The sequence below is a fragment of the Microbacterium sp. MMO-113 genome, from assembly GCF_037148555.1.
In the GTDB taxonomy this organism is placed as follows: Bacteria; Actinomycetota; Actinomycetes; order Actinomycetales; family Microbacteriaceae; genus Microbacterium.
Genome location: NZ_JBBCTD010000001.1, coordinates 111,937 through 168,937, shown reverse-complemented (window position 1 = coordinate 168,937; position 57,001 = coordinate 111,937). Strand labels below are relative to the sequence as shown.

Sequence of the window (57,001 nt, the reverse complement as noted above, 5' to 3'; positions counted from 1 at the left end):
GCGGAGACCGGTTCCCTGACCCCCGGCAAGTCCGCCGACTTCGTGATCCTGGAACGGGACGCGATCGGCGGACCGGCGGAGGAGATCGTGCACACCGAGGTCGTCTCGACGTGGTTCGCCGGGCGCACGGTGCACGAGCGCTGAGCGCGCTGCGCCGTACGATGGGCGCATGCGCCGCTTCCCCGCCTCCGTCTACCGGGTCGGGGACGAGCCCGATCCCCGGTTCTCCCTCGCCAACGAGCGGACGTTCCTGGCGTGGACCCGGACCGGCCTGGCCCTGATCGCGGGGGGCGTCGCGCTCGAGGTCCTCGGCCTCGACCTGCACCCCGGCTTCCGGCTGGCCGCCTCGCTGCTGCTGATGGTCGCCGGCACGGCCGTGGCGCCGCTCGCCTGGTTCGAGTGGATGCGGGCCGAACGCGCCCTCCGGCAGGGACGACCGCTGCCCGGCGCGCTGTCGGCGGTGGTGCTCGCCGTGGTCGTGGTGACGACGGGGCTGCTCGTCCTCGCCGGGGTGCTGTGGCGCTGAACGAGGCCTGCCGATGACCGCCCCCGATACCCCGGTGCCCGACGCCCCGGCGTCCGATCTGTACGATCCCGGGCTGCAGCCGGAGCGGACGGAGCTGGCCTGGCGGCGCACGGCCCTCGCGATCGCGGTCGGCTCGCTGCTGTCGCTGAGGGTGTTCCCCCTCGTGCTGCCGAGCGGCGCCGAGGGGTGGGGGCTCGTGCCGGGCGTGCTGGGCGTCGGCACCGCGGCACTGCTCTGGATCGCCGCGCGCCGTCGGCAGCGCCGGACGACCGCGGTGCTCACCGCCCGGGCGCGCGGACCGCTGCCGGGCGGCGGACTCCCGCTCGTGCTGACGGTGTTCGCGACCGGCTTCGGTCTCGTCGCCCTCGCGCTCGTGGCGGTGACGCTGCTCACCCGCTGACGGACAGGAGCGCGGGGCGAATGCGACAGATGTCGTGATCGCCCCGCGTCCCCTCGCCGCCCTCCCTCAGTCCGCGAGGACGAACCGCGCGCCGCGTTCGCCGATCATGGCCGCGGGCGCGTTGGTGTTGCCGGTGGGCACGGTCGGCATGACCGAGGCGTCGATCACCCGGAGCCCCTCGACCCCGCGCACGCGGAGCTGCGGGTCGACCACGGACTCCGGGTCGGAGCCCATGCGGCAGGTGCCGACCTGGTGGTGGTAGGTGATGGCCGTGCGCCGCACCCACTCCTCCACGTCGTCGTCCGCCACGTCCGGCCCGGGGTAGACCTCGACCGCTCCCCACTCCTCGGCGAGCGCGGGCTGCGTGCCGATGCGGCGGCACTGGCGCACCGAGGCCGCGAGGGCGTCAGCGTCGCGTTGATCCTCCAGCGCCGCCAGGTCGATGTGCGGCAGGTCATCGAGGCCGGGACCGGTGAGGCGCAGCTCGCCGCGGCTGTACGGCGTCACCAGACCCGCCATGAGCGTGAACCCGTCGGTGCCCTTCGGCTCCAGGTCGCCCCACATCGGCACGGAGAAGTGGATGGGCTGCGTGTCCGGCTGCGCGAGGCCGTCGCGGCTCCGCCAGAACAGGTGGCTCTGCGTGACGGACACTCCGGGCTGCGGCGGGCCGACGGGCTTCTTCTCGGTCGTGAAGATCACCGGCGACAGGAGGTGGTCGTGCAGGTTCTTCCCCACGGCGGGGGCGTCGAGCACGACGGGGATGCCGAGGGCACTCAGCTCATCGGCGGGACCGATGCCCGAGCGGAGCAGGATGACAGGAGTGCCGAGTGCGCCCGCCGAGAGGATGACCTCGTCCGCGAACACCTCCTCGGCGTCGTCGCCCTCCCCCAGCCGGATGCCGACCGCGCGCCCGTCGCGCACGACCACGGAGTGGACGGCGCGACCGGTGAGGATCGTCATCCTGTCGGCGACGGGCTGCGCGTAGGCGGTCCAGGTGTTGACGCGACGACCGTCCGTGATCGTGACCTGCTCCTGCGAGACGCCGTCGAGCGTGCCCCCGTTGTAGTTCGGGTTGCGCGGCAGCCCTTCCTCCACGGCGGCGTCGATGATCGAGGCCTGGATGGGCGCGAGCGCGTAGTCGTCGGTCACGGGCAGCAGGTCGTTCTCGATCGCGTCGTAGATCGGCTCGACCTCGGCCCAGCCCCATCCGGTCGCGCCGGCCGCCTCCCACGCGTCGTAGTCGGAGGCCGCGCCGCGCACCCAGATCATGGCGTTCAGCGCGTGCGACCCACCGGTGACCTTGCCGCGAGGGAGATGCAGCCGACGACCGGCCGCGTGCGGCTGCGGCACGGTGAAGAAGTCCCAGTCCTCGGCGGAGTGCCACAGCTCGCCCGCCCGGGAGGGATCATGGATGGCCGGGTTCGTGTCGTAGCCGCCCGCCTCGACGAGCGTCACCGCGACACCGGCGTCGGTGAGACGCCGCGCGACGATGGCGCCCGACGTACCGGCCCCGACGACGATCGCGGAGCGCACCGCGCCGCTGTTCGCCGCGGCCACGCTCAGGCCTTCCGGCCGGGGCCAGAGACGACCTGGGTGACGGCGACGGCCTTGAGCCCCTCGACGCCGAACTCCAGCCCGTAGCCCGAGCTCTTCACGCCGCCGAACGGCACCATCGGGTGCAGCCCGCCGTGCGAGTTGATCCACACCGTGCCGGACTGCATGCGCGCGGCGACGGCACGGGCCTCCTCCGGATCGCCCGCCCACACCGATGCGCCGAGACCCACGTCGAGGGCGTTCGCGAGCGCGAAGGCCTCGTCGACGTCGCTGTACCGGATGACCGGGAGCGCGGGACCGAACTGCTCCTCCTGCACGAGCGCCGCGTCGTTGTCGATGTCGGCGACGATGGTGGGCCGGTAGAACAGCTCGCCGAGCTCGGAGGCCGGCTCTCCACCGGTGACGATCCGGGCGCCGCGGCTCCGCGCATCGTCGACCAAGCGACTGACGATGTCGAACTGCGGCCGGTTCTGCAGCGGCCCGAGCACGTTGCCCTCATCGAGCCCGTTGCCCATCCTCACCTGCGCGGCGATGGCGGCGAGCGCGTCCACGACCTCGTCGTACACGGAGTCGTGCACGTAGAGGCGCTTCATGGCGGCGCAGGTCTGTCCGGTGTTGATGAACGCACCCCAGAAGAGGTCTTCCGCGATGGCCGAGGGATCGGTGCCGGGGAGCACGATGCCCGCGTCGTTGCCGCCCAGTTCGAGCGTGAGGCGGGCGAGGTTGCCCGCGGAGCTCTCGATGATGCGGCGACCGGTCGCGGTCGAGCCGGTGAACATGATCTTGGCGATGTCGGGGTGCGAGGCGAGGCGGGCGCCCACCTCACGGTCTCCGGAGACCCCGATGAGCACATCGGCGGGCAGCACGTCATTCATCACGGCGAGCAGCGCGAGCACGCTCAGCGGCGTGTACTCGCTGGGCTTCGCGACGACCGTATTGCCCATGCGCAGCGACGGGCCGATCTGCCAGATCGTGATCATGAGCGGCCAGTTCCACGGCCCGATGGCGCCGACCACACCGGCCGCCTTGTAGACGAGCTCGGCGTGCAGCGTCTCGTCGTCGACGAGCACCTGCGGCTCCAGGACGGTGGTGGCGTTGGTGCGCAGCCAGGCCGAGCAGGCGCCGAGCTCGAACCGCGCGTTGGGACCGTTCAGCGGCTTCCCCTGCTCCCGCGACAGGAGGTAGGCGAGCCCCTCGGCGTTCGCGTCGATGGCGTCGGCCGCGGCCAGGAGGAGCGCGCTCCGCTTCTCGTGCCCGAGCGCCTCCCACGCGGGCTGCGCGGCCTTCGCGCGGGCGATGGCGTCATCGAGGTCGGAGACCGTGGCCACGGGCGCGCGTCCGATGACCTCCCGCGTCGCGGCGTCGGGGATCTCGCGCCCCTCGCCCTGCGGGGCCTGGATGCGGTCGAGCAGCGCCGCAGCGGCGGACGCCGCGGAATCGGCGGATCCGGAGTCGACGGCTACGGGAACGGCGGAATCGGACATCGGTGTCTCTCCTTCGAGCGGGTCACGGCGCGGACGCCGGTCTTCTTCTCATTCTCGGTCGGCCCGTGCCGCCGTACTTGTCGCGGAGCGCGCCGGAGATGTCCCCGCGCGAAGGATGCGCCCCCGAGCCGGTCCCGCGTGAGCGAATCGGGACCCCGTCCGGTGCGTGGGGTCGGGAAGCGCCGGGCGCGGCGTGCGCCATCGTCGCCTCGGATCCCACCAGGCCGGCCCTCGCACCTGCGGTACTCCCCCGCGCATGCGGATCTGCCACCCCGAGGTGTCCAGGGTGCGGTGGTGATGCCAGCACAGCGCGACCCCGTTGTCGGTGTGCGTCGGACCCCCGTGCGCGTGCTCCGTGACGTGGTGGATCTCGCACCAGGCGGCGGGGACGTGACATCCGGGGATCAGGCACTCGCCGTCCCGTACGCCGATCGCCCGGCGCTGCGCGGGGGTGAAGATCCGGTCGCTCGACCCGAGCCCGACGATCCTTCCGCCGGCCCCGAGCACGACCCGTTGGACCGTCCCTCCGCACGCCGTGTGCGCGGCCACTCGGGTCGACACCGGCGTCTCGACGCCCTCGACCCGCGCCCAGCCGCGCCCCGTGGCATAGTCCTCGGCGCCGACCGTGACCACGAGTGTCGGGGCGGCACCACCCAGCCGCGGCATGTCGTCGTGCCGTGCCGCGATCCCCAGGGCCGCTGCGAGCGCGTCGTGCTGCTTCTGTGCCCGCGTGCGCCCATCGACCATCCCGCCGGGATCGCCGCACGGCAGCACATCGTCGACCGGGGACACCGCGGTGTCCCGCCGCTCGGCATCGGAGTCCTCGAGTTCCGCGGACGGCACGAAGTGCACGCCGGGAAGCGGCGGCCCGTCGACCTTCGGGTTCAGATACGCGTCCCAGATCCGCTGCAGCTGCCCCGCGACCTCGGGCAGCAGTGCGCCCCGGACCGGGATCACGCCGTCCTTGGCGCGCCCCAGCACCACACCCCGAGCCCGCAGCGCGATGTCTTCCGCAGGCTCCGCGCCGTCGGGGTCGAGGTACTGCACGATCAGCTGCGCCCGCACCCGCAGATCCTCGGCTGTCGGTGCCGGACCTGACTTGTTCTCGTCATCATCAGTGTTCTGGACGTCATAACTGTTCTCGTCGTCGTCGCTCTCCTCGCCACGAGCGACCTCGGCCAGATACGCGTCCGCCTCCCAGCGGTCGGCGAGGCGCACGCGAGGGCCGGCCTGCTCGATCGGCCCGGTCGCGGCCAACAACCCGGTCACGCCGATCGCCCCGTCGAGGAGGGCCTCGCGCAGCGCCGGCCATCGCGCCGGCAGCCACTCCCCGGAGGAGAGGTCGACCTCGCGCCGCACCAACCGCGCGCCCTTCACCAGGCGTGCGGCGGATGCGGCGTCGGCACGAAGGACACGCTGCAGCAGCTCGTTCATCGAGCGACAGCCGAACCGTCCGCAGAACGCCGGTTCCCCGGACCCCGCCGGACGCGGATCGACGCTCGCGACCGCCTCCACGATCACGGCCTCCACGCGTCGCTGGATCTCGCCCGCGACCCGCAGCAGGTCCATCATCGCCCCGGCATCGAGAGCGCCCACGGTGCCCGACTGCAGCACGGCGTCGAGAGCGACGACCGTGTCGTCGAGAACCGCTGCCGGGGTGCTTTCCATACGACGATTCAACCGAGGGCCACCGACATTGCGAGACCTGATTACCCCTGTTCAGAGCGATATTCCAGTACGCGCGGAGGAGTCCTCCTGCAGACGAACCGACCCGTGATCAAACCTCCACATCACCCAGCATCCGCCCCCGACGGCCCCCATCGCCGGAGAGGACATCACGCCCGGTCGAAGTCCTCGAAGATCAGGATCGTCCGCGTCGAGCGGATCGACGGGATCGCCTGGATGTCCTCCAGCACGATGCGGCGCAGGTCGCGCGCGTCGTTGGCACGCACGAGCAGCAGCACGTCGAAGTCGCCGCCGACGAGCGCCATGTGCTCGATCTCCGGGATCGCCCGGAGCCGCGCGCTCACCTCCTGCCACGTGGCCTGTTCGATGGCGAGGGTCACGTACGCGCTCGCGTGATGCCCCAGCAGCACGGGGTCGGTGCGCACGGTGTACCCCGTGATCACCCCGGCGTCGGTGAGGCGCTTGATGCGGGCATGCGCCCCCGCGCGGGAGATGTGCACCGCTTCGGCGATCGCGGTCATGGACGCCCGCGCATCCCGCCGCAGCTCCGCGAGGATCGCGCGATCCGTCTCGTCCAGCGCCGCCATGGCACCCCTCTCCCGCCCGGGAAATCCTGACATTTCGGAAGCCATTGTGGCACGTCGCGAGCAATCGTCCACGATCCCGCGACGGATCTTGGATGACTGTCGTACGCGCGGCATGCTGTCCTCATCGAGTTCGGCAAGGAAGGCGGACGGATGCACCCCCACGACATGCTCCCGCGAGACATCGCGGTACGACTGATCGCCGAGGACGGGACCGCCCTCCCCGACGAGGCCTACGCGCTCCCCGCCGCCGACGTCCTGCTGGCGGCCTACCGGGGTCTCGTCGAAGGCCGTCGCATCAACGATCAGGCCGGCGCGCTCGTGCGCCAGGGACGCCTCGCGGTCTACCCCTCCTCGCACGGCCAGGAGGCCTGCCAGGTGGCCGCGGCGATGGTGCTCGGCGACACCGACTGGCTCTTCCCCACCTACCGCGACTCGGTCGCCGTGATCGCCCGCGGCGTCGCGCCTGCGGAGGCGATGGTGCTCCTCAAGGGCGACTGGCACTCCGGCTACGACGTACGGGCGCACCGCGTCGCCCCGCAGGCCACCCCGCTCGCGACCCAGCTGCTGCACGCGGTCGGCTTCGCGCAGGCGGCGAAGCACCGCGGCGAGGACACCGTGGTGCTCGCGCTCTGCGGCGACGGCGCGACGAGCGAGGGCGACTTCCACGAGGCGATGAACTTCGCCGCCGTCTTCCACGTCCCGGTCGTGTTCTTCGTGCAGAACAACGAGTTCGCGATCTCGGTCCCCCTCTCCCGGCAGACCGCCGCGCCCTCCCTCGCCCACAAGGCGGTCGGCTACGGCATGCCGGGGCAGCGCGTCGACGGCAACGACGTGGCCGCGGTCCTCGCGGTGCTCACGGAGGCCGTCGACCGCGCCCGCGCCGGGGGCGGCCCCTCCCTCGTCGAGGCGCACACCTACCGCATGCAGGCGCACACCAACGCCGACGACGACACCCGCTACCGCGAACGCGAGGAGGTGCAGGCCTGGCTCGCCCGCGATCCGCTGCTCCGCCTGCGCGCGCACCTCACGGCGACGGGGACGCTGGACGACGAGGCAGAGTCGCGCTTCGCCGCAGGCGCGGAGGAGATCGCCGCCGCCATGCGCACCGCCCTGAACACCGACGCGGACCTCGACCCGGAAGACCTCTTCCGCTTCGTGACCGCGACCCGCTCGCCGCAGCGTGAGGAGCAGTGGCAGCTCCTCCGGGACGAGATCGCCCGCTCCCACCCCGCCGAGACGATGACGACCGGAGGCCCCCGATGACCATCGCCGAGCACGAGACGCCGGTCGCGGCGCACACCGGCACCACTACGACCATGACCATGGCCGCCGCCCTCAACCGCGCCCTCGCCGACGCCCTCGCCGCCGACCCCGACGTGGTCGTCTTCGGCGAAGATGTGGGAGCCCTCGGCGGCGTGTTCCGCATCACCGACGGGCTCACCGCCCGCTTCGGCGAGGACCGCTGCTTCGACACCCCGCTCGCGGAGTCCGGCATCATCGGCACCGCCGTCGGCATGGCGATGAACGGGATGCGCCCCGTGGTCGAGATGCAGTTCGATGCCTTCGCCCTCCCCGCCTTCGAGCAGATCGTCAGCCACGTGGCGAAGCTCGGCAACCGCACCCGCGGCGGGATGCGCATGCCGCTCGTGATCCGCATCCCGTTCGGGGGCGGCATCGGGGGCGTGGAGCATCACTGCGACTCGTCCGAGGCGTACTACGCGCACACCCCCGGCCTCACCGTCCTGAGTCCGTCCACCCCGCAGGACGCCTACTCGCTGCTCCGGGCGGCCATCGCCTCGCCGGACCCGGTGGTCTTCCTCGAGCCCAAGAAGCTCTACTGGTCGAAGGGCGAGGTCGACACCGCGGTGACGGCGGAGATCGGCTCGGCGCGCATCGCCAGGGAGGGCACCGACGTGACCCTCCTCGCGTACGGGGCCTCCGTGCCGCTCGCGCTGGAGGCGGCGGAGGTCGCCGCGGGCGAAGGGCGCAGCGTGCAGGTGGTCGACGTGCGCTCCCTGTCCCCCTTCGACGACGAGACGGTCACCGCGGCGGTGCGCTCCACGGGACGCGCGGTCGTGATCGCCGAGGCGCCGGGATTCGTCAGCGTGGCCTCCGAGATCCAGGCGCGGGTGTTCGAGCGCTGCTTCGAGTACCTGGAGGCCCCCGTGCGACGGGTGACCGGGTTCGACACCCCGTACGCACCGCCCAAGTTCGAGCACTGGTACCTGCCGGACGTCGATCGCGTGCTCGACGCGATCGACACGCTGCACTGGGAGGACGACGCATGAGCACGCCTGTGAAGACCGCGACCCGCGTGTTCCGCCTCCCCGACCTCGGCGAGGGACTCACCGAGGCCGGCCTCGTGCAGTGGCTGGTGTCCGTCGGCGACAGCATCGCGACCGATCAGGCCATCGCCGAGGTCGAGACCGCGAAGAGCGTCGTCGAACTGCCCTCGCCGTTCGCCGGCGTCGTGACGGCGCTGCACGGCACGCCCGGCGACACGATCGATGTCGGCGCCCCGGTGCTGGAGGTCGCCGACCCCGGCAGCGAGGAGACCGCATCCGCGCCGAAGGCCCCTGCCGCGCCGCCCGAGCACGAGGCGTACCGGCAGGAGGAGCGGGCGGGGTCGGGCAACGTCCTCATCGGGTACGGCACCTCGGCCTCCTCCGCGACGGGGCGGCGCCGTCGCCCCGCGGCGCCACGCCCCGCTCCGGCGCCCGCCTCGACAGCGCCCGCACCGGCAGCACCCGCCTCGACCGCTCCGGAGTCCCCCGCATCCGCCTCCCGCGAGCCCGCGCGTCCCGCGCCGGTCGCCGTGCGGTCGCCGCTCGTTCGGCGCCTCGCCCGCGACCTGGGCCTCGACGTGTACGCGATCGCCGCCACCGGAGCGGACGGGGCGATCACCCGCGCCGACGTGCTGCGCGCCGCCGTGGACCACGCCGTGGACGGCGTCGCGACCCCGACGCCGACCTCCGCGACCGCTCGCACCGGCGAGATCGACGGCCTCCCGGTCCGCAGCCGCGAGCGCCTGTCCCCGCTGCGCCGTACCGTGAGCGCCCGGCTCGCCCGCAGCCGCTCCGAGATCCCCGAGGCCACCGTGTGGGTCGACGTCGACGCCACCGAGCTCTGGGACCTCCGCGGGCGGATGGCTCCCGAGGGCGCGAAGGCCCCGTCGATCACGGCGCTCCTCGCGCGGTTCGTGCTGCTCGCACTGGAGGACTACCCGGTCCTCGCCTCGCGGCTCAGCGACGACGGCTCCGAGTTGATCTCGTTCGACGGCGTGAACCTCGGCGTCGCGGCCGACACCGAACGCGGCCTCCTCGTCCCGGTCGTCCCGCACGCGCACCGGCTCACGGTCGCCGACCTCGACGCCGCCCTGCGCGAGCTCGCGGCCACCGCGCGCGCCGGCACGCTGCCGCCCGAGCGGCTCCGCGGATCGACCTTCACGCTCAACAACTACGGCGGGCTCGGCGTCGACGGCTCCGCGGCGATCATCAATCACCCCGACGTCGCGATCCTCGGCATCGGCCGGATCATCGAGCGGCCCTGGGTCGTGGACGGGGCGATCGTGCCGCGTCGCATCGTCCAGCTCTCGCTCGTGTTCGACCACCGCGTCTGCGACGGCGGGTATGCGGCCGGATTCCTCCGCCGCGTGGTGGAGCTCATCGAGCATCCGCTCCGCGCCTTCGGGCGGGTCTGAGCTCGACCCGGCCGGCGAACCCTCGTGGGCGGAGCGCCGATACGCTACGCTCGGCGATTACTGACCGATCATTCGGTAAGTCATCGCCGACGTACCCGCGTCGGCGCTCCCCCTCGCAGAACAACGGAGTTCGCATGACCTCAGCCACCGCAGCCGCCTCGTCGACCAGAAGGATGCCCGCCGAGGAGCGGCGCGTCCTCGCCGGCACCCTCGTGGGGACGTCGATCGAGTGGTACGACTTCTTCATCTACGCCCAGGCGGCGGGCCTCGTGCTCGCCCCGCTCTTCCTCGCTCCCATCGCGGAGTCGAGCCCCGGGCTCGCCCAGGTGCTCTCGTTCGCGACCATCGGCATCTCGTTCCTGTTCCGCCCGCTCGGCGCGATCGTCGCCGGACACCTCGGCGACAAGCTCGGCCGGAAGAAGATGCTCGTCTTCACCCTCGTGATGATGGGACTGTCCACCTCCCTCATCGGCCTGCTGCCCACGTACGCCGCCATCGGCGTCGCCGCCCCGATCCTCCTGATCCTCCTGCGCATCCTGCAGGGCTTCTCCGCCGGCGGCGAATGGGGCGGCGCGGCGCTCATGGCCGTCGAGCACGCCCCGACGGCGCGACGCGGCCTGTTCGGCGCGTTCCCGCAGATCGGCGTGCCGGTCGGCATGATCCTCGCCACCTTCACCCTCTGGGCCCTCACGAGCTCGATGTCCCCCGAGGCCTTCCTCGAGTGGGGCTGGCGCATCCCGTTCCTGCTCTCGATCGTGCTCATCGCGGTCGGCTACGTGATCCGTCGCGCGGTCGACGAGAGCCCCGTGTTCGAAGACCTGCGTCGCCGCCGCAAGGAGGCCTCGGCGCCGCTCGGGCAGCTCTTCCGGGCGCACACGAAGCAGGTCGTGCTCACAGCCGTCATCTTCATCGCCAACAACGCCGCGGGATACCTGCTGATCGCGTTCTTCGCGACGTACGCCGTCACGGCTCTCGGCATGGAGCGCCCGCCGGTGCTGCTGGCGACCACGCTCGCCTCGTTCGGCTGGCTGATCTTCACACTGTGGGGCGGCGCGCTGTCCGACCGCCTCGGCCGCATCCGCACGTTCCAGATCGGGTACGTCGCCCTCGCGGTGTGGGCCATCCCGATGTGGTTCCTCATCGACACCGCGAACATCGTCTGGTACTTCGTCGCCCTGTTCGTCATGACGTTCGCGCTCGGGCTCTCGTACGGCCCGCAGGCGGCGCTGTACGCCGAGATGTTCCCCGCGAACGTGCGCTACTCGGGCGTCTCGATCGGCTATGCCCTCGGCGCCATCCTCGGCGGCGCGTTCGCACCGATGATCGCGGAGGCGCTGCTGAACCAGTTCCACGCCGCGTGGACGATCGGCGTCTACATCGCGGTCGCGTCGATCATCTCGCTCATCGGCGTCTCGCTGGTGAAGGAGACGAAGGGCGTGGATCTCAGCGTCTGACTCCTGGTCCGGGATCGCGGCCGGCCGTGCGCCTGTGCCATAATTACCTTACGATCGGTCAGTAATTCGCGACCGGCCGCTCCCGGACCACACCAGGACGACGAAGTCAGGAGATCCGCATGCCAGAGGCCTACCTCGTCGGAGGGGTCCGCACCCCGGTCGGCCGCTACGGCGGCACCCTCTCCGCCGTCCGTCCCGACGACCTCGCGGCGCTCGTCGTCGGCGAGGCCGTGCGCCGCGCCGGGCTCGACCCGGCGCGTACGGAGCTGGACGAGGTCATCCTCGGCGCCGCCAACCAGGCCGGAGAGGACAACCGGAACGTCGCCCGGATGGCGGTGCTCCTCGCCGGTCTCCCCGACACCGTGCCGGGCATCACGGTCAACCGGCTGTGCGCCTCCGGGATGTCCGCGGTCACCATGGCCGCACAGGCGATCCGCGCGGGCGACGCCGATCTCCTCGTCGCCGGCGGCGTCGAGTCCATGACCCGCGCCCCCTGGGTGCAGGCCAAGCCGGAGAAGGCGTGGGCGAAGCCCGGAGCCGCCTTCGACACCTCGATCGGCTGGCGCTTCCCGAACCCGCGGCTCGCCGCGCGGGACAAGGCCACCTTCACGATGCCGGAGACGGCGGAGGAGGTCGCCCGCGTCGACGGCATCACCCGCGCCGAGGCCGACGCCTTCGCCGTCCGCTCGCAGCAGCGCGCCGCCGCCGCGATCGCCGCCGGCCGCTTCGCCCCGGAGATCGTCGGCGTTCCCGTCCGCGACGGCGAGGTGCTCGTCGACGAGGGGCCGCGCCCGGATACCACCCTCGAGGTGCTCGCGCGCCTCCGTCCCGTCGTGGCCGGCGGAGAGGTCGTCACGGCCGGCAACTCCAGCGCCCTCAACGACGGCGCCTCGGCCGTGCTCGTGGCGAGCGCCGAAGCCGTCGAGCGCCACGGACTGACGCCCCGCGCCCGGATCGTCATCGGCACCTCCGCCGCGCTGGCTCCGGAGATCATGGGACTCGGACCGGTCCCCGCGACGGAGAAGGCGCTGCGCCGTTCGGGGCTCTCCCTCGACGACATCGGCGCCGTGGAGCTCAACGAGGCGTTCGCCTCGCAGTCGCTCGCCTGCATCCGGCGGCTCGGCCTCGACGAGGACCGCGTGAACGCCGACGGCGGCGCCATCGCTCTCGGCCACCCGCTCGGCTCGTCCGGCTCGCGCCTGCTCGTGACGCTGATGGGACGCATGGAGCGCGAGGACTCCCGCTACGGCCTCGCCACGATGTGCGTCGGCGTCGGCCAGGGCGCGGCCGTGATCCTGGAGAAGGTGTGAGCGGCGCGGACGAGCCGCTGCTCGTCACCCGCACCGCGGACCGCGTCGTCGCGACCCTGAACCGTCCGCACAAGCGCAACGCGATCGACCAGGCCACGATCGACGCCCTGCACGCGCTGTGCGCCGAGCTGGAGGAGACGCCGCGCACGCTCATCCTCACCGGCGCCGACGGGGTGTTCGCGGCGGGCGCCGACATCGCCGAGCTCCGGGACCGTCGCGCCGACGACGCCCGCCGCGGCATCAACGCCCACGCGTTCGTCCGCGTCGCGGAGCTGCCGATGCCCGTGATCGCCGCGATTGACGGCTACGCGCTCGGCGGTGGCGCGGAACTCGCGTATGCCGCCGATATCCGCCTCGCGACGCCGACGCTGAAGATCGGCAACCCGGAGACCGGCCTGGGCATCCTCGCCGCGGCGGGAGCGAGCTGGCGCCTCAAGGAGATCGTGGGCGACGCCCGCGCCATCGAGCTGCTGTTGACCGGCCGCACGGTGCACGCCGAGGAGGCCCTCCGCATCGGTCTCGTCTCCTCGCTGCACGAGGTCGCCGACCTCCTCGACGCCGCCCATGCGGTCGCCGACCGCATCGCCCGCAACGACCCCGCGGCGACCGTCGCGACCAAGCGGGTGTTCCGGGCGCCGCGCGACCAGCACCCCGCGGTCGACCTCGAGGAGCAGGCCACGCTGTTCGAGAGCCCGGAGAAGCACCGCCGCATGACCGCCTTCCTGGAACGGAGAGACCGATGAGCACGCCCTCCTCCCCCGAAGCCGCAGCGCCGGCCCGCGTCGGCGTGCTCGGCGGCGGACGCATGGGCGCGGGCATCGCCCACGCCTTCCTCCTCGCCGGATCCCCCGTGACCGTCGTCGAGCGGGACGACGACGCCGCCGCGGCCGCCGCCGCCCGCGTGCTCGGGTCGATCGACGCCTCGCTCTCCCGCGGCACGGCGATCGAGACCACCGACGCGTATCGCGCCCGGTTCGCGACCGGGACCGACGCCGCCCTGTTCGCGGACTGCACCCTCGTCATCGAGGCCGTCCCGGAGGAGCTGTCGCTCAAGATCGACGCCCTCACCCGCGTCGAGCGCCACCTCGCCGACGATGCGGCCCTCGCGTCCAACACCTCGTCCATCTCGATCGACGAGCTCGCGGCGGTGCTCGACCGCCCCGAGCGCTTCCTCGGGATGCACTTCTTCAACCCGGTGCCCGCCTCGACCCTCGTGGAAGTGGTGCGTGGCGGCGCGACCGCGGAGACTCTCGTCGCGGACGCGGCCTCCTGGGTCCGCGCGCTGGGGAAGACGCCCATCGTCGTCGCCGACGCCCCGGGTTTCGCGTCGTCCCGCCTCGGCGTCGCCCTCGGCCTCGAGGCGATCCGGATGCTCGAGGACGGCGTCGCCTCCGCCGCCGACATCGACGCGGCCATGACCTTGGGCTACAAGCACCCGGTGGGACCGCTCCGGCTCACCGACATCGTCGGGCTGGACGTCCGGCTCGGCATCGCCGAGTACCTCGCGGCGCAGCTCGGCTCGCGCTTCGAACCCCCGGCCCTGCTGCGCCGCCTCGTCGCGGAGGGGCACCTCGGCCGCAAGAGCGGACGCGGCTTCTACGAATGGGACGACTGATGAAGGGAACCCCGATGACCGAGATCCTCCCCAGCTACGTGCAGGGCTCCTGGTGGACGCCCGCCTCCGACGCGGACGCCACCGCGGTGCGCGACGCCTCGACCGGGGAGACGGTGGCCCGCGTCTCCACCGCCGGCCTCGACCTCGGCGCGGCGCTCGACTACGCCCGCACCACCGGCCAGGCCGCGCTCGGGGAGCTCACATTCCACCAGCGCGCCGTGCTGCTCAAGCAGCTCGCGCTCGCGCTGACCGCCCGCAAGGAGGAGCTGTACGCGCTCTCCAGCCGCACCGGCGCCACCGCGCAGGACTCCTGGGTCGACATCGACGGCGGCATCGGCGTGCTCTTCGCGTACTCCAGCAAGGGCCGCCGCGAGCTGCCGAACGCGAAGGTCTACGTCGACGGCGCCGTGGAGAACCTGTCGCGGGACGGCTCCTTCCTCGGTCGGCACATCTACACCCGGCTGCCCGGGGTGGCGGTGCAGATCAACGCCTTCAACTTCCCCGTGTGGGGCTCGCTGGAGAAGTTCGCGCCGGCCTTCCTCGCCGGTGTCCCCACGGTCGTGAAGCCCGCCACCCCCACCGGCTACCTCACCGAGGCCATGGTGCGCGTGATGGTCGAGTCCGGACTGCTGCCCGAGGGGTCGCTGCAGCTCGTCTCCGGCAGCGTGCCCGACCTCTTCGAGCACCTCCGCCTGGGCGACCTCGTCGCGTTCACCGGCTCAGCGTCGACGGCGGAGCGGCTGCGGGCGCACGACGCGGTGCAGACCGGCGGGGTCCGCTTCACCAGCGAGACCGACTCGATCAACGCCTCGGTGCTCGGCACGGATGCGGCATCCGGCACGCCGGAGTTCGACGCCTACGTGAAGCAGCTCGTCGCGGAGATGACGTCGAAGGCCGGGCAGAAGTGCACCGCGATTCGGCGGGCGATCGTGCCCGAGGACGCGGTGGACGACGTGATCGCCGCGGTGCGCGACCGGCTCGCGGCGCGGATCGTCGTGGGCGACCCGCGCGCCGAGGGCGTGACGATGGGACCGCTCGCCTCCACGGCCCAGCGCGACGAGGTGCTCCGGCAGGTGGCGCGACTCCGCGAGGGCGGGGGCGAGCTCGTGATCGGCTCCCCGGAGACGCCGACGGTCCGCCGTGCGGACGGCAGCGAGGGCCCCGCGGAGGACGGCGCGTTCGTGGCGCCGATGCTCCTGCGCTTCGCCGATGCGACGAGCCCCGCCGTGAACGAGATCGAGGCGTTCGGCCCCGTCTCCAGCGTCCTCGGCTACCGCACGCTGGACGAGGCGGCGGAGCTCGTGGCCCGCGGCGGCGGCTCGCTCGTGACGAGTGTCGCGACGCACGACCCGGAGGTCGCGACCACGCTCGCCGCGGGGATCGCCGCGTACAACGGCCGCGTGCTCTTCCTCGACCGCGACGACGCCCGCAGCTCGACCGGCCACGGCTCCCCGCTCCCGAACCTCGTGCACGGCGGTCCCGGTCGCGCCGGCGGCGGAGAGGAGCTCGGCGGCATCCGGGCGGTGCTGCACCACATGCAGCGCACCGCGGTGCAGGGCTCCCCGGAGATGATGACCGCGCTCACCGGGGTGTGGCACCAGGGGGCCTCGGCCCGTCCGTTCGACACCGGCGACGGTGTGCACCCCTTTCGCAAGTCGCTGGCGGAGCTGCGCATCGGCGACCAGGTCGTCAGTCCCTCGCGCACCGTCACCCTCGACGACATCGAGACGTTCGCGGCGTTCACGGGCGACACGTTCTACGCGCACATGGACGAGGCGTCCGCGGCGGCAAACCCCTTCTTCCCCGGACGCGTAGCGCACGGCTACCTGCTCGTGTCGTGGGCGGCGGGGCTCTTCGTCGATCCGGCTCCCGGTCCCGTGCTCGCGAACTCCGGGCTGGAGAACCTGCGCTTCGTGACCCCGGTCTCCCCCGGCGACGAGATCCGCGTCGAGCTCACCGCCAAGCAGATCACGCCGCGGGAGACCGACGAGTACGGCGAGGTGCGCTGGGACGCGGTGCTGAAGAACCAGGACGACGAGCTCGTCGCGACCTACGACGTCCTGACTCTCGTCGCGAAGGAGCTCACTCCCGCCGCATAGTCCCGAGACCCCGGGTTCTCGTCGAGGCCCCGCCCTTCCCACGCGGAGACGGCGGGGCCTCGGCGCGAAGACGGGGTTTCGGGGTCAAGGGTGGCGGAGGCCGTCGAGGGCGATCGCGACGACGTCGTCGGCGAGGCGGTCGGCGCCCTCGCGACCACCGGGGCGGTACCACTCGACGATCGAGTTGATCATGCCGAACGTCAGGCGGGCGACGACGGCCGCGTCGATGTCGGAGCGCAGGGCACCCTCGGCCTGCGCCTCCGCGACGAGGGCCGTGATGCGGCGGTCGAACGCCCGCCGCCGGGTGAGGGCGCGGCGCTCGACGTCGGTGTTCCCGCGCACGCGCAGCAGCAGCGTCACGGCGGGGAGCTGGTCCACGAGCACATGCACGGCCCCGCGGAGCACGTGCTCCAGCCGGGCAACGGCGTCGGCTGCTCCAGCGTCGACCGGGCGGGGTGCGTCGACCACCGCTTCGAGCCCGCCGAGAGCGCTGTCGAGGGCACGGTCGAGCATCTCGTCCTTCGACCCGAAGTGATGGTAGATCGCCGACTTCGACAGCCCGAGACGCTCGGCGAGCATCCCGATCGAGGTCGCGTCGTAGCCGTGCTCGTTGAAGGCGGCCACCGCGACCGCGAGGATCCCCTGCTGGTCGTACCCGGGGCGGCCGCGCCGCGTGGTCTGCATCTCGGACATCCCCCTCAGTCTCGCACCGCCCGCCGCGCGCATCGCGGAGGTCGACGCCGAGACCCCCGCGTGTCAGCGCAGGTCGTAGACGCGCTTGTACTTGCCCTCGCTGCGCGGCAGCGCCCCCGGCTCCTCCAGCCGCACGGCGACCGACGAGCCGATGAACACCTTGATGCGCTGCACCAGCACCTGCGCCGCCGCCTCGCACGTCTCCACGGACAGGTCGGGGTGACGCTCGATGCGCACCGTGAGGGCGTCCATCCGGCCCTCCTTCGTCAGCTCCAGGATGAAGTGCGGCGTGAGCTGCTCGATCCCGAGCACCAGCTCCTCGATCTGCGTCGGGAAGAGGTTGACGCCGCGCAGGATGATCATGTCGTCGTTGCGTCCGGTGACCTTCTCCATCCGCCGCATACCCGGACGCGCCGTGCCGGGGAGCAGGCGGGTGATGTCGCGCGTGCGGTACCGGATGACGGGGAACGCCTCCTTGGTGAGCGAGGTGAAGACGAGCTCGCCCCGTTCGCCGTCCGGCAGGGCCTCCAGGGTGTCGCCGTCGATCACCTCCGGCAGAAAGTGGTCCTCCCACAGGTGCGGGCCGTCCTTGGTCTCGAGGCACTCGTTGCCGACACCCGGCCCCATGACCTCGCTGAGTCCGAAGATGTCGAGGGCGTCGATGCCGAGCCGCTGCTCCAGCTCGTGCCGCATCTCGTTGGTCCAGGGCTCCGCGCCGAGCACCGCGACCCGGAGCGAGGTGGACCGCGGGTCGATGCCCTGCGCGGCCATCGCGTCCGCGATCGTGAGGAGGTAGCTCGGGGTGCACAGGATCGCGTCCGGCTCGAAGTCGCGGATGAGCTGCACCTGTCGGGCGGTCTGTCCGCCCGACATCGGGATCACGGTGGCGCCCAGTGCCTCGATGCCGGCATGCGCCCCGAGCCCGCCCGTGAACAGGCCGTACCCGTAGGCGTTGTGCACCTTCATGCCGCGCCGGATGCCGCTGGCGCGGAGCGACCGGGCCACCAGCGTCCCCCAGCGGTCGAGGTCGCCGCGCGTGTAGCCGACGACGGTCGGGCGGCCCGTGGTGCCGCTGGACGCGTGGATGCGGGCGACGTCGGCCATCGGCACCGCGAACATCCCGAACGGGTACGTCTCGCGCAGGTCGTCCTTGGTCGTGAAGGGCAGCCGGTGCACGTCGTCGAGCGTGCGGATGTCGTCGGGATGCACGCCCGCCTCGTCGAACTTCCGCGTGTAGAGCGGCACGTTGCGATAGGCGTGCTGCACGGTCCACTGGAGGCGCTCGAGCTGCAGACGCTCGATCTCGGCGCGGCTCATCCGCTCCTCGGGGTCGAGCTCGCCGGTCGTCGGCGGGCGGAGGGCGGAGGCGGGGGCGGTCATCGTCGACACGGGGACTCCTCGGAACGGATGGGATCAGAAGGTGCGGGAGGTGGTGCGGGAGCGGCCGCGGAACTCGGCGACCGCGTCGCCCTGCTCGTCCACGACCGTCACGTCGTAGAGGCCGGAGCGACCGCTGCGGGTGCGGCGGACGGCCGTCGCGGTGAGCGTCTGCCCCGCGACGGTGGGCTTGAGGAACGAGATGTCGGCGCCGGCGGCGACCGTCACCCGGTCGTCCTCGTTGCAGGCGATCGCGAAGGCGGTGTCGGCGAGCGCGAACACGAGCCCGCCGTGGGTGATCTGGAAGCCGTTGGTCATGTCGTCACGGACGCGCATGGACACGACCGCGTGCCCCGGGTCGTCGCGTTCGACGACGAGCCCGAGCATCGCCGAGGCCCGGTCGCGTTCCATCATGGCCCGGTTCGGCCGCACGGCCTCCGCCGTATCCGTCGCCTCCGTCATCGCCGACCTCCTCGTCGCGCTGGGACGGGACGACCGCGTCCCGTCCGCCCATACTAACTGAACGATCGGTCAGTAACGCAAGGAGGTCGGCGGATCATGCCATGCGTCACTCGAAGTCGAGCGGCGGCCAGAGCGCCGCGTCCTCCACCGTCACGCCCGTGATCACTGCAGCAGGGTCCTCGTAGTCCCTGTCCGCCCGGAAGCGGATCGTGCCGCCTTCCCTCGTCGACCACTCGTAGAAGAACTCCGCGGACGAGACGACGCGGAGGAACGTGCCCTCCGGGAAAGCGGCGACGGCGTCCGACAGCGGGGCACCGATGCGGAGCCCGCCCGTGGCGGGAAGGACCGCACCGTCGGGCTCCAGGTCACCCTGCACGTTCGCGATCCCGGCGGTGACCGCTGCGAGGGTCGTGCCGTCGTCCGTGAAATGCAGCAGGAGCGTGCTCGTACCGTCAGCGCTCACGAGGCGCACGAGCGTGTGCGTGCCACCGGTGGGCTGAGCGGTCGCCCCCGGGATCGCCGCCAGCGCATCCTCGCGGGGCATCCCGAGCTCGAGCGGTCCGACGCCCGTCGCCGTCATCTCCCATTCGCTCCAGGGGGCGCCGGGATCCGCGGCTTCCGGAGTCTCGGTCGTAGGCGGGTTCTCCGTCATCTTCTCGACGAGTGCGGACTTCGCTTCGCGGGCGCGGTCGCGCACGAGCAGTGCCGCGCGCTCCGCGTCGAACTCCGAGCCGTCGAGGGCGGGCTGCCACACGTGCACGATGACGTTTCCCACGGCGGCGAACGCATGATGCGCCCGCCAGGCGCCGTCCCCTGACCCCAGGTCCAGGGTGCCGCCGAACGCGCGCACCCCGTCGGTCTCCGGCGCAGCGACCGCCGCGAAGGTGCCCGCACCCTGTGCGTCGAACTGCGCACACCGCTCGACGGTGGAGAGGAGGTCGTCCATTCGTGCCGCGGCGACCTCTTCCGACGCGAACTGGAGGATCTCCTGCTTGCCGCTGTTCCCGGTGTCGTCCTCGTCCACCCAGGGCACCGTGCGCGCCCCGATGCTGCGCATCGACGTCTCGACGGTCAGCAGCAGGCAGACCGCGGGGCTGAACTCGGGCCCGCCGCCGTCCGAGTACTGCAGCAGCGTGTCGTCGACCACGGCTGCGGGCGGAGCGGACGGGAACAGCTGTGCGACCTCCTCCGGCGTGAGGGCGAACGCGTCCAGCTCGTCCCCGACGAAGAGGAGGGGCCCGGCATAGGGATCGGGAGTGGGGGTCGGGGTCTCCGGCGCCGGTGATGCGGTCGCCGTGGGTGTCGCCTCGGGCGTCGCCGCGCACCCCGGGAGCACCGCCAGCACTCCCGCCACCACCGCTGCGAGGAGCGCCGCTCCTCGCAGCTTCCGTCCGCCGTGCACCGTCGCCGACATGAACCCTCCGCATGATCATGTGCGCCGTGGACACGGCGCCCCCTGAGGGAAGAGTAGCGGTCGGACGGCGGTTCGACTCAGCCCGTCTGGCCTCCGCCGAGCACGAGAGCTGCTGCGCTCCGCGCCTCCGCGGCGGTCGCCGCGCCGCTCGCATCTTCGGCCGCCCGACGGCACTCGTCCGGGTCCGCCGCGTCGAGTGCGGCCGCCACCCGCCCGAGCGCACGGGGCGTCATCGACAGCGAGGTCGCGCCGAGCCCGACGAGCACGGGGGCGAGTGCCGGGTCCCCGGCCGCCTCCCCGCAGATCCCGACCGGCTTTCCCGCCGCCCGTCCCGCGGCCCCGACCGTCCCGATCAGCCGCAGCACCGCCGGCTGCCAGGGATCGTTGAGATCGGCGAGCGCACTGGACAGCCGGTCCGCGGCCAGGGTGTACTGCGCGAGATCGTTGGTCCCGAGGCTCACGAAGTCCACGACCTCGAACAGCTCGGCGGCCAGCAGCGCCGCCGCCGGGGTCTCGATCATGATCCCCGCTCTGTCCAGCCCCGCGGCACGGCACCGCGCCGCGAAGTCCGCCGCCTCGTCGACCGTGGCGACCATCGGGGCCATGACCTCCACCTCGGCGGATTCCGCATCGGCAGCCCTGGCCAGCGCGCGCAGCTGGTCGTCGAGCAGAGCGGGCCGGCGACGCGAGAGGCGCAGACCCCGCACGCCCAGCGCGGGGTTCTCCTCGTCGTCGTCGTTCGCGAACGGCAGCGGCTTGTCACTCCCCGCATCCAGGGTGCGCACGACGACCTTCCGCCCGGGGAATGCGCGCAGCACCCCGCGGTAGGCCTCGACCTGCTCCTGGATGCTCGGCGCCGCCGTCCGGTCGAGGAAGCAGAACTCGGTGCGAAAGAGCCCGACCCCCTCGGCGTGCGCCGCGGCCGCGCTCCCGGCATCCGACGCTCCTCCGACGTTGGCCAGGAGGGGCACGCGGGTCCCGTCCGCGAGACGGCCCCGTCCGTCGAAGGTCACCACGACCGCCGCGGCCCGCGCCTCGGCGATCTCCGCCTCGTCCGGATCGACGTGGATCGTGCCGCGATCGCCGTCGACGAGAAGCATGGCGCCCTCGCGGATGCCGGTCGCCCCTGGCACCCCGACCACGGCAGGCAGTCCCAGTGCCCGCGCGATGATCGCCGTGTGCGACGTGGGCCCGCCGTCCGCGGTCACGAGAGCGACGCAGCTCCCGCCGTCCAGCGCTGCCGTGTCGGCGGGGGCCAGGTCGCTCGCGACGAGGACGAAGGGCTCGTCTCGCTCGGGGACTCCCGGCATGTCCACCCGGAGGATCTCGGCGATCATGCGGTCGCGGACGTCACGGATGTCGGCGGCTCGTTCCGCCATCCTCCCGCCGAGAGCCGTGAGCGCCGCCTCGTGCGCCGCGGACGTCTCCCAGACCGCTCGCGCCGCCGTGCGCCCCTGTGCGCGCACGAGGGCGGTGGCTTCGGCGACGAGCTCCGGGTCGGAGGCGAGGAGCCGGGACGCGTCCAGGATCGCCCGTGCCTCCCCGCGGGCCCGTTCGGCGCGCGAACGCAGCTGATCGGCGACGGCCACCGCGGCCCACTCGATCGTGGAGACCTCGGCCTCCCGGCCCTCCGGCGGGACGACGGTCTCGACATCCGGTTCCGGGAGTGCCGGCGCGAGGGACACCGCCCTCGCGGCCACCCGTCCCGGGCTGACGCCGCGGCCCTGCAGCACGGTCCCGGAGACGATCTCCGGCGGCGGCGCCGACTCGTCGTCGGCCCGGGCTCCTTCCTGGTCGTCCCGCGCGGTGTCGCGCGCGGGCGCGGGTGCGGTTCCGGGGCTTCCGGCGGCGCCCTCGTCCGACTCGACGCCCTCGCCGAACCCTCCCTCGAAGAGCGAGACCAGGCGGTCGATCGCCGCCTCCGCGTCCGCGCCTCGACCGGTGAGCTCGATCTCGGTGCCCTGCCGCGCGCCGAGTGCGAGCAACCGGGTCAGGCTCCCGGCGGCGGCTTCCGGGCCGTCCGGCAGCCGCCGCAGACGGACGTCCGCGCCCGCCGCCGACTCCGCGATCAGCGCGGCGGGTCGGGCATGGATGCCGAGAGGGTTGCGCACCCGCACACGACGGGAGACGGTCTCCCCGGCCGGCTTCGGCCCGTCAGAAGCGGGCTCCGCGGGCGACCGCTCGGTGTCTTCTGCCGTCGCATCGTCCGTCGGGGCGAGCTGACCGGTCTTCGCGGCCAGCGCCGAGGCGGCTTCAGCGGCGACCGCATCGAGGTCGCCCCCGGCCGCCGCGCCCACCACCGCGGCGAGGAGCCCCTCCACGAATGGCGCGGGCGCGAGCCGCACCGGCACCTCGCTGCTGCGCAGCTCCAGCGCGAGCTCGGCACTCAGCACGGCCGACCCGAGGTCCATCAGCACGAGCACGCCGTCGACCTCGGCGGCGAGCTCGTCGATCGCCGCGGACACCGCGACGGCATCCGTCCCGAGGATGGGCGCGCCGTCGGCGTCCACGCCCGCCCCGGCCGCGATACGCACCGGCACGCCGCCGCCCGGGACCATCTGCAGGGCGAGTTCGAGCGCCGCCTCCCCGAGCCGGGCGCTGTGCGAGACGGCGACGATCCCGATCATCCGGCGTCCGCGAGGGCCGCCGCGAGCGCCTCGAACAGGAGCGCCGTCGAGGCGGCACCGGGGTCGAGGTGGCCCGCGCTGCGTTCACCGAGGTAGCTCGCCCTGCCCTTCCGGGCGACGAGCGGTACCGTGGCGTCGCGCCCGGCATCCGCGGCAGCCGCCGCCGCCCTGGCGGCGGCCGCGGTATCGGCTCCTCCGGCGAGGGCGGCGTCGAAGGCGTCCACCGCGGGAGCCATGGCGTCGAACATGGTCTTGTCACCCGCCTCGGGCTTGCCCCGCGCGACGATGCCCTCCAGCCCCGCTCGGAGCGCGGCGGCGAGCGCCGGTCCGTCGAGCGTCGTCACCGCACCGGCGGACATCCCCATGCGCAGGAAGAACGTGCCGTAGAGGGGGCCGCTCGCGCCGCCCACCGAGCTCACCAGGGTCATGCCGACGGACTTGAGCAGCTCGTCGATCGTCGCGGGCGTCGTCGCCGCGAGCTTCTCCCCGGCCGCCGTGAAGCCGCGCGCCATGTTCGCGCCGTGATCGGCGTCCCCGATCGCGGAGTCCAGTTCCGTGAGCCAGTCCCGCTGCGCGGTGACGGCTTCCCGGTAGCGGGAGATCCAGTCGACGAGGACGTCGGTGTCGACGGCCGCCATCACGCACCCCACCGCAGGCCGGGGGTGTTCACCGGTGCGTCCCACAGGCGCAGCAGCTCGTCGTCCGCCTTCAGCACCGTGACGGAGCACCCGGCCATGTCGAGGGAGGTGATGTAGTTGCCGACCAGGTTGCGCGCGATCTGCACGCCGGACTTCTCCAGGATCGACGCGACCTCGCCGTACATGAGGTAGAGCTCGATCAGGGGCGTGGCTCCCATGCCGTTGAGCATCACGATCGCGGGCCCGGTGGCGTCGAGGTCGCCCAGGATCGGCTCGACGAGTTGCCGTGCGATCTCGGACGCGGGGGCGAGCGGCTCACGGTGACGTCCCGGCTCGCCGTGGATGCCGATGCCGATCTCCATCTGGTCGTCGGGGAGGTCGAAGGTGGGCTTGCCCGCCGCGGGGACCGTGCAGCTGGTGAGGGCCATGCCCATGGAGCGTCCCTGACCGTTGATGCGCTTCGCGAGGTCGACCACGGCCGCGAGGTCGCGGCCCTCCTCCGCGGCCGCCCCCACGAGCTTCTCCAGCAGGACCGTGAGGCCGACGCCGCGCCGCCCCGCGGTGTAGAGCGAGTCCTGCACGGCCACGTCGTCGTCCACGACGACCGTGCCGACCTCGATCCCCTCCATGGCGGCGAGCTCGGCGGCCATCTCGAAGTTCAGCACATCGCCGGTGTAGTTCTTGACGATGTGCAGCACACCCGCCCCGCGGTCGACCGCCTGGGTGGCGACCTGCACGCGGTCGGGGGTGGGCGAGGTGAAGACCTCGCCGGCGACGGCCGCGTCGAGCATGCCGGTGCCGACGTAGCCGCCGTGCAGCGGCTCGTGGCCCGATCCACCGCCGGAGACGACGGCCACCTTGCCCTGTTCCTTCGGTGTCGCTCGGGTGATGACGTGGTTCTCCAGGTCGACCGAGAGTTCGGGGTGCGCGGCGGCGACGCCCTTCAGGGACTCGACGAGGACGTCCTCCGGGGCGTTGATGAGCTTCTTCATCCTGCGATCTCCTTTGATGCGGCGTGAGTCTCGAGCGAAAATCCGAAAGGGATTCGTCAATGTCGAATATGCTCGGAGCCTGCCGGGTTGTCAAGATCGATCCGGCGACCGGAGACCGGGCTCAACGACGACCGGAAGGAGGACGCGCATGATCCAGGCGATCGACCGCGCGGCGAAGATCCTCGACCTGCTCCAGGGCGCCCGCCACCTCGGCATCACGGACCTCTCCGCGGCCCTGAGCCTGCCGCCGTCGACCGTGCACGGCCTGGTGAAGTCGCTGCGCGCGCACGGCCTCGTCGCGAAGGAGCGCGGCGGACAGCGGTACATGCTCGGCCCCACACTGCTGCGACTGAGCAACGTCTACCTCGACACCCTGGACGTGCGGGCGCGGGCGATGCGCTGGACGCAGGACCTGGCGCGGCGGACGGAGCTGTCCGTGCGCCTCGGCGCCCCGCACCTCACGGACGTCCTCGTCATCCATCACAACCTCCGCCCCGACGACAGCCCGCAGATGCTGGAGACGGGGATGGCGGTCCCCGCGCACGCCTCCGCGATGGGGAAGGTGCTCCTCGCGTACGACCAGGGCTTCCAGCAGAGCGTGTTCGCCGAGCCCCTGCGCAGCCTCACCGGCGACACCATCACCGACGTGGCCCGACTGACCCTCGAGCTGCCGGGGATCGCGGAGCGCGGGACGGCGGCGGAGAGCGATGAGGCCGTCCTCGGCGAGTCGTCCCTCGCGGCGCCGATCGCCGACGCCTCGAACACGATCGTCGCCGCGGTGGCCGTCGTGCTGCCGACCGCGGAGGCGCCGGCATCCGACACCGTCATGCACGCGCTCCGCGAGACGGCACGGAACATCTCCCGCGAACTCGGCGCGACGACCTGGCCACCGCCCGTGGCCCCCGCCGAGGACTGACGACGGTGGTCAGCCGCGCAGGCCGAGCGCGAACGGCAGCACGGCCGTGGCCCCGGCCTGCCGCACCGCGCGCGCTGCGACCGTCAGGGTCCAGCGACTGTCGATGAGGTCGTCGACGAGCAAGACCGGACCGGCGGGGACCTCGAGATGCGCCGCGTCGAACCGGTCCCACACCCCCGCGAGCCGGAACACGCTGTTCCCGCCCGCCTGCCCCGACGGCCCTCCGCCCCGCCACTCCAGCGCGCCGAGGTACGGCAGCCGCCCGATCTCGGACAGCCCGCGGGCGAGGGAGTCGACGAGCTGCGGATGCGACCGCGACGGCATCGCGATCACGGCCACCGGCCGCTCCGCCCAGCCCCACCCGGCGAGCACGCGCACGCACGCCTGCAGCAGCGCCGGGCTGATCGGGGCGTCCGGGGCGCCTGCCGCGAAGACCTCGCGCAGCGTGCCGCCCCAGCCGAGGTCGGTGAGCCGGGCGAGGGCACGTCCCTCATCGGCCTGCTCCCCCGCGGGGATGCGGCCACGCACCGGCACATCGAGGCGGTCGGCCCCTGTCGGCCACGCGCGACGCGGTTCGACCGGCACGCCGACCCGGTCGAGGGAGGCCGCCGCCTGCACGCTCGCCGTCTGCGCGACCTCCGCCGGGAACCACACGCCCGCGCAGTTGTCGCACCGGCCGCAGGGAGCCGCGGTGTCGTCGTCAAGAGCCCGCTGCAGGAAGGCCATGCGGCAGCCGTCCGTGCGCTCGTACTCGAGCATGTGCTCCTGTTCCGCCACCCGCTCGGCGGCGATGCGCTCGTAGCGCTCGGCGTCGTACGTCCACGGCTGTCCCGTCGCGACCCACCCACCCTGCACCCGACGCACGGCACCATCCACGTCGAGCACCTTCAGCAGCAGCTCGAGCGGCGTGCGGCGGATGTCGACGAGGGCCTCCAGCGCCGGCGTCGAGATCGGGCTGTCGCCGAGCGCCGCGATCACCCGTTCCGCACGCTCCCGATCGGGCATCGACGCGGTCGCGAAGTAGTGCCAGATCTCGCGGTCTTCGACACCGGGGAGCAGGAGCACGTCGGCGCTCTCGCTGGCACGCCCCGCTCGTCCCACCTGCTGGTAGTACGCCACGGGTGAGGACGGGGCTCCGAGGTGGACGACGAACCCGAGGTCCGGCTTGTCGAACCCCATGCCGAGGGCGCTGGTGGCCACGAGTGCCTTCACCTCGTTGCGCTTGAGCATGCCCTCCGACTCCGCACGCTCCTCGGGGTCGGTCTGCCCCGTATAGGCGCGCACGTCGTGGCCGTGGTCGCGCAGGAACCGCGCGGTGTCGACCGCCGCCGCCACCGTCAGCGTGTAGATGATCCCGCTGCCGGGGAGGTCGTCGAGGTGGCTGAGCAGCCAGGCCAGGCGGCTCGCCGAGTCCTTGAGGCGGAGCACGCCGAGCCGCAGCGAGGTGCGGGCGAGCGGCCCGCGGATCGTGAGCACGGGCACCGCCTCCGCTCCCCCCGCGCCACCAGGCAGCGCCCCGAGCTGCTCGGCCACGTCGGCCACCACGCGGGAGTTGGCCGTCGCGGTCGTCGCCAGCACCGGCACGTCGGCGGGCATCTGCGCGATGAGGTCGCGCAGTCGGCGGTAGTCCGGGCGGAAGTCGTGCCCCCAGTCGCTGATGCAGTGCGCCTCGTCGACGACGAGCATGCCGAGCCGCGCCACCAGCGCGGGCAGCTGCTCCTCACGGAAGGCCGGGTTGTTCAACCGCTCCGGCGAGACGAGCAGCACGTCCACGTCGTCTCCGGCGAGCCGCTCCTGCACCTCCGCCCACTCGTGGGCGTTGGTCGAGTTGATCGCCACGGCGCGCACGCCCGCCCGCTCGGCCGCGGCGATCTGGTCGCGCATGAGCGCCAGGAGCGGAGAGACGAGCACGGTGGGGCCGGCCCCCTGCCGGCGGCGGAGCAGCGTCGCGACGAAGTACACCGCCGACTTCCCCCACCCCGTGCGCTGCACCACGAGCGCGCGGCGACGCCCCTCCACCAGCGCCTCGATCGCCTCGAACTGGCCGGCATGGAAGTCGACGTCGGGACGGCCGACGAGTTCGCCGAGAGCGGCGCGGGCGGCCTCACGGAGGGGCACGGCAGTCGGGGAGGTCATACCGTCCACTCTGCCGCAGACCTCCGACAGGACTCCGACCGCCGCCCGGTCTCGGTGGATGACCGCCGTGGAGGCCGTAGCGTGGAGGAATGATCACCCGCGAACTCGCCGTCGCGCTTCGCGATGCCGGTCTGAACTGGAAGCCCACGGAGGGTGACCGCTTCCAGCTCGATCTGCCGGACGAGGTGGAGCTGGAGGCGGAGGCCGACGTCTTCACGGTCAGCGCGATGACCATCGAGGCGCGGCAGACGCCGGCCGGGACGGATCTCGCCTTCAACGGCACGACGGAGTGGGCGCTCGACGCCGTGACGCTCGCCGATGCGGTGTGGCTGCCGCGCGAGGACCAGCTGCGCGACCTGCTCCGCGGGACGTTCCGCGCCCTCACCCGCCTCCCCGACACGTTCCGCGTCGAGATCGAGCTCGGCGGCGCTCCCCTGTGGTTCGAGCACCCGGACCCGGCGGAGGCCTACGGCCGCGCGCTGCTGGCGCTGATCTCGCGCTCCCGCTGACACGCCCTGTTGAATCGGGCCGTCGCGTGTGTCAGAATTACCTAACGATCGGTCAGTAAAGAAGGACCGGAGCCCGAGGAGTCGACGATGACCAGTCCCGCAGACCTGTCCCTCGTGGACGGCGAGACCTCCGACGAGGAACGCCTGTTCGACGAGCTGATCGCGAACGAGCAGCGCATCGAGCCGCGCGACTGGATGCCCGAGGCCTATCGCAAGACGCTCATCCGGCAGATCTCCCAGCACGCCCACTCCGAGATCATCGGCATGCAGCCCGAGGGCAACTGGATCACCCGCGCCCCGAGCCTCAAGCGCAAGGCGATCCTCATGGCGAAGGTGCAGGACGAGGCCGGGCACGGGCTCTACCTCTACTCCGCCGCGCAGACCCTCGGCATCACCCGCGACGAGATGATGGACCAGCTCATCTCCGGCACGGCGAAGTACTCGTCGATCTTCAACTACCCCACCCCCACCTGGGCCGACATGGGCGCGATCGGCTGGCTCGTCGACGGCGCCGCGATCTGTAACCAGGTGCCGCTGTGCCGCGCCTCCTACGGTCCCTACGGGCGCGCGATGGTGCGCATCTGCAAGGAGGAGTCGTTCCACCAGCGCCAGGGGTTCGAGATCCTGCTCTCGCTCATGCGCGGCACCGACGAGCAGCGGCAGATGGCGCAGGACGCGGTGGACCGCTGGTACTGGCCGAGCCTGGCGATGTTCGGGCCGCCCGACGACCAGTCCCCCAACTCCGCCCAGTCGATCGCGTGGAAGATCAAGCGCTTCTCCAACGACGAGCTGCGTCAGCGGTTCGTCGGCATGCTCGTGCCGCAGGCCGAGATCCTCGGCGTCACCCTCCCCGACCCGGACCTACGGTTCGACGAGGAGACCGGTCGCTACGAGATGGGCGAGATCGACTGGGACGAGTTCTTCCAGGTGCTGCGCGGCAACGGCCCGTGCAACGCCGAGCGTCTGGAGCGCCGCCGCACGGCGCACGACGAGGGCGCGTGGGTGCGGGAGGCCGCCGCGGAGTACGCCCGCAAGCAGCGTTCCCGCCTGACCCCTGAAGGGGCGGTGGCGTGATGGCGACCCCCGGACACGTCGAACACGAACCGTGGCCCCTGTGGGAGATCTTCGTGCGGGCGAACCGCGGGCTGAGCCACGTGCACGTCGGCTCGCTGCACGCCCCCGACGCCGACATGGCCATCCGCAACGCGCGCGACCTCTACACCCGCCGGGGCGAGGGCGTGTCGATCTGGGCGGTCCCCGCCGAGGCGATCACCACGAGCGACCCCGATGCCAAGGGGGCGTACTTCGAGAGTCCCGCCGGCAAGAACTACCGGCACGCGGTGTACTACACCGCCTCCGAGGGGGTGCCGCACCTGTGACCCTTCGACAAGCTCAGGGACCCAGCCAGGCTCCGGGAACCGGCTCCGCTCAGGTGGTCGGCGACGTCCACGGGGAGGCACACGGCGACGTCTCCGTCGACGAGCTGAGGCTCAGCGAGGAACTGGCCGGCGCGGGCACGACCGCGGCGAGCGCCGACATCGCCGAGTACGCCCTGTGGCTCGGCGACGACGCCCTCATCCTGTCGCAGCAGCTCGGCGCCTGGATCTCCCGGGCCCCTGAGCTGGAGGAGGACGTGGCGCTCGGCAACATCGCCCTCGACCTGCTCGGCCACGCGCGCTCCTTCCTGCACTTCGCGGGCACGTGGGACGGCCGTTCCGAAGACGACCTCGCGTACTTCCGAGACGAGCCGGAGTTCCGCAGCGCCTGGATCATGGAGCAGCCGAACGGCGACTTCGCGCAGACCATCGCCCGACAGCTCGTCGCCTCGGTCTACCTGGTGGAGCTGTACACCGCCCTCCGTGCGAGCACCGAGCCAACGTTCGCCGCGATCGCGGAGAAGGCGCTCAAGGAGGTCGACTACCACCGCGACCACGCCGTGCAGTGGGTGCTGCGCCTCGCGGGCGGCACGGAGGAGTCGCGGCGGCGGATGATCCGTGCCCTCACGGACGTGTGGCCCTACGTCGACGAGCTCTTCCGCGACGAATCCCTGATCGATCGACTGGGCGACGTCGCCGTGCGCCCGTCGACCCTCCGTGCACCGTTCGACGCGGTCATCGCCACCGTCTTCGCGGAGGCCGAGCTCACCGTCCCGCAGGTGTCGGCGTCGGCGGCGGGCGGCCGGAACGGCGCGCACGCGACCCCGCTCGGGCACATCCTCGCCGAGATGCAGGTGTTGGCGCGACGGCACCCGGGGGCGTCATGGTGACCCGGACCACCGCCGACGCGAAGGCCGAGGCGTGGCGGATCGCCGCCGCCGTGCCGGACCCGGAGGTGCCGGTGCTCACGATCGAGGACCTCGGGGTGCTGCGGGCGGTCGAGCTCCGCGGCGAGCGCGTGGTCGTCGACATCACGCCGACCTACAGCGGGTGCCCGGCCATGGACACGATCCGCGACGACGTGGTGCTCGCGCTCACGGCCGCCGGGTTCGCCGACGTCGAGGTGCGGCTCGTGCTCTCCCCCGCGTGGACCACCGACTGGATGAGCGACGCCGGGAAGCAGAAGCTCCGCGCCTACGGGATCGCGCCGCCCAGCGGCCGTGCGGCCGTCCCCGCCGGTCCGATCCGGCTCGCCCTCAGCGTGCGCTGCCCTCGCTGCGGCTCGCTCGACACCCGTGAGGTCTCCCGCTTCGGCTCGACCTCGTGCAAGGCGCTGTACGAGTGCCGGGCCTGCCTGGAACCCTTCGATCACTTCAAGGTGCACTGATGTCGCTGTTCTCCCCCGGCCCGGCGACGACGCCGGCGCCCTCCCCCGCCTCCCCCGCCCGGGCGCGCGGCCGTGCCCGGTTCCACACGCTCGAGGTCGAGGACGTCCGGCCGCTCACCGAGGACTCCGTCGAGGTGACCTTCACGGTGCCCGCGGAGCTCGCCGACGACTACGACCACCTCCCCGGGCAGTACGTGGCGCTGCGCACGACGCTGGACGGCGTGGAGGTGCGGCGTTCCTATTCGCTCTGCCGGGCGCCCGAGCATCGCACCGACGGGGCGCCCACCCGCCTGAGCGTCGCCGTGAAGCGCGACGAGGGCGGGACGTTCTCCACGTGGGCCCAGACCGGCCTGCACCCGGGCTTCCGCATCGACGTCATGAGCCCCCAGGGCACGTTCACCTCCGGCCTCGACGACCTGGACGAGAAGCACGTCGTCGGCATCGCGGCCGGCTCCGGGATCACGCCGCTGATGGCTCTCGCGCACACCGTGCTCTCCCGGTCGCAGACCTCGCGGTTCACGCTCCTCTACACGAACCGGTCGACGCTGGACGTGATGTTCCTGGAAGACCTCGCCGACCTCAAGGACCGCTACCCGACGAGGCTCACGCTGCACCACGTGCTGTCCCGCGAGCAGCGGACCGCGCCGGTGCTCTCCGGCCGCATCGACGAGCCCAAGCTGCGGACGATCCTCGACGCGCTGATCGACCCGGCCGACGTGGACGAGTGGTTCCTGTGCGGACCGCTCGCGCTCGTCGACCTCTGCCGGGAGGTGCTGGCCGACGTGGGCGTACCCCGCGAGCACGTGCGCTTCGAGCTGTTCACGACCGGCGACGAGCCGGTGCGGGCCGCCCGGCCGGTCACGGTGCGCTCGGGCGAGAAGACGGTGCGGATCGAGGTGAACCTCGACGGCGTGTCCTCGACGGTGGAGAGCCCGGTCGCGGCGCGCGAGTCGGTGCTGAACGCCGCACTGCGGGTGCGGCCGGACGCGCCGTTCGCATGCGCGGGTGGCGTCTGCGGCACCTGCCGCGCGCGCGTGATCGAGGGCAGCGTCACGATGACCGAGAACTACGCCCTGGAGCCAGACGAGCTGGAGCGCGGCTACGTGCTCACCTGCCAGTCCCATCCGACCAGCGACCGCGTGGTCGTGGACTACGACGTCTGAGGAGTCCTGATGATCGATCTCGCCATCGCCGACGACGTCGCCACCGTGGTGCTCGACGCCCCCGCGAAGCTCAACGCCCTGGACGAGGCCGCCCTCGCGGAGCTCGACGCCGCGTACCGGGATGCCGAGGCCGCCGGGGTGCGCGCGCTGCTGCTCCGCGGTGAAGGGCGGGCGTTCTGCGCCGGTCGGGACATCTCCGCCGTCGATCCGCGCGACGACGACGTGCTCGGCTACCTCGGCGGGCGGGTGACACCGCTGCTGCAGCGGATGTCCCGCTTCCCGGCGCCGACGTTCGCCGTCGCGCACGGCGCCTGCCTGGGCGTGGGACTCGGCCTGCTCATCGCGACCGACGTCGTGTACGTCGCCGAGTCCGCGAAGATCGGCTCCCCGTTCGCCGCACTCGGCGCGACCCTCGACTCCGGCGGGCACGCGCTGTTCCTCGACCGGCTCGGCGCGCACAAGACGCTCGACCTCATCTACACCGGCCGGCTCATGAGCGGCACGGAAGCCGTGCGCTCGGGGCTCTTCTCCCAGGTGCTCCCGGACGACGAGGTGCAGGCCGCCGCGACGGCCGCTGCGGGGAAGGCCGCCCACGGCGCCACAGCCGCCTTCCGAGCGAGCAAGGAGCTCGTCGCCCGCATCCGCGACGAACGCCTCACCCTGTGGGAGTCCATCGACGTCGAGAACGCGGCGCAGGCCGCCCTGTGCGACACGGAAGACTACCGCGAGGGCTTCGCCGCGTTCCAGGAGAAGCGGAAGCCGGAGTTCCGCGGGCGCTGACCGACGATGGCCGGGGCTGCGCTCACCGCACCAACTGACCCAGGATCGTCGGGTCCTTGATCTTGTCGTCGGCCGCGAGCATGACGACCTTGGAGACGATCTCCGCGGTCCGCGGATCGTCGTCGACGAAGGGCAGGAAGACACGCCCGCGGTGCTGCGCACCGACCGGGATGACGAACAAGGTGTTGCCGGGGATCAGGTGCACGATGCCCGAGCCGAGATGTACCGAGTACGTGCCGAGCGCTCCGGTCACGCGCGCGTGGTGGCCGGACACCTCGACGTTGACGATTCCGAGCATGAGGCACGTCTCATCCACGATGCGCGCGCGCACCTCGACCGCCGACTCCGACCCCTGGGGATCGACACCGCTCGCGTGCCCGACCGAGACCACAAGATCGAGGTCGCGCATCGCCTCGGAGTAGACCCTCGGTGGCACCTTGTCGAGCGCGATCGCCCGCCACGATCCCACCGGCCCGAACCGCACGTCGTTGATCGTCGCGCCTTCGACCTCGGCCGCTGTCCCCCAGCCGTCCTCGACGTTGCAGAAGACGTGGATCTTCTCGTTGTGGAAGGTGCGCTCGAAGCCGTTCCCGTGGTACCGAACCCAGTTCCGAGCGGCGAAGAGTCCGGAGGCGCGACGTGCGTCGATCTGATGCCCGACGTAACGGCGCGACGATACTCCGCCCTCGCCACGCTCGTTCTCGGTGGGCGTGTAGAGCTCGCGGAACACCTGCTTGAACGGCTGCGGGCGTCCGCGCATCATGATCGCGTGCTGCAGGTCGGGCCAGTCGCCGCTCGCGAGGAGATCAACGGGATGCGCGATGCGCAGTCGTCCGAGCGGCTCGATCGTCGTCCCATCGACGCTCACGAGATGATCACCATCGGCGGAGAGGAAACCTACCCTCCCCTCCGCGTCGACGAGCACGAGATCGGCCAGCATCCTGCCGAGCTGGGGGTGATCGCGCAGGAGCACGAACTCCTCGGGGTCGAAAACGTCGCCGAGCACGCACGCCGCCTCGAGAGACGACCGCATGCGCCGCGCCTGGTTCTTGAGTTCTTTGGCGCGATTCGTCACTGCCGCGATCGCCTCGACCTTGCGGCTCTTCGACGGCACGGCGGCGAGCGCCTTGCCTGCACGGTCGACCCCGATCACCGGCATCCCCTGCTCGTCGATCGACAGACTGACGGTGACGTCGCCGTCGACGGCGACGACCGCCCCCTGCGCCAGATCGGCGGCGGTCCGCGCCTCCATGGCCCAGATCAGCCGCTGCGGATCGCGATAGCCGGCGCCGCGCGCCAGATTCTCCAGTGCGGTGTGCACCGCGGCCGTCTCGGCGGCGCGACGCTGAGGACCATTGGACCTCCCTGTACTCACGAAGCCGCGCAGCACTTCGTAGCGACGCAGAAGGACGTCCGACTCCCGCTCCGGCAGGGGCAGGAGCCCATAGGCACGGACGGCATCCTGGTGCCGCTTCTCGTGCATGCGGGTCAGCAGCTCGTCCGCGCCGATCTGGCCGCGCAGCACGTCCGCGAAGAGCTCGGCCTGCTTGTGCTCCCCCGACACGGAGGCGTATCTCGCGGCCTTGAGTACGCGGTCGAGCCGCTCGTCACCGAGTTCGGCGCGCATCCGACGGAACCACGCGGCGTCCGCGCAGCCGCGGTACCGATCCTCCGTCGTCACCGGCGTGCGCTGCGCGATCTCCCGCGCCCGGTATGCGCGAATGCTGCCGTCGAGCCAATACGTGTCCACAGGCGTGTGAGCGTGCACCCACCAGACCGCCGAGGCGAATCCCGGCCAGCCAAGATACTGCTCGAACACCTCCGCCCACTGTGGGGCATACATCGCCGTCTCGACGATGCGGGTCTCCGTGATCTGGGAGCCGGCGAGAGCACGACGCGCCGTTTCCGCGGACTCGTCCGGCGCGGGGTGATGCACTCTGACGAGGTGCGACAGAACCGATTCACGGTCGGCAGGTGATATCGACTTGCGCTCGAACGGACGACGACCGAGCGCTCGGAGCGTCGCGACCAGAGTCTCGGTCCCGGTCGCCCGCTCCAGCGAGGTCGCCATCCGTGAATACGGTGTCATGAGATCACCACGGGGCAACTCGAGCTCGACGACCGTCCGCTGAATAGCCTCGACGACCGTCTGCGTCGCCGGCGCCGCGCCCGTGATCGAGCTGAGCGAAGCGAGCGGATTCCGCACCGTTCCGTGCGGCTCATCGCGCAGCGGCGGACGCACGAACGCCCAGTCGGCGAGATCGGCGCGGGTGGCGATCCCGCGCTCAAATGCCGCGCGCACGATGGCGAGCGGCGGGCGGAATCGGAAGGGTTGATCGACCGCGACCTCGGCCACGCCCCGAGAGAAAGGAGGGGACCATTCGACCTTCGGCCCGCCCCACTGGTCGACCGCGCCGCCGGGCTCGTCGATGAATCGCAGGATACTCCACAGCCGGCGCAACTCGTCGTCGTCGAGAGCCGCCGGATCCACATATTCGAGCGGTTTCCCGAACTCGCTGCGCTCACGGGGATCATGGACGGAGCGGGCGCCGTTCTCGCTGAACTCGATGGTGCGCGGGCTGATGAGCCTGTCTGTCGGCAGCTCGGCCGCGGCGAGCGCGAGCAGCTCCATCATCGGCCCCGCCCAGGATGTGCGCCTCTCTCGCCGACCGAGGTTCGCGAGGAGCGACAACCGCAACGATGCCTGCTGGTCGCTCGCACTCCGGCCGATGTCTCCGAGTACTCGCAGGCCGAGCGCGTCCTGTCTCGCATGGAGCACATCGAGCAGAGCGAGCTCCACTCCGCCGTCGACGAGCCCTCCGCGCACGCGCTCCCACCAGGGATCCACGAGCTCGGACAAAGGCATGCTCCCGTCCTCGTTCGCTCGCAGCTCGTGCCAGGAGAGGTTCGCGAGAAGTCGGACGCCGGTCGTCGACTGCACCTCCACGCCTGAGTGCTCATCCATCCACGCCGTGAATGACAGCCAGATCCGACGCACTCCCGGGTGGTATCGCTGCCAGCGCGACTCGGCTGGAGCGGGGGGACGCACGGAGGGGGTGCGCTCCTCGACGCTGAATCGGAGGACCTCCGGGCGGTCCGCATATGGCCCCTCAGCGCTGGCGTCTTCGGGGAACGTCTCCTGGACGGGAGGCGCCGAAGACACTCCGGCGACTGCGGCGAGATCGTCGGCAGCCCGACGTTGCAGGGCCGCGCCCACCGCAAGGCGATTGACGGATGCCGCGATCTCCTCGTCATCCTGCAACTGCAGCAGCCGGAGAGCGGTCTTGCGGATGTCCTCCGCCTTGCGCGTGAGAGACCCCTCCAGCTCCACCGCTTCTGCGGTCGTGATGCGGTCGACGTCAAACTGTCGCCGAGCCGCCCCTCGTACTTGCGAGGACGCGTCGAAGAGAAGTGCGAACAGCGGCGCGCGATAGCGGTCGACGTCCCTGCCGTATCGGATGGCAGCCGCGCGACGCACATCCGGCGAGGCGTCAGCGAGATCGACCTCCTCGTCGCTCGCATAGACGCTGATGACGTCGATGATCGCCGCGCTCTTGATCGACACCTTCTGGCGGGTCAGGATGCCGATGTCCGCCTCGCGCGCGGCGGTCGACTCGGCGCGGCGCCGACGCAGAGCGGCTACGGCCTCCGATGTCAGAGGCAGGTCGCGCTGAGCCGTTCCGTCGCTGACAGGCCATGCCTGCAGCGCCGCGGCGAAGACCGCGAACTCCTGGTCCGCGAGCGCGAGAGCGAGCGGTTGAGCGGTCGCCGGGTGCCACAGTCTGACCAACATCCTCGCCGCGGCGATCCGGTGCCCGACCTCCCCGTCGCGCAGCAAGGCAGTCGCCACGTCGACCGCGACCGCGATGTCACGTATTGCGAGGGCCCACACCCCGAAGTACGCCTCGACGCGATCGACACCCCGGAGACTCTCGGCGTCCGGTGGCGTGCGGAGAAAGCGCAGGGTCGTCGCGAGTGCGGAGCGCACGGCCTCGGTGTCGCGCACGGTCAGTTCCTCGCCCACCCATGCCGCGACGGCTCGGGTCGAGCTCGAGAAACGCTCGAGCTGCGCATCGACCACGACGTCGAGGACGCGTTCGATCGCATCCGGATGGGCGCTGTCGAGGGCGGTGAGGATCGTCGTGCGCAGTCCTTCCGCGCGTCCGGCGTCGCGCAGCTGCTCCACGACCACATCCCAGGCGCCTTCGTCGGCCGATGCGAGCAGCGCGACATACGCGTGCGCGGACGGTCCGCCGATCGCCGGCGATCCGGTGAGGCTCTCCACCAGGATGCGACGAACCTCGCTGTCGCCCGCATCCACCGCCGATGCGAGGAGGTCACCGAGATGGGTGTATTCCGAGAGGTGAAGGAGCCAGGTGGCGTGCCACGTCATCGGCTGCGGGTAGTGGGTGAAGTGCCGGATGAGCGACGTCAGCCGCTCCCAGCGGGAGGACAGCGTCGACGCCAGATCGAAGGAGCGGAAGGGTTGCGAGCCCCACCAATCCTGCAGATACGGGCGTGACCGGGACCAGTCCCACCAGAACGCGAGTTCCGCCCCGACCGTCGGGCAGAGGGCCGACAGCACCTTCGCCGCCGCCCGCTCGTGCAGGGCGTCGAATTCGTCAGCGAGGGCGCGAGACGTGGCGCGCACCACCTCGGCCGCCGCTTCGTCGTGCGCACCGCTCTTGTCGTTCAGGTTGTCGGCGATGCGGCGCGCGAGGCGCGGGGCCGTGAGCCCGCGCGCGCGGACGTCCTGCATCGCTCCGGCCTTGCAGGAGCAGAATGCGCGCAGCTGGTCGGCTGCCTGGTCGGCACTCAGCACGGGAGTCCTATCCGGTCAGAGCGACGAGGCGCACCAGCCGAAGGCGGGAGTACGGTCCGATCGCATGGGTGGCGTCAAGGTCCGTGATCCGGACATCGTCGAGGAAGGCGAAGAAGAGCTGGTCGTCAAAGGCCTCGATCGCCCTCGCATGGGCGTCGTCGAGGGCCGGCGCTGGTGGCAGCTCGCGCCCCTCGTTCCCGTAACGCCCCCTCTCGGCTCCCCGCACGAGGTCGGCAGGCGTGAGGATCTGCAGCGCCGCCGATCTCTCGCGATGCGACGCGTACTCCGCGAGTTCGTGATCGACGAGAATGCGCAGCAGCGCGCGAAGAGTGAGGTCACCCTCGGCGCCGCGGATCGCGAGCGGTTCGCCGAGCGTGCGTCTTCCCATGTCAGCGGTCTCGACGAGCATTCGCCCAGTGTGGCATGCGGCGGGGACATCGTGGCGCAAGGGCCTGGGCTGATGTCCGTCCGCGGTGCCAGACTGCGGGGATGAAGCTCGCTGACGTCGCCGCCACCGCCGAGATGGTCGCGTCCACCTCCTCACGCCTCGCGAAGATCGACGCCCTCGCGACCCTGCTCTCGCGGGCGGAAGCCGCGGAGCTGCCCGTTCTCGTCGGTCTCCTCCTCGCGGCACCGCGACAGGGCAAATTGGGTATCGGATGGCGCGGGCTGTCGGCGCTGGACGCGCCGCACACCGACGATCCGGTACTGACCCTCACCGACGTGGACGCTGCTCTCGAGGGGTTGGCAGCGGCATCGGGTTCCGGGTCGGCCGCCGCGCGCATCCGCGTCCTCACCGATCTCGCCTCGCGCTCGACAGCTCCCGAGTGGGACTTCCTCTCCCGATCCCTGCTCGGCGAGCTGCGCACCGGCGCCCTTGCCGGAGTGCTGCTCGAGGCTGTTGCCAGAGCGTCCGCTCGCCCGGCCGACATCGTGCGACGCGCTGCGATGCTGTCGGGGGACCTCGGCGAGACGGCTGTGGTGGCGCTCACGGGCGCAGCAGAGGAGCTCGACGCGGTCGGCCTCGCGGTCGGACGCCCCGTCCTTCCCATGCTCGCCGGCACAGCGGCGACTCCGACCGCTGCCCTCGCGCTCACCGGCGAGGCATCGGTCGAGTACAAGCTCGACGGTGCTCGAATCCAGGTGCACCGCCACGGCGACGCCGTCAGCGTCTTCACCCGCAGCCTTGCCGACGTGACACATCGGGTCCCAGAACTCGTGGAGATCGTCCGCCGCCTTCCCGTCGACGATGTGATCCTCGACGGCGAGACGCTGTCGCTCGATGAAGACGGCGGCCCCCGCCCGTTCCAGGACACCATGTCGCGCTTCGGCGCCGACGCCGCCAGGGAGCTCGCGCTCCGCCCCTGGTTCTTCGACGTGCTCCACGTCGACGGTCGCGACCTCATCGACCAGCCCCTGGCGGTGCGTCTCGCCGAACTCGAGCGGGTGGCCGGCGAGTGGCGCATGCCCGGCATCGTCACTGCTGACCCCGAGGCCGCCGAGCAGCTCTCTCGCGAGGCTCTCGCAGCCGGTCACGAAGGTGTGCTCGTCAAGGGCATCGACTCGACCTACACCGCCGGCCGTCGCGGCAAATCGTGGGTCAAGGTGAAACCTGTCCTCACGTTCGACCTCGTCGTGCTCGGCGCCGAGTGGGGGTCGGGGCGCCGCCGCGGATGGCTGTCGAACCTGCACCTCGGCGCGCGGGACCCGGGCGGCGGCTTCGGCGAACCCGGCGGGTTCGTGATGGTGGGCAAGACGTTCAAGGGCCTCACTGACGCGCTGCTGCAGTGGCAGACCGACGAGTTCCCGGCGCACGAGACCCATCGCTCCGCGTCGACGGTGTTCCTCCGGCCGGAGCTCGTGGTCGAGATCGCGATCGACGGCGTGCAGCGGTCCCCGCGTTACCCCGGCGGCCTCGCCCTCCGCTTCGCCAGGGTCAAGGGCTACCGTCCGGACAAGACCGCTGCGGAGGCCGACACGATCCAGACGCTCCTGGCCCTGCGGCGGGGTGCGACGGACGACGCCTGATCAGGCCGTGGGCGGGAGTCCTTCGTCCTCCTGACGCACCGTGCCGCGGAACGACCAGGGGAAGTCGATCCAGAGGTCGGTGTCCTTCCACGCGAAGTCCGGCTGGATGATCGTCGAGGGCTTCGTGTAGATCGTGACCGAGCGCACGTCGGCGCCCTTCTCCTGCAGCAGCCGGACCGCGAGCGCCAGCGTGCGACCGGAGTCGGCGACATCGTCCACGAGCAGCACGCGGCGGCCGTCGAGATAGGCCATGTCGAGCTCGGGCGGCAGCACCTCCGGGGCGTCCAGCACGGTCCCGATGCCGGTGTAGAACTCGACGTTGATGGCGCCGCAGTTCTTCACGCCGAGTCCGTACGCGATGGCGCCGGCCGGGAGCAGGCCGCCGCGCGCGATCGCCACCACGACCTCCGGCTCGAAGCCCGTCGCGATGATGTTCCGCGCCAGATCGCGCGTCGCCGCGCCGAAGCCGTCCCACGTGAGCGTCTCGCGCTCGATCGATGCATCCGTCATCGGTCCATTCTCGCGCATCCGCTCCGTCCGAGCCGCCGCTAGACTGAGCAGGTCCGGCCCCGCCGGTGCCTGAAAAAGAGGCACGAAGCACCTCGCATCGCCGCGAGGGCGAGACACATACGGATTCCCCTTCTCCGTCCCTGTCTCGAAAGGCTTCCCCATGCCCTCCGTCTCCGCGCACGTCGCCCTCACCCTCGCCCAGCACGTCGATGCCGTCTTCGGCGTCATGGGCAACGGCAACGCCTACTTCCTCGACGCCCTCGAGACGCAGACCGACGCCACCTTCACCGCCGTCCGCCACGAGCAGGGCGCGGTCGTCGCGGCCGACGCGCACTTCCGCGCCTCCGGCCGCATCGCCGCGGGCACCTCCACCTACGGCGCCGGCTTCACGAACACGATCACGGCGCTGGCCGAGGCCGTGCAGGCGCACGTGCCGCTCGTCCTCGTGGTGGGCGACGAGCCGACCTCGGGTCCGCGGCCGTGGGACGTGGACCAGATCGCTCTGGCCTCGGCCGTCGGCGCCCGCACCTACACCGTCGGGCGGACCGATGCCGCCGCGACCACCGTCATCGCCGTCGAGCACGCCCTCACCTATCGCGTGCCCGTGGTGCTCGCCATCCCCTACGACGTCGCCGCCCTCGAAGCCGGTGCGGTGCCTGCGGCCCCGGCGCCCCGGCTCCCCGCGCCGCTCGCCCCGCGGGGGGACTTCGCCGAGGGCATGCTGGATGAGATCGCCGCCGCCCTGCGCGACGCCGAGCGTCCGTTCCTCCTCGCCGGGCGCGGGGCCTGGCTGGCCGGCGCCGGCGAGGCTCTCGGGGCGCTTGCCGCACAGACCGGGGCCCTCACCGCCTCCTCCGCCCTCGGCCGCGGCATCTTCCCGGACGCCCGGTACGACCTCGGTGTCACCGGCGGCTTCGGCGCCGAGGGGGCGATGGAGCTCGTGCGGACGGCCGACGTCGCGGTGGTCTTCGGCGCCAGCCTTAACCAGTTCACGATGCGCTTCGGCGACCTCTTCGCCCCGGGCACCCGGGTGTTCCAGATCGACACCGCTCCGGCCGCCACGCACGCCCACGTCGGCGGCTTCGTGCGCGCCGATGCCCGTCTCGCCGCCGAGGCCCTCGTCGCCCGCCTCTCCTCCCCCTCCTCCCCCGGGCACACCTTCGGAGATGCCACAGGACTCGCCGGGGCCACCCCCGCCTCTGGCGGCGTGTCGGGCGCAGGCTCCGCAGCTGTGCCCACCCGCCCGTGGCGGGAGACGGTCGATGTCGCCGCGGCCCGTGCGTACGAGCCCGGGGACGAGCTCGCGCCGGACGGCCGCCTCGACCCGCGTTCCGCCGCGCGCCGGATCGCCGAGCTCCTCCCCGACGACCGCGTCGTGGTCTCGGACGGCGGGCACTTCATCGGCTGGGCGAACATGTACTGGCCGGTCGCCGCGCCCGACCGGATGATGATGATCGGCACCGCGTTCCAGTCGATCGGACAGGGCTGGCCCAGCGTGGTGGGCGCGGCCCTCGCCCGTCGGGACGCGACCATCGTGCTCACCTCCGGCGACGGCGGCGGTCTCATGGCCATCGCCGACCTCGAATCGGCCGTGCGGGCGGCGGGCGGCCGCGGCATGGCCGTGGTCTGGAACGACGCCGCGTACGGGGCCGAGGTCAACCTCTACGGACTGAAGGGCCTGGCCGAGGGTCCGATGCGCATCCCCGAGGTCGACTTCGCCGCGTTCGGGGCCGCGGTCGGCGCCGAGGGCGTCGTCGTGCGGACGCTCGGCGACCTGGATCGCCTCGCCGCGTGGGCCGAGGAGGACCCGGCGACCCGACGCTTCCTCGTCCTCGACCTCCGGATCTCCGGCGACGTGATCGCGCCGTACCAGCAGGAGATCATCCGCGTGAACTCCTGACCTGTGCGGGCCGATAGGCTCCCGGAATGACGGATGCTCCTGAGGTCCTGCGCTACAGCGCCTTCGCCGCGACGCCGGACGGCGGCAACCCCGCCGGGGTCGTCTTCGACGCGGACGGGCTCGACGAGGCGGACATGCAGCGGATCGCGGCCGAGGTCGGCTACTCGGAGACCGCGTTCGTGCAGGACGCCGCGGCGGACGGCTCCCGTTTCCGCGTGCGCTACTGGTCGCCGGCTGCGGAGGTGCCGTTCTGCGGGCATGCGACCGTCGCGACCGCGGTGGCCCTCGCCGAGCGGCAGGGTCCGGGGACGGTCGTGTTCGCGACCGCGGCCGGAGACGTGTCGATGGAGTCCTTCGCGGACGCGGACGGCCGGGTCACGGTGTCGTTCACGAGCGTCGAGCCGGAGGTCCGCGACCTCGACCTCGTCGTGCGGGACCGCCTCCTCGCGCTCCTCGGGATGGAGCCGGCCGATGTCGACCCGCGCTTCCCGGTCCGCGAGGCGTTCGCGGGCAATTGGCATCCGATCGTCTTCGTCGCCGACCGGGAGCTCTTCCAGCAGTTCCGCTTCTCCCCCGCCGACGTGGCGGCCCTCATGCGCGCACAGGGCTGGCAGGGCACGGTGACGGTGCTGCACGCCGAGGATCCGGCCGAGATCGAGGCCCGCAACCTCTTCCCCGTGGGCCGCATCACCGAGGATCCGGCGACGGGGTCCGCAGCCGCTTCGGTCGGCGCCTACCTCCGCGCGCAGGGTTATCCGGGCGACACCGTCCGCATCCGTCAGGGTGCCCACGTCGGCCGCCCGAGCGAACTCCGCGTCGCGATCCCGGGCTCCGGCGGCCTCGTCGTGTCGGGCGGAGCCACGCGCCTCCCCTGATCCCCGGCGTCCCTGATCCCGGACCGCGCGCACGACTCGGTTCCGCTCGCACGACCACACCCCCTCCCCCCGTCGTGCATCCGTCACCCGGTCGTGCACCCGTCTCCCGACTCCGGCACTTCCTGACTGGCACACCCGCACGACCTGGTTCCGCGCGGACGTCCCCGGTTCCACTCTGCACGTCCCTGGTTCCACCTGCACGACCCGGGGCCGTCTGCACGACCGGTACCCGCCCGAGGTCGTGCATCCGTCGCCCGGTCGTGCATCCGTCGCGGCCGACGAGACATCGACCGCCCGGGCGCGACATACGGCACACGTGGGCATGACGCACAGGAGGACGACACGGTGACGGGTGCCCGACCACGACTCACCACTGGTCGTGCACTCACCACTGGTCGTGCACTCGTCCCCAGTCGTGCATCTCCGCCCCGACACGGGACCAGCGTGCCGAGCCCACCTACACCTGCACGACTCCGTTCCATCTGCACGACCACACAGTGTTTCCGGTCGTGCATCCGTCCCGAGGTCGTGCATCTGTGACGGCACACGACCCCGCCCCGGCCCGGGGATCGTCGTCACCCCTGGGCGCTGTAGTCCGGGAGCTCCTGCAGGGTCCAGGTGTTGCCGTCGGGGTCGTCGAAACGCACGAAGCGGCCCCAGTCCTGCTCGTCCACACCCTCGGCCTCCACACCGAGACCCCGCAGGTGCGCGAGAGCCTCGTCGGCGTCGGGGACGACCACCTGGATGGTGTTCTGCTGCCCCGGTGCCAGGCCGGTGTCCAGCCCCGTGCCGAAGGCGATCGAGCAGGCCGATCCCGGCGGGGTCATCTGCACGAACCGCAGGCCCTCGTACGGCACCTGATCATGGTCGGCGTGGAAGCCGATCTTCACGTAGAAGTCCTTCGCCCGGTCGACATCGCTGACCGGCACGAAGATGAGTTCGATCTTCCAGTCCATCACGCACTCCTCCTGTCGGGCTCCGTCACCCGTCGGCCCTCACAGTACGCGCGGCCTCCGACACCCGCCAGAGGCGCCGGACGCCCGGAGACCTCAGCACCCGGAGACCTCAGCGCGCGGGCAGCAGCGCCCCGTCCAGGAAGCCCGCCAGCTCGTCCACCCCGTCCAGCGGGAGGATCGCGGCGACGTACTGGTCCGGACGCACGACGATCACGACGCCGTCACGGGACAGCTCCCGCGCCTCGAAGATGTCCGTGCCGCACCACTTGCTCGGGCCGGCCGCGTAGACCTTCTCCCAGTCGGTGAGTCCGAGCGGGCCGGTCTTCGGCTGGAAGAGCTCGGGCGTCGTCGTGACCTCGACCTCCTCGAAGGGCTGCTGGTACACGGCCTTCACGTCGAACACGGCGTCGGCGTCGGCGTCCGCCGGGGTGAACCGTGCGAACACGGGCGCCGCCTCCTCCGCCCACGCGGCGAGTGCCTCGCCGGTGCGGTCGCCGAACGCGTAGACCCGCCAGCGGCCGTCGGCCTTCGCGTGGTGTCCGAGGTGGACGACGTTGCCGTCCCCGACCCGCACGACTTCCGCCGACTTGAAGCGCTTGCCCAACGGATACCCGACCGCGAGCGCCTGGTGCGCGTCCGTGCCGGTGATCATGGAGGACGTGTACTGGGTCATGAACCCGGACGGGAACTCGGCCGTCGCGAGGTAGTACGTGGCCAGCTCGTTCGGGTCGGAGATCTCCTCGGGCTTGCGCGCCATGAGGCTGGACCACTCGCGGTCGAAGTCGATGAGCTGCTGCGCGACGGGACGACGCTCGGCGCCGTACGTGGCGAGCAGCGCCTCGGGCGCACGGCCGCTCAGCACGGAACCGAGCTTCCAGCCGAGGTTGAACCCGTCCTGCATCGACACGTTCATGCCCTGGCCGGCCTTCGCGCTGTGGGTGTGGCAGGCGTCGCCGGTGAGGAAGACGCGCGGACTGCGGTCGGCGCCGGGGTCCACGTCGTCGAAGCCGTCGGTCACGCGGTGGCCGACCTCGTAGACGCTGTGCCAGGCGACCTGCTTCACGTCGAGCGTGTAGGGGTGGAGGATCGCGTTGGCGCGGCGGATGATCTCCTCGATGGGCGTCTGCCGCACGCGGTGATCGTCGTCCGCCGCGACCTCGCCGAGGTCGATGTACATGCGGCTGAGGTAGCCGCCCTCCCGCGGGATGTGCAGGATGTTGCCGGCCTTCGAGTTGATCGCGCACTTGGTGCGCCAGTCCGGGAAGTCGGTGTTGACGAGCACGTCCATGACGCCCCAGGCGTGCGCGGCGCTCGCGCCCACGTGCGTGCGGCCGATCGCCTGCCGCACCCCGCTGCGGGCGCCGTCGCAGCCCACCACGTACTTCGCCCGGACCACGCGCTCGTCCGCTTCCCCGACATGGCGGACGCGCACCTCGACCGGGTACTCGCCCTCCTCGCGCACGGTGAGCCCGAGGAACTCGACGCCGTAGTCCGGCACGATCCGTCCGGGGCCGTCTGCCGCCGCCTCGGCAAAGTAGTCGAGCACGCGGGCCTGGTTGACGATGAGGTGCGGGAACTCGCAGATGTCGTAGGCGTAGTCGGCGGTGCGGGTGGTCCGCACGATCCGATCGGGGTGCTCGGGGTCGGGGCCCCAGAAGTTCATCCAGCCGATGTTGTAGGCCTCGGCGATGATGCGCTCGGCGAAGCCGAAGGCCTGGAAGGTCTCCACGCTGCGCGGCTGGATGCCGTCGGCCTGCCCGAGGACGAGGCGACCCTCGCGCTTCTCGATGATGCGGGTCGTGATGTCGGGGTACTGCGACATCTGCGCCGCGAGCAGCATGCCCGCGGGGCCGGAGCCGACGATGAGGACGTCGACCTCGTCGGGCAGGGAAGCGGGGCGGTCGATCCCGGTGCCGGCGGCGTCCTGCACGCGCGGGTCTCCGGACACATAGCCGTGGTGGTGGAACTGCATCGTCGTCGATTTCCTTCCGGACGTCTTCGTCGGGTGTTGCGTCCAGGAACGCAGTGTTCTATATTCGAACACAGTGTTCTACTATTGAACACAGCCTAGACCGGTGCCTCGCGCATCGCAAGGAGAGCCATGTCCGAGCGCCCCGCCGCCCCCGCCTCGCAGACGCTGAGCCGCGGCATCCGCATCCTCGAGGTGCTCGCCGACGCCCGCGGCGCGCTGACCATCGACGACATCGCCGGACGCCTCGAGGTGCATCGCTCCATCGCCTACCGCCTCCTCCGCACCCTCGAGGATCACGGTCTCGTGATCCGCGACGCGAGCGGCGCCGTGAGCCTCGGCGCCCGCATGGCCGCTCTCGCCGCCGGCGTCGCCCACGACCTCCAGGCCGAGGCCCTGCCGGAGCTCACCGCCATCGCGAACGAGCTCGGCATGACCTGCTTCCTCGCCGTCCTCGACGGGGCCGAGTGCATCACGCTCGCCAGCGTCGAGCCGCGACACGCCGTCGCCAGCGTCGCCCAGCGCCCCGGCGCACGGCACTCCGTCACGGTCGGCGCCCCCGGGAAGGCGATCCTCGCGCAACTCGACGCAACGGAGGTGCCCGTCGACATCGCCCCCGCCCTGCGCGCCGACGTCGACACCGCCGCCGCACGCGGTTATGCCACGAGCCACGACGAGGTCATCCCCACGGTGCAGTCCGTCGCCGTCCCGCTGCGTCTGCGCGGCCAGCGTCCCGCCGCGATCGCGGTCGTGCACGTCGCAGCCGACCTGGACGACGAGGAGATCGCCGCGCGGCTCCGGCGTTCCGCCGACCTCATCCGCGAGGCCCTCGACGGCTGAGCGGGGACGCACGAGAGCGCACGCCCCTCAGGGGACGTGCGCTCTCGTGGCAGGGAGGTCAGACCTTCGCGAGCCCGCGGATCGGACTGACCGACTGCTCCTCCTCGTGATCCGGGCCGAGCGGGATGCCGGAGCGATCGCGCAGCAGGAGCGTCGCGATGAGCCCCAGCGCGGTCATGCCGGCGAGGTACCAGGTGACCGCGTCGGTCGACCCGGTGGCCTTCACGATCGCCGTGGCGATGAGCGGCGCGAACGCCCCACCGGCGATCGCGCCGATCGCGTAGGAGATCGAGACGCCGGAGAAGCGGATGCTGGCCGGGAACAGCTCGGTGTACAGCGCGGCCTGCGGGCCGTACGTGAAGCCGAGACCGATGGTGAGGATCGCGAGCCCCGCGAACAGCAGGCCGATCTCGCCGGTGTTGACGAGCGGGAACAGCGTGAACACGCCGACCAGCTGCAGCACCCAGCCGATCAGGTAGGTCGTGCGGCGGCCGAGGCGGTCCGACACCCATCCGGCGAGCAGGGTCGTGAGCAGCCACGTGACCGCCGAGCCGGTGACGGCCCACAGCACGGGTCCACGCTCGAGGCCGATCGGCCCCTCGGGGTCGGTCGCGTAACCCTGGATGTAGCCGCCGGTGGTCATGTAGCCGACGGCGTTGTTCCCGGCGAAGACCAGCGCCGCGATGATCACGAGCAGCGCGTGCTTGCGGAACAGCTGCACGATCGGCATCTTCGCCTTCTCCTTGCGCTCGGCGAGCTCGGCGAAGACCGGGCTCTCCTCCACGCGACGCCGGACGTAGTAGCCGACGAGGATCAGCACGACACTCAGCAGGAACGGCACGCGCCAGCCCCACGCGAGGAACTGGTCTCCCGGAGCGATCGCGGTCATCAGCGCCATGACGCCCGAAGCGAGCAGCAGCCCGAGCGGCACGCCGATCTGCGGGGAGGCGCCGAAGATGCCGCGCTTCTTCCGCGGGGCGTGCTCGACGGCCATCAGCACCGCGCCGCCCCACTCGCCGCCGGCCGAGATGCCCTGCACGATGCGCAGGAGCACGAGCAGCACCGGGGCCATCACGCCGATGGTCTCGTAGGTCGGCAGCACACCGATCAGCGCGGTGGCGGCGCCCATCAGGATCAGCGTCCACATCAGCACGACCTTGCGGCCGAGCTTGTCGCCGTAGTGGCCCGCGAGGAACGCGCCGAGGGGACGGAAGAGGAAGCTCACACCGACCGTGGCGAAGCCGACGAGAGCGCTGTTGGCGCCGAGCGGCGCGAAGAAGAGCTGTCCGAAGACGAGCCCGACCGCCGTGGCGTAGATGAAGAAGTCGTACCACTCGACGGTGGTCCCGACGACGGTGGCGAAGACGACACGACGCCGGTCGGCCGCCGTCGCGATGGTTCCGGTGGGCGTGAACCCACCCTGTGACTGCCCGCTCATGGGGTGTCTCCTTTGTGCTTGTGACCGCGTTGTCACGGCGCGCCCGGACGTGAATCCGATCTGCTTGCCGAGGGGTGAGACGATGATATATGATTTCGGATACGACGCACAACGCGTCCTGACGAGCGCGAGGAGGCGCATCCGTGACGGACACCATCGCCCGCCCGGGGAAGATCATCGCGATCCACCTGAGCTACGCCTCGCGGGCCGACCAGCGCGGTCGACGCCCCGCCCACCCCTCCTATTTCTTCAAGCCGGCCAGTTCGGTCGGGGTTTCCGGCGGCACCGTCGAGCGTCCCGCCGGCACCGAGCTGCTCGCGTTCGAAGGGGAGATCGCGCTGATCATCGGCGCCCCGGCCCGCCGGGTCGCCCTCGCCGACGCCTGGGACCACGTGCAGTGGGTGACCGCCTCGAACGACCTCGGCCTCTACGATCTGCGCGCCAACGACAAGGGCTCCAACGTCCGCTCCAAGGGCGGCGACGGGTACACCCCGCTCGGCCCGGAGCTGATCGACGCCCGCACGGTCGATCCGGCGGCCCTCCGCGTGCGCGCCTGGGTGAACGGCGAGCTCCGCCAGGACGACACCACCGCCGGGCTCATCTTCCCGCTGGCCCAGCTCGTCGCCGACCTCTCCCAGCACTTCACGCTGGAGACCGGCGACGTGATCCTGACCGGCACCCCCGCGGGCTCGTCGGTCATCGTCCCCGGGGACGTGGTCGAGATCGAGGTCGACGCCCCGGACGCCCCCGGGGCCCCCACCTCCGGCCGCCTGATCACGACGGTCACGCAGGGGGATGTCCCCTTCGATGGCGACCTCGGCTCGCTTCCCGCGGTGGACGACCTCCAGCGCACCGAGGCCTGGGGCTCCCGCGAGCTCGCCGGCCTGCCTGCCGAGGACACCGCGCCCACACTCACCCCTGAGCTCCGCGCCCAGCTTCTCGAAGCCCCCACCGCCGGCCTTTCGGCACAGCTGCGCAAGCGCGGACACCACTCCTGCTTCATCGACGGCGTCTCCGCCAACCTCCCGGGTACGAAGATCGTCGGCACCGCCAAGACCCTGCGCTTCGTGCCGTTCCGCGAAGACCTCTTCCGCAGCCACGGCGGCGGGTACAACGCCCAGAAGCGCGCGTTCGACGCGGTCGCGGAAGGCGAGGTCATCGTCATCGAGGCCCGCGGCGACGCGACCACCGGCACGCTCGGCGACATCCTCGCCCTGCGCGCGCAGACCCGCGGCGCGGCGGGCGTGGTCACCGACGGCGGCGTCCGCGACTTCCAGGCCGTCGCCGAGATCGGGCTTCCGGTCTTCTCGCAGGGCGCGCACCCCTCGGTGCTCGGCCGCAAGCACGTGCCGTGGGACGTCGATGTGACGATCTCGTGCGGCGGCGCCACCGTGCAGCCCGGCGACATCATCGTCGGCGACAGCGACGGCGTGATCGTGATCCCGCCGGCTCTCGCCGCCGAGGTCGCCGCCGACGCCGTGGCCCAGGAGATCGAGGACGCCTGGATCGCCGAGCAGGTCGCCGCCGGGCACCCGGTCGACGGCCTCTTCCCGATGAACGCCGAGTGGCGCGCCCGCTACGAGCAGGCGACCGGCACCGGAGCGGAGCGGAAGTGAGCACGGTCGAGAGCACCAGCAAGTCGGAGCAGGCGTACGCCTGGATCCGCGCGCGCATCTCGGCGCACACCTACGGCCCCGGCTACCGCCTGGTCCTCGGTCCGATCGCCGAGGAGCTGGGGATGAGCGTGGTCCCGGTGCGCGAGGCGATCCGGCGCCTGGAGGCCGAGGGTCTCGTGACCTTCGAGCGCAACGTCGGCGCCCGCGTGACCCTCGTGGACGAGGGCGAGTACGCCCACACCATGCAAACGCTCGGACTCGTCGAAGGGGCGGCCACCGCGCTGTCCGCTCCCCTGCTCGACGCGGACGCGCTCGCGCAGGCCGCGGAGGTCAACGAGCGCATGCGCCGCCTGCTCGACCACTTCGACCCGCACACGTTCACCGAGCTCAACCGGCAGTTCCACTCCGTGCTGTTCGAGCCGTGCCCGAACCCGCACCTGCTCGACCTCGTGCACCGCGGCTGGGCCCGGCTGTCCGGCATCCGCGACTCGACCTTCGCCTACGTGCCCGGCCGCGCCCACCACTCGGTCGACGAGCACACCCAGATCCTCGAGCTGATCCGCGACGGCGCCGAGCCGCTGGAGATCGAGCTCGCCGCCCGCAACCACCGGTGGCGCACGAGGGACGCGTTCCTCGACGCCCTGCACACCCGTTCCGTCCCCGCCGAAGGAGAAGCATCATGACCGACTCCCGCATCCCCGCCGACCTGCCCGACCACATCCAGCACTACATCGACGGCGCCTTCGTCGACTCGATCGACGGCGACACGTTCGACGTGCTCGACCCGGTGACGAACCAGACCTACACGACGGCCGCCGCCGGCAAGAAGGCCGACATCGAGCGGGCCGTCGCCGCCGCCAAGCGCGCCTTCGACGAGGGCCCCTGGCCGCGCATGCTCCCCCGCGAGCGCTCGCGCGTGCTGCACCGGATCGCCGACATCGTGGAGTCGCGCGACGCCCGGCTCGCGGAGCTGGAGTCGTACGACTCCGGGCTGCCGATCACGCAGGCCCTCGGTCAGGCCCGCCGCGCCGCCGAGAACTTCCGCTTCTTCGCCGACCTGATCGTGGCCCAGGCCGACGACGCCTTCAAGGTGCCGGGCAAGCAGATGAACTACGTCAACCGCAAGCCGATCGGCGTCGCCGGGCTCATCACCCCGTGGAACACGCCGTTCATGCTCGAGTCCTGGAAGCTCGGCCCCGCGCTCGCCACCGGCAACACGGTCGTCCTCAAGCCGGCCGAGTTCACGCCCCTGTCCGCCTCGCTGTGGGCGGGCATCTTCGAGGAGGCAGGCCTGCCGCAGGGCGTCTTCAACCTCGTCAACGGCCTCGGCGAAGACGCCGGCGACGCGCTGGTGAAGCACCCCGACGTGCCGCTCATCTCCTTCACCGGCGAGAGCCGCACGGGGCAGATCATCTTCGGCAACGCCGCGCCGTTCCTCAAGGGCCTGTCGATGGAGCTCGGCGGCAAGTCCCCCGCCGTGGTCTTCGCGGACGCCGACCTGGAGGCCGCCGTCGACGCCACCATCTTCGGCGTCTTCTCCCTCAACGGCGAGCGCTGCACCGCCGGGTCCCGCATCCTCGTGGAGCGCTCGATCTACGAGGAGTTCGTGGAGCGCTATGCCGCGCAGGCGCAGCGCGTCAAGGTCGGCTACCCGCACGACCCCGAGACCGAGGTCGGCGCTCTCGTGCACCCCGAGCACTACGACAAGGTGATGTCCTACGTCGAGATCGGCAAGACCGAGGGCCGCCTGGTCGCCGGTGGCGGTCGTCCCGAGGGCTTCGAGGAGGGGAACTTCGTCGCCCCGACGGTGTTCGCCGACGTCGCCCCCGACGCCCGCATCTTCCAGGAGGAGATCTTCGGCCCGGTCGTCGCGATCACCCCGTTCGACTCCGACGAGGAGGCGCTGGCGCTCGCGAACAACACGAAGTACGGCCTCGCGGCCTACATCTGGACGAACGACCTCAAGCGCGCCCACACGTTCGCGCAGTCCGTCGAGGCCGGCATGGTGTGGCTGAACAGCAACAACGTCCGCGACCTCCGCACGCCGTTCGGCGGCGTGAAGGCGTCGGGCCTTGGCCACGAGGGCGGCTACCGCTCCATCGACTTCTACACCGACCAGCAGAGCGTGCACATCACTCTCGCCTCGACCCCGCACAACCCGACGTTCGGCAAGAACTGACGCCCCCGGACACAAGCAAGGACGCTGACATGACCGACAAGACCGCCAAGACCCTCACCTCCTCCGGCTACTACGTGAGCCAGGAGGCCCCGATCCAGAGCGACAACCCCGTCGCGACGCCGAAGAGCACGCCGCCGGACATCCTGCGGTGCGCGTACATGGAGCTCGTCGTGACCGACCTGGCCGCCTCGCGGCAGTTCTACGTCGACATCCTGGGCCTGTACGTGACCGAGGAGGACGACGAGGCGATCTACCTGCGCTCGACCGAGGAGTTCATCCACCACAACCTCGTCCTGCGTCAGGGGCCGATCGCCGCCGTCGCCGCGTTCTCGTACCGGGTGCGCGCCGCGGAGGACCTCGACCGCGCCGTGGAGTTCTACACGGAGCTCGGCTGCGACGTCCGTCGTCAGGAGCACGGCTTCGTGAAGGGCATCGGCGACTCCGTGCGCGTCGTCGACCCGCTCGGCTTCCCGTACGAGTTCTTCTACGCCACCGAGCACGTGGAGCGCCTGTCCTGGCGGTACGACCTGCACACCCCCGGCGAGCTCGTGCGCCTCGACCACTTCAACCAGGTCACCCCCGACGTGCCGCGTGCGGTGCGCCACTACCAGGACCTCGGCTTCCGCGTGACGGAGGACATCCAGGACGACGAGGGCACCGTGTACGCCGCGTGGATGCGCCGCAAGCCCACCGTGCACGACACCGCGGCGACGGGCGGCGACGGTCCCCGCATGCACCACGTCGCCTTCGCGACGCACGAGAAGCACAACATCCTCGCGATCTGCGACAAGCTCGGGGCGCTGCGCCGCTCGGACGCCATCGAGCGCGGCCCCGGCCGGCACGGCGTCTCCAACGCGTTCTACCTCTACCTGCGCGACCCCGACGGCCACCGCGTCGAGATCTACACGCAGGACTACTACACCGGCGACCCGGACAACCCGGTCGTCACCTGGGACGTGCACGACAACCAGCGCCGCGACTGGTGGGGCACCCCGGTGGTGCCCTCCTGGTACACCGACGCCTCGCTCGTGCTCGACCTCGACGGCAACCCGCAGCCCGTCGTCGCCCGCACGGACTCCAGCGAGATGGCCGTGACGATCGGCGCCGACGGCTTCTCCTACACCCGCGCGGACGAGGGCGAGACCTCGATGCCCGAGTACAAGCAGGGCGAGTACAAGCTCGGCCACCAGCTCTAGGAGACGCTCATGCTGTCTGAGGAGACGATCGCGCAGATCGCCGCGGAGCTCGCGGAGGCCGACCGCACGCACGGGGTCATCCCGCGCATCACCGCCCGGTACCCCGAGGCGACCGTGGAGGACTCCTACGCCATCCAGGGCGTGTGGCGGGATTCGCAGGTCGCGGCTGGCCGTCGGCTGGTCGGCCGCAAGATCGGCCTGACCTCGAAGGCCATGCAGCAGGCGACGGGGATCACCGAGCCCGACTACGGCGTCATGTTCGACGACACCGTGTACGAATCCGGCGCGGAGATCCCCACGGACCACTTCTCCAACGTCCGCATCGAGGTCGAGCTCGCGTTCGTGCTCAAGGAGCCGCTGGAGGGCCCCGACTGCACGCTGGAGGATGCCCTCGCCGCGATCGACTACGCCGTGCCGGCCCTCGAGGTGCTGAACTCGCACATCGAGCTCGAGGGCCGCACGATCGTCGACACCATCAGCGACAACGCCGCGTACGGGGCGATGGTGCTGGGGACGGTGCGCAAGCGCCCGGACGAGATCGACCTGCGGTGGGTGCCCGGCGTGCTGTCGCGCAACGGGGAGATCGAGGAGACCGGCGTCGCGGCCGGGGTGCTCGGCCACCCCGCCACCGGGGTCGCGTGGCTCGCGAACAAGTTCCATCAGCACGGCGCGCGTCTGGAGGCGGGCGAGATCATCCTGGCAGGATCGTTCACACGCCCGATGTGGGTGTCGCGCGGCGACGAGGTGCTGTGCGACTACGGACCGATGGGGACCATCACATGCCGCTTCGTCTAGACCCGTCCTTCCGCGCGCAGTTGGCGGACTCTGACCACCCGTTCGTGGGAATGTGGGTGTGCTCCGGCAGCCCGCTGCTGGCCGAGGTCGCGGCGGGTTCCGGTCTGGACTGGCTGCTCATCGACATGGAGCACTCGGCGAACACGCTCGAGTCCGTGCTGACCCAGCTCCAGGCGGTCGCGGCCTATCCGATCACGCCTCTCGTCCGGGTGCCCTTCAACGACGCGGTCGCGATCAAGCAGGTGCTCGACCTCGGTGCGCAGAACCTCATCGTGCCGATGGTGTCGTCCGCCGACGAGGCCAGGGCCGCCGTGGCCGCGACCCGCTATCCCCCCGAGGGCGTCCGCGGCGTCGGCAGCGCCCTCGCCCGCAGCGCCCGCTGGAACCGCGTCGACCGCTACCTGCCGGAGTCGGCGCAGCACGTGTCGCTGACGGTGCAGATCGAGACGGTCGCCGGGGTCGAGGCCGCCGCCGACATCGCCGCGGTCGACGGGGTGGACGCAGTGTTCGTCGGCCCCTCCGACCTGTCCGCGTCGATGGGCCTGCTCGGGCAGCAGACGCATCCCGACGTGGTCGCCGCCGTCGAGTCGGTGTTCGCCGCGGTCCACGCCGCCGGGAAGCCGGTGGGTGTGAACGCCTTCGACCCGTCCGCCGCCGACGCGTATCTCGCGGCGGGTGCGGACTTCGTGGCCGTGGGCGCCGACGTCGCGCTCCTCGCCCGGGCCTCCGAGGCCCTCGCCGCCCGCTTCCTCCCACGCTCCGACGCCTCCGGCCGCCCCAGCTACTGACTTCGAGTCGCGCACCTGGCTCCATCCGCGGCCGGAATGGGGCCATTTGCGCGATTCGAAGCGGGCGGGAAGGATGAGCCGGTGCACAGACTGGCGGCGATGCAGGACCGCAACTTCCGGTGGTTCTTCCTCGCGCGCGCCCTGACGCTCGTCACCGGCTCGATGTCGGCCATCGCCCTGGCGTTCGCGGTGCTCGAGATCGACAACGACGCCCGGTCGCTCTCGATCGTGCTCGCGGCCTTCACGATCAGCAACATCGTGTTCGTCCTGTTCGGAGGGGTCGTCGCCGACCGCCTCCCCCGCGCCCTCATCATCCAGTCCTGCTACGTCGTGGACATCCTGTCGGTCGGGGCGATGGCCGCTCTGCTGTTCACCGGCACGGCCACGGTCCCGCTCCTCGCCGTGCTCTCCGCGATCAACGGCGCCTCGTCCGCGTTCGTGCTCCCCGCGATGCAGGGCATCATCCCGCAGCTGACCACCCCCGCGCACCTCCAGCAGGCGAACGCGATGCTGTCGTTCGTCCGCTCGGCCGTCACGATCGGCGGCCCGGTCATCGCCGGGGTCCTGGTGGCCACCGCGGGACCCGCGTGGGCCATGGTCGTGCAGGCGGCGGGGTGGCTGCTCGCGATCCCGGTCCTCGCGCTCGTGAAGCTCCCGCCGCCCGCGGCCTCCGGCGGCACCACGATGTTCCACGACCTCCGAGTCGGGTGGCACGAGTTCTGGAGCCGCTCCTGGCTGTGGACCATCGTGCTGGCCTTCATGATCATGAACGCGATCCACGTGGGTGCCTGGGGCGTCGTCGGTCCGTACATCGCGAAGAACGACGATCGCCTCGGCATCTCCGGCTGGGGGTGGGTCGTGAGCGCGGAGGGCGCGGGGGTCCTGGTGATGACCCTGCTGCTGATGTGGTTCCCGCTCCGCCGGCCCCTGCGCTACGGGATGATCGGGATGGCGGCGTTCGCGCTGCCGCTCACCCTCCTCGGCGTGCACCCGGCCGTGGTCCTGCTCGCGATGGCGGCGTTCATCGCCGGAGCCGGAGCCGAGGTCTTCGCGACCGGCTGGAACCTCGCGATGATGGAGAACATCCCCGGGGAGAAGCTCTCGCGGGTCGCGAGCTACGACATGCTCGGCAGCTTCGTCGTGATGCCCATCGGCACGCTCGTGTACGGCTGGCTCGTGACGCACGCGGAGCCGGCCACCGTGCTCACCACCTCCGCGGTCCTCTACGCGGCGATCGCCCTGGTGACGCTGCTCGTCCCCGCGGTGTGGCGGATGGGGCGGCCCGCGGCGGCCGTCCCGGAGCGCGCGGGAGTGGCGGATTCATAGCAATCCCGGCGAGACTGTGGGCATGACCTTCCCCCCGCTGCAGCCCCTCGCCGACCGTGCCGCCCTCTTCACCGCGCTCCGCCAGGACGCCCTCTCCGCGGCCGCCGACGCACTCGGCGAGCACCGGTGGGACGCCGACCTCGCGGCGGGGACGCTGACCTTCACCGCGAACGACGACCCGACCCGGCAGCTCGTGACCCGCGCGCACCGCATCGCCACAATCGCCCCCGGCCCCCGCTCGCTGCTGTGGGCCTGGGCGCACCCCCAGGGCGACCCCCAGGGTGTCGCAGCGCAGCTCCGCGCGTACGGCGAGCAGCACGGGATCGCCGAGCTCACCGCCCCCGAGGTCCCGTTCCCGGCCGATGCCGCGGGCGACGCGGACTGGATCGCCCGCGCGGCGCACACGATCGGCGGCGTGGCGGTGGAGCTCACCGGACGCTCCCCGTACTACTCGGCTCCCGTCGACGGCGGCACCCGCGCGGTGTTCCTGCTCGACGCCCCGCTCGCCCCGCTCACGGTCGCCGACACGGTGGTGGCCCTGCCCCGCACCCTCGCGCAGACGCCCCTCCCCGACGCCCGCACGGCGGTCTGGGACCTCGCGCGTCTCGCCGGCTGGACCCTCACCTGGACGGACGAGTCCTTCTCCGGCGCCACGGTGACGGACGCCTCGGGCACCGCGACGATCCGCTTCGACGAGCAGGCCCGGATCAGCGGCGTGGAGAGCTCACTGCACGGCCAGGTCTGAGTCCGCGGAAACGCACGAACGCCGCAGGGATCACGAGGATCCCTGCGGCGTTCGTGTGAATCTGCGACGCGGCGCGGAGGTCAGACCGTCCGCTCGGCCGCCTCGACGACGTTGGTCATGAGCAGGGCGACGG

General features: G+C 71.8%; 50 protein-coding genes (2 of these 50 running past the window's edge). 31 read left to right on the top strand and 19 right to left on the bottom strand.

Annotated features, from left to right (window positions below; all coding sequences use genetic code 11):
- The 3 genes in view from WFJ36_RS00770 to WFJ36_RS00760 are tightly spaced (at most 25 nt apart) and all read left to right on the top strand, a layout consistent with a single transcriptional unit that may run on beyond the window.
- A protein-coding gene (locus WFJ36_RS00770; protein WP_336642441.1) for an amidohydrolase crosses the window boundary here: on the top strand, nt 1-144 show its final stretch. 1,500 nt of this gene lie to the left of the window's left edge; 144 of the gene's 1,644 nt are visible here — the last part of the coding sequence; the start codon falls outside the window, past its left edge; its stop codon occupies nt 142-144.
- A 25-nt stretch (nt 145-169) separates the two neighbouring features.
- A complete protein-coding gene (locus WFJ36_RS00765; RefSeq protein WP_062636014.1) occupies nt 170-526 on the top strand; it encodes a YidH family protein in 357 nt (118 codons plus the stop codon).
- 13 nt (nt 527-539) lie between these two features.
- Nucleotides 540-926, top strand: a complete 387-nt coding sequence (locus WFJ36_RS00760; RefSeq protein ID WP_071327390.1) for a DUF202 domain-containing protein — start codon at nt 540-542, stop codon at nt 924-926.
- Nucleotides 927-992: 66 nt separating this feature from the next.
- Here WFJ36_RS00760 and WFJ36_RS00755 read toward each other — a convergent pair whose 3' ends face one another.
- From WFJ36_RS00755 to WFJ36_RS00740, 4 genes are all read right to left on the bottom strand, one after another.
- Nucleotides 993-2,459, bottom strand: a complete 1,467-nt coding sequence (locus tag WFJ36_RS00755; protein WP_442927824.1) for a GMC family oxidoreductase — start codon at nt 2,457-2,459, stop codon at nt 993-995.
- Nucleotides 2,460-2,485: 26 nt separating this feature from the next.
- Nucleotides 2,486-3,964: an aldehyde dehydrogenase family protein gene (locus WFJ36_RS00750; protein ID WP_336642439.1), complete on the bottom strand. Its 1,479-nt coding sequence runs from the start codon at nt 3,962-3,964 to the stop codon at nt 2,486-2,488.
- Between the two features lie 48 nt (nt 3,965-4,012).
- Nucleotides 4,013-5,632, bottom strand: coding sequence for an HNH endonuclease signature motif containing protein (locus WFJ36_RS00745; protein WP_336642438.1), 1,620 nt, complete (start codon nt 5,630-5,632; stop codon nt 4,013-4,015).
- 167 nt (nt 5,633-5,799) lie between these two features.
- Nucleotides 5,800-6,237: an Lrp/AsnC family transcriptional regulator gene (locus WFJ36_RS00740; RefSeq protein WP_071327392.1), complete on the bottom strand. Its 438-nt coding sequence runs from the start codon at nt 6,235-6,237 to the stop codon at nt 5,800-5,802.
- A gap of 150 nt (nt 6,238-6,387) precedes the next feature.
- Here WFJ36_RS00740 and WFJ36_RS00735 point away from each other — a divergent pair, with 150 nt between their 5' ends.
- From WFJ36_RS00735 to paaZ, 8 genes are all read left to right on the top strand, one after another.
- Complete coding sequence (locus WFJ36_RS00735; RefSeq protein ID WP_071327393.1) at nt 6,388-7,500, top strand: thiamine pyrophosphate-dependent enzyme; 1,113 nt, start codon at nt 6,388-6,390, stop codon at nt 7,498-7,500.
- Nucleotides 7,497-8,525 carry an alpha-ketoacid dehydrogenase subunit beta gene (locus WFJ36_RS00730; RefSeq protein ID WP_071327394.1) on the top strand — a complete coding sequence of 343 codons (1,029 nt, stop codon included), beginning with the start codon at nt 7,497-7,499 and terminating at the stop codon, nt 8,523-8,525. Before WFJ36_RS00735 ends, WFJ36_RS00730 begins: the two co-directional genes overlap by 4 nt.
- Complete coding sequence (locus WFJ36_RS00725) at nt 8,522-9,937, top strand: dihydrolipoamide acetyltransferase family protein (RefSeq protein WP_336642437.1); 1,416 nt, start codon at nt 8,522-8,524, stop codon at nt 9,935-9,937. The genes WFJ36_RS00730 and WFJ36_RS00725 overlap by 4 nt, the downstream gene beginning before the upstream one ends.
- 134 nt (nt 9,938-10,071) lie before the next feature.
- A complete protein-coding gene (locus WFJ36_RS00720; RefSeq protein ID WP_336642436.1) occupies nt 10,072-11,391 on the top strand; it encodes an MFS transporter in 1,320 nt (439 codons plus the stop codon).
- Nucleotides 11,392-11,510: 119 nt separating this feature from the next.
- Nucleotides 11,511-12,701, top strand: coding sequence for a thiolase family protein (locus tag WFJ36_RS00715; RefSeq protein ID WP_071327396.1), 1,191 nt, complete (start codon nt 11,511-11,513; stop codon nt 12,699-12,701).
- On the top strand, nt 12,698-13,444 hold the full coding sequence (locus WFJ36_RS00710) for an enoyl-CoA hydratase/isomerase family protein (RefSeq protein WP_083391593.1): 747 nt from the start codon (nt 12,698-12,700) through the stop codon (nt 13,442-13,444). Before WFJ36_RS00715 ends, WFJ36_RS00710 begins: the two co-directional genes overlap by 4 nt.
- Nucleotides 13,441-14,316, top strand: coding sequence for a 3-hydroxyacyl-CoA dehydrogenase family protein (locus tag WFJ36_RS00705; protein WP_071327397.1), 876 nt, complete (start codon nt 13,441-13,443; stop codon nt 14,314-14,316). The genes WFJ36_RS00710 and WFJ36_RS00705 overlap by 4 nt, the downstream gene beginning before the upstream one ends.
- Nucleotides 14,317-14,330: 14 nt before the next feature.
- Nucleotides 14,331-16,415 (top strand): phenylacetic acid degradation bifunctional protein PaaZ, encoded by a 2,085-nt coding sequence (paaZ, locus tag WFJ36_RS00700; RefSeq protein ID WP_336642435.1) that lies wholly within the window; start codon nt 14,331-14,333, stop codon nt 16,413-16,415.
- 84 nt (nt 16,416-16,499) lie between these two features.
- On the opposite strand, the gene WFJ36_RS00695 is transcribed toward paaZ, so the two are convergent.
- From WFJ36_RS00695 to dhaK, 7 genes are all read right to left on the bottom strand, one after another.
- Entirely contained in the window at nt 16,500-17,108 is a 609-nt protein-coding gene (locus tag WFJ36_RS00695; RefSeq protein WP_292786917.1) for a TetR/AcrR family transcriptional regulator, read from the bottom strand.
- Between the two features lie 63 nt (nt 17,109-17,171).
- Nucleotides 17,172-18,488, bottom strand: a complete 1,317-nt coding sequence (gene paaK / locus WFJ36_RS00690; RefSeq protein ID WP_336642954.1) for a phenylacetate--CoA ligase PaaK — start codon at nt 18,486-18,488, stop codon at nt 17,172-17,174.
- A 33-nt stretch (nt 18,489-18,521) separates the two neighbouring features.
- On the bottom strand, nt 18,522-18,947 hold the full coding sequence (paaI, locus tag WFJ36_RS00685; RefSeq protein WP_071327400.1) for a hydroxyphenylacetyl-CoA thioesterase PaaI: 426 nt from the start codon (nt 18,945-18,947) through the stop codon (nt 18,522-18,524).
- 106 nt (nt 18,948-19,053) lie between these two features.
- Complete coding sequence (locus WFJ36_RS00680; RefSeq protein WP_336642434.1) at nt 19,054-20,361, bottom strand: hypothetical protein; 1,308 nt, start codon at nt 20,359-20,361, stop codon at nt 19,054-19,056.
- 77 nt (nt 20,362-20,438) lie between these two features.
- On the bottom strand, nt 20,439-22,988 hold the full coding sequence (ptsP, locus tag WFJ36_RS00675; protein ID WP_083391594.1) for a phosphoenolpyruvate--protein phosphotransferase: 2,550 nt from the start codon (nt 22,986-22,988) through the stop codon (nt 20,439-20,441).
- A complete protein-coding gene (gene dhaL, locus WFJ36_RS00670; protein WP_071328032.1) occupies nt 22,985-23,626 on the bottom strand; it encodes a dihydroxyacetone kinase subunit DhaL in 642 nt (213 codons plus the stop codon). Before dhaL ends, ptsP begins: the two co-directional genes overlap by 4 nt.
- Nucleotides 23,626-24,618 carry a dihydroxyacetone kinase subunit DhaK gene (gene dhaK / locus WFJ36_RS00665; RefSeq protein ID WP_071327402.1) on the bottom strand — a complete coding sequence of 331 codons (993 nt, stop codon included), beginning with the start codon at nt 24,616-24,618 and terminating at the stop codon, nt 23,626-23,628. The genes dhaL and dhaK overlap by 1 nt, the downstream gene beginning before the upstream one ends.
- A gap of 148 nt (nt 24,619-24,766) precedes the next feature.
- Here dhaK and WFJ36_RS00660 point away from each other — a divergent pair, with 148 nt between their 5' ends.
- Nucleotides 24,767-25,534, top strand: coding sequence for an IclR family transcriptional regulator (locus WFJ36_RS00660; protein ID WP_071327403.1), 768 nt, complete (start codon nt 24,767-24,769; stop codon nt 25,532-25,534).
- Between the two features lie 9 nt (nt 25,535-25,543).
- Here the strand turns inward: WFJ36_RS00660 and WFJ36_RS00655 are convergent, their stop codons facing one another.
- Nucleotides 25,544-27,670, bottom strand: coding sequence for a RecQ family ATP-dependent DNA helicase (locus WFJ36_RS00655; RefSeq protein WP_071327404.1), 2,127 nt, complete (start codon nt 27,668-27,670; stop codon nt 25,544-25,546).
- Nucleotides 27,671-27,759: 89 nt separating this feature from the next.
- Here WFJ36_RS00655 and WFJ36_RS00650 point away from each other — a divergent pair, with 89 nt between their 5' ends.
- From WFJ36_RS00650 to WFJ36_RS00620, 7 genes are all read left to right on the top strand, one after another.
- Complete coding sequence (locus WFJ36_RS00650) at nt 27,760-28,179, top strand: pilus assembly protein CpaE (protein WP_071327405.1); 420 nt, start codon at nt 27,760-27,762, stop codon at nt 28,177-28,179.
- A gap of 87 nt (nt 28,180-28,266) precedes the next feature.
- Nucleotides 28,267-29,253: a 1,2-phenylacetyl-CoA epoxidase subunit PaaA gene (gene paaA, locus WFJ36_RS00645; protein ID WP_336642433.1), complete on the top strand. Its 987-nt coding sequence runs from the start codon at nt 28,267-28,269 to the stop codon at nt 29,251-29,253.
- Nucleotides 29,253-29,558: a 1,2-phenylacetyl-CoA epoxidase subunit PaaB gene (gene paaB, locus WFJ36_RS00640; RefSeq protein ID WP_062635989.1), complete on the top strand. Its 306-nt coding sequence runs from the start codon at nt 29,253-29,255 to the stop codon at nt 29,556-29,558. The genes paaA and paaB overlap by 1 nt, the downstream gene beginning before the upstream one ends.
- A 53-nt stretch (nt 29,559-29,611) precedes the next feature.
- Nucleotides 29,612-30,445: a 1,2-phenylacetyl-CoA epoxidase subunit PaaC gene (gene paaC, locus WFJ36_RS00635; RefSeq protein ID WP_071327407.1), complete on the top strand. Its 834-nt coding sequence runs from the start codon at nt 29,612-29,614 to the stop codon at nt 30,443-30,445.
- Complete coding sequence (gene paaD, locus WFJ36_RS00630) at nt 30,439-30,942, top strand: 1,2-phenylacetyl-CoA epoxidase subunit PaaD (protein WP_071327408.1); 504 nt, start codon at nt 30,439-30,441, stop codon at nt 30,940-30,942. Before paaC ends, paaD begins: the two co-directional genes overlap by 7 nt.
- Complete coding sequence (paaE, locus tag WFJ36_RS00625; RefSeq protein ID WP_071327409.1) at nt 30,942-32,105, top strand: 1,2-phenylacetyl-CoA epoxidase subunit PaaE; 1,164 nt, start codon at nt 30,942-30,944, stop codon at nt 32,103-32,105. The genes paaD and paaE overlap by 1 nt, the downstream gene beginning before the upstream one ends.
- A gap of 9 nt (nt 32,106-32,114) precedes the next feature.
- A complete protein-coding gene (locus tag WFJ36_RS00620) occupies nt 32,115-32,885 on the top strand; it encodes an enoyl-CoA hydratase/isomerase family protein (RefSeq protein WP_071327410.1) in 771 nt (256 codons plus the stop codon).
- Between the two features lie 22 nt (nt 32,886-32,907).
- Here WFJ36_RS00620 and WFJ36_RS00615 read toward each other — a convergent pair whose 3' ends face one another.
- Nucleotides 32,908-37,707 (bottom strand): DUF5724 domain-containing protein, encoded by a 4,800-nt coding sequence (locus tag WFJ36_RS00615; protein WP_336642432.1) that lies wholly within the window; start codon nt 37,705-37,707, stop codon nt 32,908-32,910.
- Nucleotides 37,708-37,714: 7 nt separating this feature from the next.
- Nucleotides 37,715-38,095 (bottom strand): hypothetical protein, encoded by a 381-nt coding sequence (locus WFJ36_RS00610; RefSeq protein WP_143049216.1) that lies wholly within the window; start codon nt 38,093-38,095, stop codon nt 37,715-37,717.
- Nucleotides 38,096-38,196: 101 nt separating this feature from the next.
- Between WFJ36_RS00610 and WFJ36_RS00605 the strand changes: the two genes are divergently transcribed.
- Complete coding sequence (locus WFJ36_RS00605) at nt 38,197-39,735, top strand: ATP-dependent DNA ligase (RefSeq protein WP_336642431.1); 1,539 nt, start codon at nt 38,197-38,199, stop codon at nt 39,733-39,735.
- Here the strand turns inward: WFJ36_RS00605 and WFJ36_RS00600 are convergent, their stop codons facing one another.
- Nucleotides 39,736-40,245, bottom strand: coding sequence for a phosphoribosyltransferase (locus WFJ36_RS00600; protein WP_071328033.1), 510 nt, complete (start codon nt 40,243-40,245; stop codon nt 39,736-39,738).
- Between the two features lie 160 nt (nt 40,246-40,405).
- Here WFJ36_RS00600 and WFJ36_RS00595 point away from each other — a divergent pair, with 160 nt between their 5' ends.
- A complete protein-coding gene (locus WFJ36_RS00595; RefSeq protein ID WP_071327414.1) occupies nt 40,406-42,145 on the top strand; it encodes a thiamine pyrophosphate-binding protein in 1,740 nt (579 codons plus the stop codon).
- A 26-nt stretch (nt 42,146-42,171) separates the two neighbouring features.
- Nucleotides 42,172-43,020: a PhzF family phenazine biosynthesis protein gene (locus WFJ36_RS00590; protein WP_336642430.1), complete on the top strand. Its 849-nt coding sequence runs from the start codon at nt 42,172-42,174 to the stop codon at nt 43,018-43,020.
- A 575-nt stretch (nt 43,021-43,595) separates the two neighbouring features.
- Here the strand turns inward: WFJ36_RS00590 and WFJ36_RS00585 are convergent.
- Nucleotides 43,596-43,976, bottom strand: coding sequence for a VOC family protein (locus tag WFJ36_RS00585; protein WP_071327416.1), 381 nt, complete (start codon nt 43,974-43,976; stop codon nt 43,596-43,598).
- A 109-nt stretch (nt 43,977-44,085) separates the two neighbouring features.
- A complete protein-coding gene (locus WFJ36_RS00580) occupies nt 44,086-45,948 on the bottom strand; it encodes an FAD-dependent monooxygenase (RefSeq protein ID WP_071327417.1) in 1,863 nt (620 codons plus the stop codon).
- A 129-nt stretch (nt 45,949-46,077) separates the two neighbouring features.
- On the opposite strand from WFJ36_RS00580, the gene WFJ36_RS00575 reads away from it, so the two are divergent.
- Nucleotides 46,078-46,785 carry an IclR family transcriptional regulator gene (locus WFJ36_RS00575; RefSeq protein ID WP_071327418.1) on the top strand — a complete coding sequence of 236 codons (708 nt, stop codon included), beginning with the start codon at nt 46,078-46,080 and terminating at the stop codon, nt 46,783-46,785.
- A 58-nt stretch (nt 46,786-46,843) separates the two neighbouring features.
- On the opposite strand, the gene WFJ36_RS00570 is transcribed toward WFJ36_RS00575, so the two are convergent.
- Nucleotides 46,844-48,223: an MFS transporter gene (locus WFJ36_RS00570; RefSeq protein WP_071327419.1), complete on the bottom strand. Its 1,380-nt coding sequence runs from the start codon at nt 48,221-48,223 to the stop codon at nt 46,844-46,846.
- A 143-nt stretch (nt 48,224-48,366) separates the two neighbouring features.
- On the opposite strand from WFJ36_RS00570, the gene WFJ36_RS00565 reads away from it, so the two are divergent.
- The 8 genes from WFJ36_RS00565 to WFJ36_RS00530 all read left to right on the top strand — a co-directional run bounded on the left by WFJ36_RS00565 (nt 48,367) and on the right by WFJ36_RS00530 (nt 56,868).
- The gene (locus WFJ36_RS00565; RefSeq protein WP_071327420.1) at nt 48,367-49,839 is read left to right on the top strand and encodes a fumarylacetoacetate hydrolase family protein; all 1,473 of its coding nucleotides are present in this window, start codon (nt 48,367-48,369) and stop codon (nt 49,837-49,839) included.
- Nucleotides 49,836-50,522, top strand: a complete 687-nt coding sequence (locus WFJ36_RS00560) for a GntR family transcriptional regulator (RefSeq protein ID WP_071327421.1) — start codon at nt 49,836-49,838, stop codon at nt 50,520-50,522. The genes WFJ36_RS00565 and WFJ36_RS00560 overlap by 4 nt, the downstream gene beginning before the upstream one ends.
- A complete protein-coding gene (gene hpaE, locus WFJ36_RS00555) occupies nt 50,519-52,018 on the top strand; it encodes a 5-carboxymethyl-2-hydroxymuconate semialdehyde dehydrogenase (RefSeq protein ID WP_136051966.1) in 1,500 nt (499 codons plus the stop codon). The genes WFJ36_RS00560 and hpaE overlap by 4 nt, the downstream gene beginning before the upstream one ends.
- 29 nt (nt 52,019-52,047) lie before the next feature.
- Nucleotides 52,048-53,214, top strand: coding sequence for a 3,4-dihydroxyphenylacetate 2,3-dioxygenase (gene hpaD, locus WFJ36_RS00550; protein ID WP_071327423.1), 1,167 nt, complete (start codon nt 52,048-52,050; stop codon nt 53,212-53,214).
- Between the two features lie 9 nt (nt 53,215-53,223).
- Nucleotides 53,224-54,009 (top strand): fumarylacetoacetate hydrolase family protein, encoded by a 786-nt coding sequence (locus tag WFJ36_RS00545; RefSeq protein WP_060922855.1) that lies wholly within the window; start codon nt 53,224-53,226, stop codon nt 54,007-54,009.
- The gene (locus WFJ36_RS00540) at nt 53,994-54,797 is read left to right on the top strand and encodes an HpcH/HpaI aldolase family protein (protein WP_336642429.1); all 804 of its coding nucleotides are present in this window, start codon (nt 53,994-53,996) and stop codon (nt 54,795-54,797) included. Before WFJ36_RS00545 ends, WFJ36_RS00540 begins: the two co-directional genes overlap by 16 nt.
- Before the next feature lie 81 nt (nt 54,798-54,878).
- On the top strand, nt 54,879-56,123 hold the full coding sequence (locus tag WFJ36_RS00535) for an MFS transporter (protein ID WP_336642428.1): 1,245 nt from the start codon (nt 54,879-54,881) through the stop codon (nt 56,121-56,123).
- 22 nt (nt 56,124-56,145) lie between these two features.
- A complete protein-coding gene (locus WFJ36_RS00530) occupies nt 56,146-56,868 on the top strand; it encodes a DUF6882 domain-containing protein (protein ID WP_336642427.1) in 723 nt (240 codons plus the stop codon).
- An 80-nt stretch (nt 56,869-56,948) separates the two neighbouring features.
- On the opposite strand, the gene WFJ36_RS00525 is transcribed toward WFJ36_RS00530, so the two are convergent.
- Nucleotides 56,949-57,001, bottom strand: the end of a protein-coding gene (locus WFJ36_RS00525; protein ID WP_336642426.1) for a bifunctional methylenetetrahydrofolate dehydrogenase/methenyltetrahydrofolate cyclohydrolase. 826 nt of this gene lie beyond the right edge of the window; the window shows 53 of its 879 coding nt (coding positions 827-879); its start codon lies off the right edge, out of view; its stop codon occupies nt 56,949-56,951.

Coding starts and splice junctions, on each gene's coding strand:
- WFJ36_RS00765 (WP_062636014.1), top strand. CDS start 170: ATGCGCCGCTTCCCCGCCTCCGTCTACCGGGTCGGGGACGAGCCCGAT.
- WFJ36_RS00760 (WP_071327390.1), top strand. CDS start 540: ATGACCGCCCCCGATACCCCGGTGCCCGACGCCCCGGCGTCCGATCTG.
- WFJ36_RS00750 (WP_336642439.1), bottom strand. CDS start 3,964: ATGTCCGATTCCGCCGTTCCCGTAGCCGTCGACTCCGGATCCGCCGAT.
- WFJ36_RS00745 (WP_336642438.1), bottom strand. CDS start 5,632: ATGGAAAGCACCCCGGCAGCGGTTCTCGACGACACGGTCGTCGCTCTC.
- WFJ36_RS00740 (WP_071327392.1), bottom strand. CDS start 6,237: ATGGCGGCGCTGGACGAGACGGATCGCGCGATCCTCGCGGAGCTGCGG.
- WFJ36_RS00735 (WP_071327393.1), top strand. CDS start 6,388: ATGCACCCCCACGACATGCTCCCGCGAGACATCGCGGTACGACTGATC.
- WFJ36_RS00730 (WP_071327394.1), top strand. CDS start 7,497: ATGACCATCGCCGAGCACGAGACGCCGGTCGCGGCGCACACCGGCACC.
- WFJ36_RS00725 (WP_336642437.1), top strand. CDS start 8,522: ATGAGCACGCCTGTGAAGACCGCGACCCGCGTGTTCCGCCTCCCCGAC.
- WFJ36_RS00720 (WP_336642436.1), top strand. CDS start 10,072: ATGACCTCAGCCACCGCAGCCGCCTCGTCGACCAGAAGGATGCCCGCC.
- WFJ36_RS00715 (WP_071327396.1), top strand. CDS start 11,511: ATGCCAGAGGCCTACCTCGTCGGAGGGGTCCGCACCCCGGTCGGCCGC.
- WFJ36_RS00705 (WP_071327397.1), top strand. CDS start 13,441: ATGAGCACGCCCTCCTCCCCCGAAGCCGCAGCGCCGGCCCGCGTCGGC.
- paaZ (WP_336642435.1), top strand. CDS start 14,331: ATGACCGAGATCCTCCCCAGCTACGTGCAGGGCTCCTGGTGGACGCCC.
- WFJ36_RS00695 (WP_292786917.1), bottom strand. CDS start 17,108: ATGTCCGAGATGCAGACCACGCGGCGCGGCCGCCCCGGGTACGACCAG.
- paaK (WP_336642954.1), bottom strand. CDS start 18,488: ATGACCGCCCCCGCCTCCGCCCTCCGCCCGCCGACGACCGGCGAGCTC.
- paaI (WP_071327400.1), bottom strand. CDS start 18,947: ATGACGGAGGCGACGGATACGGCGGAGGCCGTGCGGCCGAACCGGGCC.
- WFJ36_RS00680 (WP_336642434.1), bottom strand. CDS start 20,361: ATGTCGGCGACGGTGCACGGCGGACGGAAGCTGCGAGGAGCGGCGCTC.
- ptsP (WP_083391594.1), bottom strand. CDS start 22,988: ATGATCGGGATCGTCGCCGTCTCGCACAGCGCCCGGCTCGGGGAGGCG.
- dhaL (WP_071328032.1), bottom strand. CDS start 23,626: ATGGCGGCCGTCGACACCGACGTCCTCGTCGACTGGATCTCCCGCTAC.
- dhaK (WP_071327402.1), bottom strand. CDS start 24,618: ATGAAGAAGCTCATCAACGCCCCGGAGGACGTCCTCGTCGAGTCCCTG.
- WFJ36_RS00660 (WP_071327403.1), top strand. CDS start 24,767: ATGATCCAGGCGATCGACCGCGCGGCGAAGATCCTCGACCTGCTCCAG.
- WFJ36_RS00655 (WP_071327404.1), bottom strand. CDS start 27,670: ATGACCTCCCCGACTGCCGTGCCCCTCCGTGAGGCCGCCCGCGCCGCT.
- WFJ36_RS00650 (WP_071327405.1), top strand. CDS start 27,760: ATGATCACCCGCGAACTCGCCGTCGCGCTTCGCGATGCCGGTCTGAAC.
- paaA (WP_336642433.1), top strand. CDS start 28,267: ATGACCAGTCCCGCAGACCTGTCCCTCGTGGACGGCGAGACCTCCGAC.
- paaB (WP_062635989.1), top strand. CDS start 29,253: ATGGCGACCCCCGGACACGTCGAACACGAACCGTGGCCCCTGTGGGAG.
- paaD (WP_071327408.1), top strand. CDS start 30,439: ATGGTGACCCGGACCACCGCCGACGCGAAGGCCGAGGCGTGGCGGATC.
- paaE (WP_071327409.1), top strand. CDS start 30,942: ATGTCGCTGTTCTCCCCCGGCCCGGCGACGACGCCGGCGCCCTCCCCC.
- WFJ36_RS00620 (WP_071327410.1), top strand. CDS start 32,115: ATGATCGATCTCGCCATCGCCGACGACGTCGCCACCGTGGTGCTCGAC.
- WFJ36_RS00610 (WP_143049216.1), bottom strand. CDS start 38,095: ATGGGAAGACGCACGCTCGGCGAACCGCTCGCGATCCGCGGCGCCGAG.
- WFJ36_RS00605 (WP_336642431.1), top strand. CDS start 38,197: ATGAAGCTCGCTGACGTCGCCGCCACCGCCGAGATGGTCGCGTCCACC.
- WFJ36_RS00600 (WP_071328033.1), bottom strand. CDS start 40,245: ATGACGGATGCATCGATCGAGCGCGAGACGCTCACGTGGGACGGCTTC.
- WFJ36_RS00595 (WP_071327414.1), top strand. CDS start 40,406: ATGCCCTCCGTCTCCGCGCACGTCGCCCTCACCCTCGCCCAGCACGTC.
- WFJ36_RS00590 (WP_336642430.1), top strand. CDS start 42,172: ATGACGGATGCTCCTGAGGTCCTGCGCTACAGCGCCTTCGCCGCGACG.
- WFJ36_RS00585 (WP_071327416.1), bottom strand. CDS start 43,976: ATGGACTGGAAGATCGAACTCATCTTCGTGCCGGTCAGCGATGTCGAC.
- WFJ36_RS00580 (WP_071327417.1), bottom strand. CDS start 45,948: ATGCAGTTCCACCACCACGGCTATGTGTCCGGAGACCCGCGCGTGCAG.
- WFJ36_RS00575 (WP_071327418.1), top strand. CDS start 46,078: ATGTCCGAGCGCCCCGCCGCCCCCGCCTCGCAGACGCTGAGCCGCGGC.
- WFJ36_RS00570 (WP_071327419.1), bottom strand. CDS start 48,223: ATGAGCGGGCAGTCACAGGGTGGGTTCACGCCCACCGGAACCATCGCG.
- hpaE (WP_136051966.1), top strand. CDS start 50,519: ATGACCGACTCCCGCATCCCCGCCGACCTGCCCGACCACATCCAGCAC.
- hpaD (WP_071327423.1), top strand. CDS start 52,048: ATGACCGACAAGACCGCCAAGACCCTCACCTCCTCCGGCTACTACGTG.
- WFJ36_RS00545 (WP_060922855.1), top strand. CDS start 53,224: ATGCTGTCTGAGGAGACGATCGCGCAGATCGCCGCGGAGCTCGCGGAG.
- WFJ36_RS00540 (WP_336642429.1), top strand. CDS start 53,994: ATGCCGCTTCGTCTAGACCCGTCCTTCCGCGCGCAGTTGGCGGACTCT.
- WFJ36_RS00530 (WP_336642427.1), top strand. CDS start 56,146: ATGACCTTCCCCCCGCTGCAGCCCCTCGCCGACCGTGCCGCCCTCTTC.